This is a genomic window from Pseudomonas sp. D47 (genome assembly GCF_045447305.1).
In the GTDB taxonomy this organism is placed as follows: domain Bacteria; phylum Pseudomonadota; class Gammaproteobacteria; order Pseudomonadales; family Pseudomonadaceae; genus Aquipseudomonas.
In genome coordinates this window covers 1-57,671 of the sequence record NZ_JBJGXU010000015.1, presented here as the reverse complement: position 1 = coordinate 57,671, position 57,671 = coordinate 1, and the positions used below count along the sequence as shown (strand labels likewise).

Annotated in this window: 51 protein-coding genes (1 of these 51 running past the window's edge); 36 read left to right on the top strand and 15 right to left on the bottom strand. The window is 61.5% G+C overall.

What is annotated here, in order from left to right; translation table 11 throughout:
- The 3 genes from purD to ACI77I_RS12775 form a co-directional block, all read left to right on the top strand.
- On the top strand, positions 1-895 hold the 3' portion of the coding sequence (purD, locus tag ACI77I_RS12785; protein WP_094949791.1) for a phosphoribosylamine--glycine ligase. The gene continues 398 nt to the left of window position 1, outside the view; the window shows 895 of its 1,293 coding nt (coding positions 399-1,293); the start codon falls outside the window, past its left edge; the stop codon is at positions 893-895.
- A 115-nt stretch (positions 896-1,010) separates the two neighbouring features.
- Positions 1,011-3,782: a hybrid sensor histidine kinase/response regulator gene (locus ACI77I_RS12780; protein ID WP_263274438.1), complete on the top strand. Its 2,772-nt coding sequence runs from the start codon at positions 1,011-1,013 to the stop codon at positions 3,780-3,782.
- A gap of 131 nt (positions 3,783-3,913) precedes the next feature.
- The gene (locus ACI77I_RS12775; RefSeq protein ID WP_017253590.1) at positions 3,914-4,510 is read left to right on the top strand and encodes a MarC family protein; all 597 of its coding nucleotides are present in this window, start codon (positions 3,914-3,916) and stop codon (positions 4,508-4,510) included.
- Here the strand turns inward: ACI77I_RS12775 and ACI77I_RS12770 are convergent.
- From ACI77I_RS12770 to cobG, 5 genes are all read right to left on the bottom strand, one after another.
- The gene (locus tag ACI77I_RS12770; protein ID WP_094949789.1) at positions 4,507-5,289 is read right to left on the bottom strand and encodes a hypothetical protein; all 783 of its coding nucleotides are present in this window, start codon (positions 5,287-5,289) and stop codon (positions 4,507-4,509) included. The two genes, ACI77I_RS12775 and ACI77I_RS12770, sit on opposite strands and share 4 nt — an antisense overlap.
- A 237-nt stretch (positions 5,290-5,526) precedes the next feature.
- Positions 5,527-7,164 carry a precorrin-3B C(17)-methyltransferase gene (gene cobJ, locus ACI77I_RS12765; protein WP_406997719.1) on the bottom strand — a complete coding sequence of 546 codons (1,638 nt, stop codon included), beginning with the start codon at positions 7,162-7,164 and terminating at the stop codon, positions 5,527-5,529.
- Positions 7,164-7,895, bottom strand: a complete 732-nt coding sequence (locus ACI77I_RS12760) for a precorrin-2 C(20)-methyltransferase (protein WP_094949787.1) — start codon at positions 7,893-7,895, stop codon at positions 7,164-7,166. The genes cobJ and ACI77I_RS12760 overlap by 1 nt, the downstream gene beginning before the upstream one ends.
- Positions 7,895-8,521: a precorrin-8X methylmutase gene (locus tag ACI77I_RS12755; RefSeq protein ID WP_094949786.1), complete on the bottom strand. Its 627-nt coding sequence runs from the start codon at positions 8,519-8,521 to the stop codon at positions 7,895-7,897. The genes ACI77I_RS12760 and ACI77I_RS12755 overlap by 1 nt, the downstream gene beginning before the upstream one ends.
- A complete protein-coding gene (cobG, locus tag ACI77I_RS12750; RefSeq protein WP_406997718.1) occupies positions 8,514-9,860 on the bottom strand; it encodes a precorrin-3B synthase in 1,347 nt (448 codons plus the stop codon). The genes ACI77I_RS12755 and cobG overlap by 8 nt, the downstream gene beginning before the upstream one ends.
- A 38-nt stretch (positions 9,861-9,898) precedes the next feature.
- Here cobG and cbiE point away from each other — a divergent pair, with 38 nt between their 5' ends.
- The 11 genes from cbiE to ACI77I_RS12695 all read left to right on the top strand — a co-directional run bounded on the left by cbiE (position 9,899) and on the right by ACI77I_RS12695 (position 22,304).
- Entirely contained in the window at positions 9,899-11,104 is a 1,206-nt protein-coding gene (gene cbiE / locus ACI77I_RS12745; RefSeq protein WP_406997717.1) for a precorrin-6y C5,15-methyltransferase (decarboxylating) subunit CbiE, read from the top strand.
- The gene (locus ACI77I_RS12740) at positions 11,101-11,820 is read left to right on the top strand and encodes a cobalt-precorrin-6A reductase (protein ID WP_094949783.1); all 720 of its coding nucleotides are present in this window, start codon (positions 11,101-11,103) and stop codon (positions 11,818-11,820) included. The genes cbiE and ACI77I_RS12740 overlap by 4 nt, the downstream gene beginning before the upstream one ends.
- Positions 11,821-12,094: 274 nt before the next feature.
- Positions 12,095-12,490, top strand: coding sequence for a DUF2946 domain-containing protein (locus ACI77I_RS12735; RefSeq protein WP_406997716.1), 396 nt, complete (start codon positions 12,095-12,097; stop codon positions 12,488-12,490).
- Positions 12,491-12,536: 46 nt separating this feature from the next.
- Entirely contained in the window at positions 12,537-13,019 is a 483-nt protein-coding gene (locus tag ACI77I_RS12730) for a copper chaperone PCu(A)C (RefSeq protein WP_094949781.1), read from the top strand.
- A 64-nt stretch (positions 13,020-13,083) separates the two neighbouring features.
- On the top strand, positions 13,084-13,446 hold the full coding sequence (locus ACI77I_RS12725; RefSeq protein ID WP_094949819.1) for a DUF2946 domain-containing protein: 363 nt from the start codon (positions 13,084-13,086) through the stop codon (positions 13,444-13,446).
- Between the two features lie 93 nt (positions 13,447-13,539).
- Positions 13,540-15,600 (top strand): TonB-dependent copper receptor, encoded by a 2,061-nt coding sequence (locus tag ACI77I_RS12720; protein WP_094949780.1) that lies wholly within the window; start codon positions 13,540-13,542, stop codon positions 15,598-15,600.
- Between the two features lie 137 nt (positions 15,601-15,737).
- Positions 15,738-17,120, top strand: a complete 1,383-nt coding sequence (locus ACI77I_RS12715; RefSeq protein WP_406997715.1) for a PepSY-associated TM helix domain-containing protein — start codon at positions 15,738-15,740, stop codon at positions 17,118-17,120.
- A gap of 152 nt (positions 17,121-17,272) precedes the next feature.
- The gene (locus ACI77I_RS12710; protein ID WP_406997714.1) at positions 17,273-19,381 is read left to right on the top strand and encodes a TonB-dependent receptor; all 2,109 of its coding nucleotides are present in this window, start codon (positions 17,273-17,275) and stop codon (positions 19,379-19,381) included.
- A 183-nt stretch (positions 19,382-19,564) separates the two neighbouring features.
- Entirely contained in the window at positions 19,565-20,353 is a 789-nt protein-coding gene (locus ACI77I_RS12705; protein WP_242154168.1) for an ABC transporter ATP-binding protein, read from the top strand.
- Positions 20,350-21,297 carry an ABC transporter substrate-binding protein gene (locus ACI77I_RS12700; RefSeq protein WP_242154165.1) on the top strand — a complete coding sequence of 316 codons (948 nt, stop codon included), beginning with the start codon at positions 20,350-20,352 and terminating at the stop codon, positions 21,295-21,297. Before ACI77I_RS12705 ends, ACI77I_RS12700 begins: the two co-directional genes overlap by 4 nt.
- Positions 21,294-22,304: an iron ABC transporter permease gene (locus ACI77I_RS12695; RefSeq protein WP_094949775.1), complete on the top strand. Its 1,011-nt coding sequence runs from the start codon at positions 21,294-21,296 to the stop codon at positions 22,302-22,304. The genes ACI77I_RS12700 and ACI77I_RS12695 overlap by 4 nt, the downstream gene beginning before the upstream one ends.
- Positions 22,305-22,306: 2 nt before the next feature.
- Here the strand turns inward: ACI77I_RS12695 and ACI77I_RS12690 are convergent, their stop codons facing one another.
- Positions 22,307-28,207, bottom strand: a complete 5,901-nt coding sequence (locus tag ACI77I_RS12690; RefSeq protein WP_406997713.1) for a DUF4329 domain-containing protein — start codon at positions 28,205-28,207, stop codon at positions 22,307-22,309.
- A gap of 374 nt (positions 28,208-28,581) precedes the next feature.
- Here ACI77I_RS12690 and urtA point away from each other — a divergent pair, with 374 nt between their 5' ends.
- From urtA to ureC, 11 genes are all read left to right on the top strand, one after another.
- A complete protein-coding gene (gene urtA / locus ACI77I_RS12685) occupies positions 28,582-29,847 on the top strand; it encodes an urea ABC transporter substrate-binding protein (protein ID WP_094949773.1) in 1,266 nt (421 codons plus the stop codon).
- A gap of 158 nt (positions 29,848-30,005) precedes the next feature.
- Positions 30,006-31,508 carry an urea ABC transporter permease subunit UrtB gene (urtB, locus tag ACI77I_RS12680; protein WP_406997712.1) on the top strand — a complete coding sequence of 501 codons (1,503 nt, stop codon included), beginning with the start codon at positions 30,006-30,008 and terminating at the stop codon, positions 31,506-31,508.
- Entirely contained in the window at positions 31,508-32,575 is a 1,068-nt protein-coding gene (gene urtC, locus ACI77I_RS12675) for an urea ABC transporter permease subunit UrtC (RefSeq protein ID WP_406997711.1), read from the top strand. The genes urtB and urtC overlap by 1 nt, the downstream gene beginning before the upstream one ends.
- Complete coding sequence (gene urtD / locus ACI77I_RS12670) at positions 32,572-33,405, top strand: urea ABC transporter ATP-binding protein UrtD (protein ID WP_162530288.1); 834 nt, start codon at positions 32,572-32,574, stop codon at positions 33,403-33,405. Before urtC ends, urtD begins: the two co-directional genes overlap by 4 nt.
- Positions 33,406-33,570: 165 nt before the next feature.
- On the top strand, positions 33,571-34,269 hold the full coding sequence (gene urtE, locus ACI77I_RS12665) for an urea ABC transporter ATP-binding subunit UrtE (protein ID WP_094949769.1): 699 nt from the start codon (positions 33,571-33,573) through the stop codon (positions 34,267-34,269).
- A gap of 31 nt (positions 34,270-34,300) precedes the next feature.
- Positions 34,301-35,140 carry an urease accessory protein UreD gene (locus ACI77I_RS12660; protein ID WP_406997710.1) on the top strand — a complete coding sequence of 280 codons (840 nt, stop codon included), beginning with the start codon at positions 34,301-34,303 and terminating at the stop codon, positions 35,138-35,140.
- Positions 35,141-35,287: 147 nt separating this feature from the next.
- Positions 35,288-35,590, top strand: a complete 303-nt coding sequence (gene ureA / locus ACI77I_RS12655; protein ID WP_003171437.1) for an urease subunit gamma — start codon at positions 35,288-35,290, stop codon at positions 35,588-35,590.
- Between the two features lie 9 nt (positions 35,591-35,599).
- Positions 35,600-36,112, top strand: a complete 513-nt coding sequence (locus ACI77I_RS12650; protein ID WP_406997709.1) for an N-acetyltransferase family protein — start codon at positions 35,600-35,602, stop codon at positions 36,110-36,112.
- Positions 36,113-36,117: 5 nt separating this feature from the next.
- Positions 36,118-36,651, top strand: coding sequence for a GNAT family N-acetyltransferase (locus ACI77I_RS12645; protein WP_406997708.1), 534 nt, complete (start codon positions 36,118-36,120; stop codon positions 36,649-36,651).
- Entirely contained in the window at positions 36,648-36,956 is a 309-nt protein-coding gene (locus tag ACI77I_RS12640) for an urease subunit beta (protein WP_094949765.1), read from the top strand. Before ACI77I_RS12645 ends, ACI77I_RS12640 begins: the two co-directional genes overlap by 4 nt.
- 123 nt (positions 36,957-37,079) lie before the next feature.
- On the top strand, positions 37,080-38,780 hold the full coding sequence (gene ureC / locus ACI77I_RS12635) for an urease subunit alpha (protein ID WP_242154144.1): 1,701 nt from the start codon (positions 37,080-37,082) through the stop codon (positions 38,778-38,780).
- Positions 38,781-38,825: 45 nt separating this feature from the next.
- Here ureC and ACI77I_RS12630 read toward each other — a convergent pair whose 3' ends face one another.
- Positions 38,826-39,767 (bottom strand): DnaJ C-terminal domain-containing protein, encoded by a 942-nt coding sequence (locus tag ACI77I_RS12630; RefSeq protein ID WP_094949763.1) that lies wholly within the window; start codon positions 39,765-39,767, stop codon positions 38,826-38,828.
- 238 nt (positions 39,768-40,005) lie between these two features.
- Here ACI77I_RS12630 and ACI77I_RS12625 point away from each other — a divergent pair, with 238 nt between their 5' ends.
- Positions 40,006-41,274, top strand: a complete 1,269-nt coding sequence (locus ACI77I_RS12625) for an Hsp70 family protein (RefSeq protein ID WP_094949762.1) — start codon at positions 40,006-40,008, stop codon at positions 41,272-41,274.
- A 270-nt stretch (positions 41,275-41,544) separates the two neighbouring features.
- Here ACI77I_RS12625 and ACI77I_RS12620 read toward each other — a convergent pair whose 3' ends face one another.
- From ACI77I_RS12620 to ACI77I_RS12610, 3 genes are all read right to left on the bottom strand, one after another.
- A complete protein-coding gene (locus ACI77I_RS12620) occupies positions 41,545-42,558 on the bottom strand; it encodes an AI-2E family transporter (RefSeq protein ID WP_094949761.1) in 1,014 nt (337 codons plus the stop codon).
- A 205-nt stretch (positions 42,559-42,763) separates the two neighbouring features.
- Positions 42,764-43,063: a PsiF family protein gene (locus tag ACI77I_RS12615; protein WP_094949760.1), complete on the bottom strand. Its 300-nt coding sequence runs from the start codon at positions 43,061-43,063 to the stop codon at positions 42,764-42,766.
- A 71-nt stretch (positions 43,064-43,134) separates the two neighbouring features.
- Positions 43,135-43,923, bottom strand: coding sequence for an AraC family transcriptional regulator (locus ACI77I_RS12610; RefSeq protein ID WP_406997707.1), 789 nt, complete (start codon positions 43,921-43,923; stop codon positions 43,135-43,137).
- A 97-nt stretch (positions 43,924-44,020) separates the two neighbouring features.
- On the opposite strand from ACI77I_RS12610, the gene ACI77I_RS12605 reads away from it, so the two are divergent.
- Positions 44,021-44,908 carry a DMT family transporter gene (locus tag ACI77I_RS12605; protein WP_406997706.1) on the top strand — a complete coding sequence of 296 codons (888 nt, stop codon included), beginning with the start codon at positions 44,021-44,023 and terminating at the stop codon, positions 44,906-44,908.
- A 113-nt stretch (positions 44,909-45,021) separates the two neighbouring features.
- Here ACI77I_RS12605 and ACI77I_RS12600 read toward each other — a convergent pair whose 3' ends face one another.
- Complete coding sequence (locus tag ACI77I_RS12600) at positions 45,022-45,912, bottom strand: esterase/lipase family protein (protein ID WP_406997704.1); 891 nt, start codon at positions 45,910-45,912, stop codon at positions 45,022-45,024.
- A gap of 77 nt (positions 45,913-45,989) precedes the next feature.
- Positions 45,990-46,631, bottom strand: a complete 642-nt coding sequence (locus ACI77I_RS12595) for an FMN-dependent NADH-azoreductase (RefSeq protein WP_406997703.1) — start codon at positions 46,629-46,631, stop codon at positions 45,990-45,992.
- Positions 46,632-46,768: 137 nt separating this feature from the next.
- Between ACI77I_RS12595 and ACI77I_RS12590 the strand changes: the two genes are divergently transcribed.
- Complete coding sequence (locus tag ACI77I_RS12590; protein ID WP_406997702.1) at positions 46,769-47,668, top strand: LysR substrate-binding domain-containing protein; 900 nt, start codon at positions 46,769-46,771, stop codon at positions 47,666-47,668.
- Positions 47,669-47,766: 98 nt separating this feature from the next.
- Positions 47,767-48,297 carry a bacterioferritin gene (locus ACI77I_RS12585; RefSeq protein ID WP_094949754.1) on the top strand — a complete coding sequence of 177 codons (531 nt, stop codon included), beginning with the start codon at positions 47,767-47,769 and terminating at the stop codon, positions 48,295-48,297.
- A 128-nt stretch (positions 48,298-48,425) separates the two neighbouring features.
- Here the strand turns inward: ACI77I_RS12585 and ACI77I_RS12580 are convergent, their stop codons facing one another.
- Positions 48,426-50,498 carry an AsmA family protein gene (locus ACI77I_RS12580; RefSeq protein ID WP_406997701.1) on the bottom strand — a complete coding sequence of 691 codons (2,073 nt, stop codon included), beginning with the start codon at positions 50,496-50,498 and terminating at the stop codon, positions 48,426-48,428.
- A gap of 368 nt (positions 50,499-50,866) precedes the next feature.
- On the opposite strand from ACI77I_RS12580, the gene ACI77I_RS12575 reads away from it, so the two are divergent.
- Together ACI77I_RS12575 and ACI77I_RS12570 are read left to right on the top strand one after the other, a co-directional pair.
- Positions 50,867-51,238: a hypothetical protein gene (locus ACI77I_RS12575; RefSeq protein WP_094949752.1), complete on the top strand. Its 372-nt coding sequence runs from the start codon at positions 50,867-50,869 to the stop codon at positions 51,236-51,238.
- A gap of 152 nt (positions 51,239-51,390) precedes the next feature.
- The gene (locus tag ACI77I_RS12570) at positions 51,391-52,023 is read left to right on the top strand and encodes a TetR family transcriptional regulator (RefSeq protein ID WP_053254084.1); all 633 of its coding nucleotides are present in this window, start codon (positions 51,391-51,393) and stop codon (positions 52,021-52,023) included.
- 11 nt (positions 52,024-52,034) lie between these two features.
- On the opposite strand, the gene ACI77I_RS12565 is transcribed toward ACI77I_RS12570, so the two are convergent.
- The gene (locus ACI77I_RS12565; RefSeq protein WP_094949751.1) at positions 52,035-52,517 is read right to left on the bottom strand and encodes a C40 family peptidase; all 483 of its coding nucleotides are present in this window, start codon (positions 52,515-52,517) and stop codon (positions 52,035-52,037) included.
- A gap of 340 nt (positions 52,518-52,857) precedes the next feature.
- On the opposite strand from ACI77I_RS12565, the gene ureE reads away from it, so the two are divergent.
- The 5 genes from ureE (at position 52,858) to ACI77I_RS12540 (ending at position 56,550) form a co-directional block, all read left to right on the top strand.
- Positions 52,858-53,358: an urease accessory protein UreE gene (gene ureE, locus ACI77I_RS12560; RefSeq protein WP_406997700.1), complete on the top strand. Its 501-nt coding sequence runs from the start codon at positions 52,858-52,860 to the stop codon at positions 53,356-53,358.
- A complete protein-coding gene (locus tag ACI77I_RS12555) occupies positions 53,355-54,029 on the top strand; it encodes an urease accessory protein UreF (protein WP_406997699.1) in 675 nt (224 codons plus the stop codon). The genes ureE and ACI77I_RS12555 overlap by 4 nt, the downstream gene beginning before the upstream one ends.
- Before the next feature lie 23 nt (positions 54,030-54,052).
- Positions 54,053-54,667: an urease accessory protein UreG gene (ureG, locus tag ACI77I_RS12550; protein ID WP_017849719.1), complete on the top strand. Its 615-nt coding sequence runs from the start codon at positions 54,053-54,055 to the stop codon at positions 54,665-54,667.
- Between the two features lie 26 nt (positions 54,668-54,693).
- Positions 54,694-55,266, top strand: coding sequence for a HupE/UreJ family protein (locus ACI77I_RS12545; RefSeq protein WP_406997698.1), 573 nt, complete (start codon positions 54,694-54,696; stop codon positions 55,264-55,266).
- Between the two features lie 159 nt (positions 55,267-55,425).
- A complete protein-coding gene (locus tag ACI77I_RS12540; protein ID WP_094949747.1) occupies positions 55,426-56,550 on the top strand; it encodes an AGE family epimerase/isomerase in 1,125 nt (374 codons plus the stop codon).
- Positions 56,551-56,665: 115 nt separating this feature from the next.
- Here the strand turns inward: ACI77I_RS12540 and ACI77I_RS12535 are convergent, their stop codons facing one another.
- Positions 56,666-57,571 carry a cation diffusion facilitator family transporter gene (locus ACI77I_RS12535; RefSeq protein ID WP_242154130.1) on the bottom strand — a complete coding sequence of 302 codons (906 nt, stop codon included), beginning with the start codon at positions 57,569-57,571 and terminating at the stop codon, positions 56,666-56,668.
- Positions 57,572-57,671: the final 100 nt, after the last annotated feature.

Here is a 57,671-nt window from a genome sequence, read left to right as displayed (position 1 = left end):
CCTGCGTGAAAAAGGCGCGCCAATCGTGATCAAGGCCGATGGCCTGGCCGCCGGTAAAGGCGTAATCGTAGCGATGACCCTGCAGGAAGCCGAAGACGCCGTGCGCGACATGCTCGCCGGCAACGCTTTCGGTGACGCCGGTTCGCGCGTGGTCATCGAGGAGTTCCTTGACGGCGAAGAGGCCAGCTTTATCGTGATGGTCGACGGCAAAAACGTCTTGCCAATGGCCACCAGCCAAGACCACAAACGCGTCGGCGATGCTGACACTGGCCCGAACACCGGCGGCATGGGTGCTTACTCCCCGGCCCCAGTGGTCACCAGCGACGTACACAAGCGCGTGATGGACCTGGTGATCTGGCCGACCGTGCGTGGCATGGCCGACGAAGGCAATGTGTACACCGGTTTCCTGTATGCCGGCCTGATGATCGACAAAGCCGGTAACCCGAAAGTCATCGAGTTCAACTGCCGCTTTGGTGACCCGGAAACTCAACCAGTGATGCTGCGCCTGCAATCGAGCTTGGTGCTGCTGGTGGAAGCTGCGCTGGCCCAGGCGCTGGACAAGGTTGAAGCGCAGTGGGACCCACGTCCGAGCGTTGGCATCGTGCTGGCGGCCGGTGGTTACCCTGCCGATTACGCCAAAGGCGATGTGATTGAAGGCCTCGACGCAGCTGCTACGCTAGAAGGTAAGGTGTTCCATGCGGGCACCGCGCTCAAGGATGGCAAAGTTGTAACCGCAGGTGGCCGCGTCTTGTGCGCCACCGCGATGGGTGCCAGTGTCGACGCCGCGCAACAACAGGCGTACAAGCTGGCCGCGAAAATCGACTGGAAAGGTTGCTTCTACCGCACGGACATCGGCTACCGCGCCATTGCCCGTGAACGTGGCGAGAACAACTGAGGCGCTACATTCAAGTAGCTATCCGTTCGGTTAGGCAAGGGCCTCTGGCCCTTGCCGTACCCATGTCGCCCCGCGCATAGTTAACCCGTGCATCAACCTACGAAGGGATTTCGCCGTGCGCTGGCTCAGGATCGCCATAGGTTTCACAGTCAGTCTGCTGACTCTGCTCTGCTTGTTCCCGGCCCAGGCCGCCGCGCAAGGCATTGGCTGGGCAGTATTGCTTGATGAACAGGCCGACCTGCAACTGAGCGACATCCGCTCGGCTCGCTACACCAATCAATTCAGCCCCATCGAACTGGACCGGATTACCGCCGCCGAGCCGGACGGTGCGTTGTGGGTACGCTTCAAGCTGCAACCCGGCAAGCACGAGCAAGTGCTGCGGGTGTTTGCCCCGGATCTCTCCCACCTGAGCCTCTATGTACTGGACGGCGACACCCTGGTGGAACAACAAAGCACCGGCACCCGCCAGCCCCAGGCGGAACGCCCGCTGCCCAGCAGCGATTTCATGCTGCCGATGCCACAGAGCCAGAAGCCGCTTGAGGTGTACCTGCGCCTGGTCTCGGAGCACGAACTGCGTCCCTATATCACCCTGGAACCGGCCGTGCTCGCCGCCGCCGACCAGAACCAGACGTTGATCTACGGCCTGCTGTTCGGCTGCCTGCTGATGCTGATCCTGCACAACCTCACGCGCTTCGCCTATCACCGCTCACGCAGCAGCCTGTGGCTGGCGGCCTGCGAAGTGTTGTTGATGCTGAGCCTGGCGCTGTTACTGAACCTCGTGGGGCCGTGGCTGCCAAACTGGCACGCGGTGCAGACACCAGGCGCCTACCTCGCCCTGCTGCTGACCGCGCCGTGCGGGCTGATGTTTGCCTACCGTTTTTTCATGCCGTTGGGCCCGCACCCGCTGAACAAGCTGTTGATGGCCGACATCCTGCTGATCGTGCTGTGCGGCCTGCTGCTGTTGTTCGTCAATACCTTGCCGTTGAACATCATCACCTATGCACTGGTCGCCCTGGCCGGCTTGAGCATGTTGTTTGTCTCGGCGTATCACTGGCAAAAAGGCTACCGGCCGGCGCGTCTGTTCATGGCGGCGATGGTGGTGTTCAACATCGGCACGCTGATCATTCTGCCAGCCCTGCTCGGCCTGACGCTGGTGGCCCCGCAAGGCTTGATCGTCACGCTGCTCGGCTTTATCTGCCTGAGCGGCTTGCTGATGAGCCTGGCCCTCGGCGAGCGCCAGCGCGCGATTGTCGAGGCGCGCTTCAGCCTCAGCCGCGACCTGGCGGCGAGCAATGCCGAGATCGCCGCCAAGGCCGAGTTCCTGGCAAAGATCAGCCACGAAATACGTACACCCATGAACGGCGTGCTGGGTATGACCGAGTTGTTGCTGGGCACGCCGCTGTCGGTGAAGCAGCGCGACTACGTACAGACCATCCACAGCGCCGGTAACGAACTGCTGACGCTGATCAACGAGATCCTCGACATCTCCAAGCTGGAGTCCGGGCAGATCGAGCTGGACGACGTGCAATTCGACCTCAATGCGCTGATCGAAGACTGCCTGAGTATCTTCCGCGCCAAGGCCGAGCAGCAGAACGTCGAACTGATTAGTTTTATTCAACCCCAGGTGCCCCGCGTCATCAGTGGAGACCCGACGCGCCTGCGCCAGGCACTGTTGAGCCTGCTGGAAAATGCCCTGCAAAAAACCGATGAAGGTGAAGTGTTGATCGTCGTCGCCCTCGACGAGCGCAGCACCAAACCGCGCCTGCGCATTGCCGTGCAAGACAGCGGCCTGCCGATGGAAGCCGCCGAGCGCGACGCGTTGCTGCACAGCGAACTGCACAGCAAGAACTTCCTCTCGGCCACACGCTTGAGCGGCCACCTGGGCCTGGTGATCGCCCGCCAACTGATCCTGTTGATGAACGGCGAGTTCGGCATCAAGAGCGGCAGCCACCAAGGCAGCACCCTGTGGCTGACCCTGCCGCTGGACCCGGAACGCCTGGAGCACCCGACCTCTGACCTCGACGGCCCGCTCAAAGGCGCACGGGTGCTGGTGGTGGACGACAACGACACGTGCCGCAAAGTGCTGGTGCAACAATGCACAGCCTGGGGCCTGAACGTCAGTGCCGTGCCGTCCGGCAAAGAGGCCCTGGCGTTGCTGCGCACCAAGGCGCACTTGCGCGACTACTTCGACGTGGTGCTGCTGGACCAGAACATGCCCGGCATGACTGGCATGCAACTGGCGGCGAAGATCAAGGAAGACCCAAGCCTGAACCACGACATCCTGCTAATCATGCTCACCGGCATCAGCAACGCGCCGAGCAAGATCATCGCGCGCAACTGCGGGATCAAGCGCATCCTCGCCAAGCCGGTGGCCGGCTATACGCTCAAGACCACCCTGGCCGACGAACTGACCCAGCGCAGCAAAGGCGTGGTGGTGCCACGCGTGGCCCTCAGCGCACCGGCAGCCGTGACCGTGCCTGCCGATTTCCGCATCCTGGTGGCCGAAGACAACAGCATCTCCACCAAAGTGATTCGCGGCATGCTCGGCAAGCTCAACCTCAACCCGGACACCGCCAGTAACGGCGAAGAAGCGCTCGAGGCGATGAAGGCCCAGCGTTACGACTTGGTGTTGATGGACTGTGAAATGCCGATCCTCGATGGCTTCTCTGCTACCCAGCAACTGCGGGCGTGGGAGGTTAGCCACCAACGCATTCGTACCCCGGTGGTTGCGCTTACAGCGCACATTCTCTCGGAGCATAAAGAGCGTGCGCGCCAGGCGGGGATGGATGGGCATATGGCCAAGCCGGTGGAGTTATCGCAGTTGCGCGAGTTGGTGGAATTCTGGGTGGCACAGCGTCAGCTGCGGCCGGAACACGCCCCGTCCTGACATAAAATGCGATCTCAATGTGGGAACAGGCTTTTGTGGCGAGCGGACTTGCCACAACAAGCCAGCTCCCACATTTGATCAGTGTCGCCTGTTAGACTCTCCCCACTTCCCCCGCCCGCGAGCCGCCCCCCATGCTCCACGTGTTATTCAGCGTTTACCTGAAGATGCTGGTGCTCTACAGCCCATTCTTTGTGCTGTCCTGCTTTATCAGCCTGACCCGGGGTTACTCCAGCAAGGAACGCCGGCGGCTGGCCTGGAAAGTGGCCCTGGCAACACTGGTCTCGAGCGTATTGCTCTACCTGTTCGGTCGAGTCATTTTCAGTGTGTTCGGCATCACCGTGGACGCCTTCCGCATCGGCGCCGGCAGCGTGCTGTTTATCTCCGCCCTGGGCATGGCCCAGGGCAAGTCAGCGGTGCAGACCGACAATGTGCAGCAGGACGTGACCATCGTGCCGCTGACCATCCCGCTCACCGTCGGCCCCGGCACCATCGGTGCGCTGCTGGTGATGGGCGTCAGCCAACCGCACTGGGATGACAAGATCATGGCCATCCTCAGTATCGCCCTGGCCAGCCTCACGGTGGGCGTAGTGCTGTACCTGTCCAACCGGATCGAACGCATCCTGGGTGACCAGGGCTTGCAGATAGTGAGCCGGTTGATGGGGTTGTTCGTGTGCGCCCTCGCCGCGCAGATCATCTTTACCGGGGTGCGCGGTTACCTGGTGCCCTAGATCCGGTACTTGGCGATTGCCAATTGCACCTTGTCACCTGCGCTTTCGCGCATCAGCTGAACAGTTTTTTCGTTGACCACCGAGGTATTCAGCACCAGGCAGGTCTGCCCGCTGAAGGCCTCGAACGAGGCACTGTCCCATTCCAGAAACGGCAGCCCCAGCTGTTTGCTCACGCCGTGGGAGCTGTAAGTCACCAGCACCATCGTCACTTCGCCATCAGTTTCGGCACAAGACGCCAGGCCAAAATCACCGCCTTGGTGCACCGTGCTGTTGCGTTTGAAAAGCTCGAACGAGACGGGTTGACGCTTGAGCGCCTCCAGCGCGTCGGCCGCTAATTTCGGCAGTGCGGCGAGCAATGGCCCGGCCAGCGAAGTCGATGCCAGCATTGTCGCAATGATATTCAGCGCCGCCAGTTGTACAGTCAGGCCCTTGCCGGAGCTCGACACCCGCTTGAAGCGGCTGCGCACCGGCAGCCAGCCCAGGCTGACCATCACCTTAATAAATTCGTCGTACCAAACCTCGGTACCGCGCTGCACCTTCAACACATCGCTGACATAGCTGCTCGCCAGCAGGTAGCTCTTGCGCACGTACTCGCGGTTCAAGGCGGACATGCCCTCGATAAACGAGATCACCCCGTTGTTCACCACGGCCGCGTTGCAATCATCCTCCACGGTGCCCACCGGTACAGAGGGCGTCTTTCCCGGTGCGCCTGGCAGCTTGTAGGCGGCAATCAACTTGCGCCTTTTCGCACTGATGATCCTTTTGTGATGTCGCTCCATTTTCAGTTCTCCACAAGCACCCCACATGGGGTTTTCCTCCACACTAGTCCAGTGGCGGGCGGGCTTTCCAGGCGACAAACATCGCTTGGCCCACCCGTGGAAAAAGCGCCACCCAGCAATAACGAGGCGTACACGCAGGCCGTCCGGATTTCATCGATAAAAAAAGAAAAAGCTCCGAGTAGCAGCAGGTTTTCACCCAGCGTTACTCGGAGCCTTCTTGCGTGCGCCAGGCCGTTTTCAGCCGGCGGGCTTCTCGCCATACCAGCGCGGCGTATACACCCAGTCACCGCCACCAGCACGTGGGAACACGCACGTGGTGGACGAGCCGATCAGCACCATGGTGCGCATATCGACCTGTTCCGGCGTCAATTGCCCAAGCGTGGTGACACGCAGGGTCTGGCCTGGGCGACCGATGTCGCGCCCCAGCACCACCGGGGTCTGCGGCGTGCGGTGCAACGCGACGATCTCCAGCGCGCGGCCCAGCTGCCAAGGCCGCGAACGCGAGATCGGGTTGTAGAACGCCAGGGCCAGGTCGGCCTGGGACGCGAGGTCCAGGCGCTTTTCGATGATCGACCAGGGCTTGAGGTTGTCCGACAGCGACATCACGCAGAAGTCATGGCCCAGCGGTGCACCCGCCTGGGCGGCGGTGGCCAGGGAGGCCGAGACACCCGGCAGGATCTCCAGGTCGACCTGATGCCAGGCCGGATCGCTAGACTCGTGCAAGGCCTCGATCACCGCAGCGGCCATGGCGAACACGCCGGGGTCGCCGGACGACACCACGACCACGGAACGGCCCTGCGCGGCCAGCTCAAACGCGTGACGCGCGCGCTGCATTTCCTCGCGGTTATCCGTGCAGTGCTGCACTTGATCGTCGCGAAACGGCCCGGCCATGCGCACATAGGTTTCATAACCCAGCACATCGGTGCAGCGCGCCAGTTCAGCCTTGACCGCCGGCACCATCAACTCGGCGGCGCCCGGGCCCAGGCCGATCACCGCCAAACGACCACGCGGGCGCCCGACATGCGCCAGGTCCAGCGGTTGCTCGGCAACGCTGATGACGATGTCGGCCTCTTGAGTCACGCCAGCAAAACGCAGCGGCACACCCAGTTCCAATGCAGCCTCATGCAGTGAAGCGTCGGCCATCTGCAGCTCGCTGGCCAACAGGCAGGCCAGGGCTTGCAGCGCAATGCCTGCGTCATGTAATGCCGCACGCACTCGCTCAGCCAACTGCACGCCGGGCTTGCAGGTGACGCATACGTTCTTTGGATAAATCAGCAACTCGTTAGCCGAAGGCACACGTTCGGTGCTGCCCACATGAATCGCCAGGCGCGCGTGCTGATCCTGCGGCAAATTGGCCTGGTCCAGCCAAGGCGCCGCGCCTTCGATGCGCACGCTTTCGCCGGCGAGCAGGTCCGAGACGAAACGCTTGCCCAACTCCAGGTCCGCCAGCTGATAACCGGCCGGCGGGTTCAGCAGGCAGGTGCCGAAACGCAACTCGCCACTGGTGGTGATCGCGGCAGACACGCCCAACGCGGCGGCAATGTCGCGCGCCATCAGGTTCACACCGCCGAGGCCGCCGAGCAAGGGCACCACGACGCTGCCGTCTTCGGCCACAGCCAGCACAGCGGGTTCCTCACCCTTTTCCAGCAGCAGCGGCGCCAGGGTGCGGATCACGATGCCGGCGGCGCACAGCGCAATCAGCGGTGTGCCTTGTTGATACAGCTGGCGCAGGGTCGCGCCGAACTCACTGTAGGTCTGGTCGGCACCTTCAACCCGCCCGGCCAAACCATGAATCAGCGCGCCGGGGTAAACCTGCGCAATCTTGCGCGCCGTGGCCAGGCTGCCCTGACCCAGAATGACGATCGCCGGGCGCATCAACCTTGCCACCTTTCACCCGGCACGATGATCAGCGAGAAATACGGCGAAGACGCCGGGTCGACCTGACCCAGCGGCACGATTTTCTGGTTGGCCATGGTCGCGCGCTCCACATACAGCGCACGCTCGGCCAAACCGAGTTCTTCCAGCACCTGGCGCACCTTGGGGAAGTTGCGGCCCAGCTTCATGATCACCGCCGCATCGGCATCCGCCAAGCGACGCTTGAGGTCGTCATGGGGCAGCACACCCGACAGCACCGATAGGCTCTGATTGCGATACACCAACGGCGCGCCGAGTACCGAGGCGCCGCCGAGCATTGAGCACACGCCGGGGATGACTTGGGCTTCATAGCGCTCGGCGAGGCGGTCGTGCAGGTACATGTAGGAGCCGTAGAAGAACGGGTCGCCTTCGCAGATCACCGCCACATCGCGGCCGGCGTCCAGGTGCGCGGCGACGTCGAGGCTGGCGGTGTCGTAGAAGTCGCTAATGACTTGCTCGTAAGACAGCGGCGCCGGCAGCACTTCGGTGGTCACCGGGTACACCAGCGGCATCAAGGTCTGCTGCGCGACCAAGTGGTCTTCGATGATGCCGAAAGCGTTGCCCTTCTTGCCCTTGGCCACGAAGTACGCCACCACCGGCGACTCGCGCAGCAGGCGCAGGGCCTTGAGCGTGATCAGTTCCGGGTCGCCGGGGCCCACGCCCAAGCCGATCAAACGTCCGCGTGCCGGCATTATTCGACCTCCGTGGCCAAGGCGTTAACCGCAGCGGCGGCCATCGCACTGCCGCCCAGGCGGCCCTGCATGATCACGAACGGCACGCCACGGCTGTCTGCCGCCAGCATCGCCTTGGATTCGGCGGCGCCGACGAAGCCGACCGGGAAGCCGAGAATTAACGCCGGTTTCGGCGCGCCGGCATCGAGCATTTCCAGCAGGTAGAACAACGCGGTCGGCGCGTTGCCGATGACCACCACGCTGCCTTCCAGGTGCGGGCGCCACAGTTCCAGCGCGGCAGCGGAGCGGGTGTTGCCCAGCTCCCGCGCCAGCTCCGGCACGCTGTCGTCGCGTAGGGTGCAGATCACTTCGTTGTTGGCCGGCAGGCGCGTGCGGGTCACGCCTTCGGAGACCATTCGCGCATCACACAAAATCGGTGCGCCAGCGGCCAGCGCATCGCGCCCGGCCTTGCCTGCACCTTCGGAGAACTGCAGGCCGTCGATGGCCTCGACCATGCCGCAGGCATGAATCACCCGCACCGCGAGTTTTTCCAGGTCGGCCGGGATGCGGTCCAACTTGGCTTCCGCGCGAATAATGGCGAAGGAGTTGCGATAGATCTCCTGACCGTCGCGGATGTAATCAATCATCGGTGTTGCTCCGTGAGCGTGCGCGTAACAGGGCGCCCGCCGCTTCAATGGAAAGAGTGCACGCGTGCAGCCGGCCGAAACCGGGTTGGGCTGCGTCGCGAAAATAGACGTCGTAGTGGCCGGGGCTCACCGCCAGCAAGGTGACCGGCGCGGTGTGTGCGGCGGCGCAGGAGCGTGGGCAGCCGGACAGGTGCACCTCAACGCCGGGTTGCAGCGCGGCCAATTGCAGGGCGTCGGCCTTGGTGTCGGCCAGGCCTTTGCCGCAGCCACTTGAGCCCGTGCAGGCGATCATGCGCGCCAGGGGTTGGTCGACTGAGCAGAGAAAGCCCAACCGCTCCAACTGCGCAGTAACGGCGTCATGATTTTGAACATTGGGCAGCAGCACGCCCTGCCAAGGCGTAAAGCGCAACGTGCCGTCGCCACACTCACTGGCCAGCTGCGCGACGCCTTTAAGCATGGTTGAATCCAAACGACCCAATGGCGCAACGGCGGCGACGTAGAACTGATTTTTTTGACCCTGTGGATAAGTCCCTAAATGCAATAAAGCCTCACTGGCCGGGCGTTTGAAGCCATCCACCGGCAGCAGCGGCAGGTTTAGACGGGCCAGTAAGTTATCCACAGCCAGATGACGCATGCGAGTTTGCGTCGGGGTCGCCAAGTCGAGAAACAGCTCGAGCACGGCAACGACCAAAGCATGACCTTGCTCTAGGGGCACAGCCGCCAATGGCGCATCCAACCCCGGGCAACCGGCTAAGCCAAAGGCCAACAATGTTTCACCATCACGCTCAAACGCCGACAGCCACAGGTCGTGGTGATGCTCGAGCATCGCCAGGGCCTCAAAGCCATCCAGCTGCACGGCGAACTTAGCCGACAACTCATGGAACCGTGGATGGTTTTGCAAGGTGGCGAGGATCTGGTCGGCCAGCGGGCGGGTGTCGAACAGCATCTGCGGGTCGATACCGGCGCTGGGGCTGAGCATCAGGTTGCGCACATCGTCGCCAGCGGCGTTGTTCGGGCCAAGGCCTGCGGCCAGCAGCGCGGCAATCAAGGCGCCCTGCTCGGCGCCAATCCCGCGAATCTGCAGATTGGCGCGGTTGGTGGCCTCGATCACCCCGCCCGCATAGGCTTGGGCTGCATCCGCCACGGCAATCGCCTGGGCGGCAGTGATCGACCCACCGGCCAATTTGATTCGACAAATGCCACCATCCAACGCCTGGACGATACGCAGCAACCCCGGACAAGCCGAGGGGCGCAAGGTGTTCAGAGCAGGCGTTGGGTTCACGGAGCTACCGGTTGACGGGTAAAGGCGCGGTATTATGCCTGCTTTGTCCGGTGGCATGAAAAGCCTGCCCGTCGGATGTCGTTCAAGGAATTGATATGTCGCCCTGGCTGACGGTAGTAGGCATCGGTGAAGACGGCTTCAAGGGGCTGGGCAGAAACGCCCGGCACGCCTTGTTGCGCGCCTCCCGGATTATAGGCGGCCAGCGTCAGTTGGACCTGTTGCCGGTGTGTATTCGTGGCGAGCGTCAGTTGTGGCCTAGCCCGTTTTCCCTGGCGCCGGTGTTGGCGCGGCGCGGCGAGCCTGTGTGCGTGCTGGCCAGCGGCGACCCGATGTTCTATGGCGTGGGCGCCAGTTTGGCGCGGCAGGTGGCGGCTGAAGAGTTGCTGATTTTGCCGGCGCCGTCGTCGGTGTCGTTGGCAGCGGCGCGGTTGGGCTGGCCGTTGCAGGAAGTGGTGACATTGTCAGTGGTCGCGCGGCCGCTGGCGGCGCTGAATGCACATTTGGCCAGTGGCGTGCGGTTGCTGGTGTTGAGCAATGACGGGCGCAGCCCTGCGGCGATTGCCTCGCTTTTGGTTGAGTCCGGGTTTGGGTCCAGCCGGTTGACCGTATTTGAACACTTAGGCGGCGTGGATGAGCAGCGTATCGACGGACTGGCCCAGTCATGGGAGCACACCCAGGTCGCCGATTTGAACGTGGTCGCCATCGACTGCCTCGCCGACGCCAATACGCCGCGCCTGTCGCGCCTCGCCGGTCTACCGGATTCGGCGTTCAAACACGACGGCCAACTAACCAAGCGCGATGTGCGCGCCATGACCCTCGCCCGCCTCGCGCCGATGCCCGGCGAGTTACTCTGGGATGTGGGCGCGGGCAGCGGCTCTATCGGCATCGAATGGATGCGCGCCCACCCGAGCTGTCGTGCACTGGCGATTGAAGCCGATGCCGGCCGCCAAGGCCTGATCGAACATAACCGCGACGCCCTCGGCGTGCCCGGCCTGCACCTGATTCGCGGCAAGGCTCCGGACGTATTACACGGACAGGAAGCACCGGATGCGATCTTCATCGGCGGCGGCGTCACCCGCGAGGGCGTACTCGACACCTGCTGGCAGCACCTGCGCCCCGGCGGCCGCTTGGTGGCGAATGCCGTGACCCTGCAAAGCGAAATGACCCTGATGGCCTGGCGCGCGGAGCACGGCGGCGAGCTGACTCGCATTCATGTGGCGCAGGCCCAGCCGTTGGGTGAGTTCGACACCTGGCGCCAGGCGCTGCCGATCACCTTGCTGGAAGTGGTCAAACCACTATGAAACGCATCCTGCTGTTGGGCGGCGTGACTGAAGCCCTGGCCATTGCCCGAACTCTGGGCCCGGAGCACATCTATAGCCTGGCGGGCGTGGGCCGCGTACCGACGGACCTCACATGCCACGTGCGTGTCGGCGGTTATGGTGGCGTTGAGGGCCTCGTGCAGTTTGTTCGTGAGGAACACATCAGCCTGATTCTCGACGCCACCCATCCCTATGCAGCTCAGATCAGCCGGAATGCTGCCGAGGCTGCAACGCTGTCCGGCATCCCTTGCTGGGCGTTGCGCCGCCCGGCGTGGCAACCGCAGGCGGGCGATGACTGGCGTGAGGTCAGTGATTGGGCCGAGCTGATTGAAGCGTTGAAACCCTTCAAGCGGCCGTTGTTCACTCTTGGGCGCGAGCCGTTGCAGCATCTCGAGGAAATTCCGCCGGAGCAGTTCTGGACGCTGCGCGCGCTGGATGTGTATCCGGGGAATGCGCGCTGTGAAGTCATCGGTGCGCGTGGGCCGTTTCTGATCGAGGATGAGCGCGCGTTGTTTGAGCGGCGTGGGATTGATGTGCTGATCAGCAAGAACAGCGGCAGCACGGCCACTGAACCGAAGCTGGAAGTGGCGCGCGAGCTGGGAATGCCGGTGCTTGTATTGAAGCGTCCAGTGTTGGCTGCGGTAGATCGAGAGTTCACCGACGTGGCTGCGGTGCTACAGGCAGTCAACACTCTCTAAACACCACCTTTCCAATGTGGGAGCGGGCTTGCCTGCGATGCAGACGGCTCGGTCTTCCAGTTAGGCCAAGGTGATGCCATCGCAGGCAAGCCAGCTCCCACAGGGTTCAACGTCACGCCGGATGTCGCGACCCGTCTGAAAAATTGGCAATCCGTGGTTCCCGACTATCATGAAGGCAACCACTGCGACACCAAACCACACCTGCGCTTTTTACTTATCCCCACCGATCAGGCTAAATACCCACCTGATCGTTTAACCCTACGGATTGTCCGCCATGGCCCGTCAACGCTTTGCAATTGTGTGGATCGCCTGCTTTGCAGTGCTGTTCAACGCCTTTGCCATGCCGATGGCCAGTGCGATGCAGCAGTCCAGTGACCCCGTGCAGCAATTGCTGTGGGGCAGTTTCTGTTCGTCTAATGGCGCCAGCCTGAAGACCATTGCCCTGGGCAAGCTGGACATTCCGGCGCCGCAGCAGGACGACCACTCCACCATGCAGCATTGCTGGTGTTGCTCGGGCTCGCCGCCGCTGGTGGCGTTGCCGGGGCATGTGCCGCAGTTGTACATCACACGGTTTGCGGCGGTGCAGAGCCTGCCGCCACCTTCACTGCAAGCGCCTACACCGCGCCAGCAATGGCCGAGCCTCAACCCGCGCGCCTCTCCAACGGCCTGATTTCTTCGCAAGTGAACTGCGTTTAGAACCGTTCTGGAGAACTGCCATGCTCAAATCTTCCCTGCTTCTGGCTGCGTTGTTGCTGCCGGTGTGCGTTGCTGCCAATGCCGATGACTACAAGGCCGGCGACTTGCTGGTCAGCGGTCCCTGGTCTCAGGAATTGCCGCCCAATGCGCCGACCGTCGCGGCGTATTTTGTGATTCATAACACCGGGGAAACGCCGGACCGCTTACTTAGCGTCGAGACGCCTGTGGCGGACAAAGCCGAACTGCATGAGCATGTGATGCAAGGCGACTTGATGAAGATGCAACAAGTGCCCAGCGTTGCCGTGCCGGCCAAGGGTGATTTGACCTTCGCGCCGATGGCCTATCACGTGATGCTGCTGGGTCTCAAAGACCGTAGTCTGTTGGCCGATGGCAAGCAATTCCCACTGACCCTGACGTTCGAAAAAGCCGGCAAGGTTGAAGTGGAAGTCTCGGTTCAGAAAACGCCGCCGATGGCGGGCCACGAGCATATGCACGCTCAATAGGCCAACCTCGATGGGCGCCCCTCGCGCCAGGTTATCCGCGCAGCGCCGCAAGCCCATGGGCTTGATGCGCGGCAGTTGGATCAGCCTGTTCGCCATGCTGATGATCTTTATCGGTCCGCTGATTTCCCAAGCGATGCCGATGGATCATCACGCCGGTATGTCGATGGAAATGTCCATGGACATGCCCAACTGCCATGGCGCCCCACCGCAACACAGTAAAACGCCTGACGAACACCACGTGCTCTGGGAAAAGTGCGGCTATTGCAGCCTGCTCTTCAGCTGCCCGGCCCTGCCCGGCAGCGTGTCCTACGTCACCCTTGGCACCCCGCCGCCGGCCAACGCCCTCACCCCCGCCCCACGCCTGGGCCATGCCCGGCAGAGCATCTTCCCCGGCGCCCGCAGCCGCGCGCCACCCATCACCGCGTAAGCACTTCACCGCGTTACTTCACCCCGGCCGACTTTAGACAGACAGCCGCAGGCTGCTGGCCGTGTTGTTTACGAATGATTGATGGAATTTTTCATGTCCAGGTTTTCTGCTGACACCCGTTTGGGACGTACCCCTGTTTTCGCTGTTCTGTGTGGCGCACTGTTGGTGCCACAGGTTCACGCGGAAGATCATGATCTGAGCCCCACGGTGATCACTGCGATTGCCCCCAGCTCGCCGCTGACCGTGATCACCAACCCGAAAGACCCGCGCCAACCGGTGCCCGCCAGCGATGGCGGCGACTACCTCAAGACCATCCCCGGCTTCGCCCTGGTGCGCAACGGCGGCACCAATGGCGACCCGGTGCTGCGCGGCATGTTCGGCTCGCGCCTGAATATCCTCACCAACGGCGGCATGATGCTCGGCGCCTGCCCCGGCCGGATGGATGCGCCCACCTCGTATATCTCGCCGGAGACCTACGACAAGCTGACCGTGATCAAAGGCCCGCAAACCGTACTCTGGGGCCCGGGCGCCTCGGCCGGTACCATCCTGTTCGAGCGTGAGCCGGAGCAGTTCGGCGAACTGGGCACACGGGTCAACGCCAGCGTGCTGGCCGGTTCCAACGGGCGCTTCGACAAAGTCATCGATGCCGCCGCCGGCGGGCCGCTGGGCTATGTGCGGGTGATCGGCAACCAAGCGCATGCCGATGACTACAAGGATGGCAACAACGACACAGTCGCCTCGCGCTACGACAAATGGAACGGCGACGTCGCGGTCGGTTTCACCCCCGACGCCGACACCCTGCTGGAACTCACCGCCGGCCGTGGCGATGGTGAAGCCCGCTACGCCGGGCGCGGCATGGACGGTTCGCAGTTCTTGCGCGAAAGCCTGGGCCTGCGTTTCGAGAAGTCCAATATCGGCGAGGTGCTGGATAAGGTCGAGGCCCAGGTCTACTACAACTACGCCGACCATGTGATGGACAACTACAGCCTGCGCACGCCGTCGGGCACCGGGATGATGGCCGGGCCCATGGCCTCCAACGTCGACCGCCGCACCCTCGGCGCGCGGATCAAGGCCACTTGGCGCTGGGCCGATGTGCAGTTGATCAGCGGCCTGGATGCGCAGACCAACGAGCACCGCCAACGCAGCAGCATGGGCATCGACACCTACAAGAATCTGCCGCGCAACAAAGACGCCAACTTCCACAACTACGGGGTGTTCGGCGAACTGACCTGGTACGCCGCCGACCGCGATCGTCTGATCACCGGTGCGCGCCTGGACCGGGCCTCGGCCAAGGATTTCCGCCAGCGCACGGGCTCAGGAATGATGTCGCGCCCCAACCCGACCGCCGACAACACCCGCGCCGATACCCTGCCGTCAGGCTTTATGCGTTATGAGCATGACTTGGCCGACAGCCCGACCACCGTCTACGCCGGGCTGGGCCACGCCGAACGCTTCCCGGATTACTGGGAGCTGTTTTCGCCCAAAACCGGCGCGGCCGGTTCGGTGAATGCCTTCGATGGCGTGAAGCCGGAAAAGACCACCCAACTCGACTTCGGCGCGCAATACAAAACCGCCGATGTGGAAGCCTGGGCCTCGGCTTATATCGGCCAGGTACGCGACTTTATCCTGTTCGATTACAAGCCCGGCATGATGGGCACCACCTCCCAGGCGCGTAACGTCGATGCACGGATCATGGGCGGCGAACTGGGTGCAGCCTACAAGCTGACGCGCAACTGGAAGGCCGACGCCAGCCTCGCCTACGCCTGGGGCAAGAACAGCAGCGACGGCAAAGCGCTGCCGCAAATGCCACCGCTGGACGCCCGTTTCGGCCTGACCTACAGCGAAGACGACTGGAGCGCCGGTGCCTTGTGGCGCGTAGTCGCGGCGCAAAACCGCATTGACCAAAACAAGGGCAACGTGGTCGGTAAAGACTTCGACAAGAGCGGCGGCTTTGGCGTGTTCTCGCTGAACGCGGCGTACCGCATCAACAAAAACTTCAAGGTCAGCACCGGCGTCGACAACCTCTTCGGCAAGGCCTACGCCGAGCACCTGAACCTGGCCGGTAACGCAGGCTTCGGCTACCCGGCCAACGACCCGCAAGCCATCAAGGAACCGGGGCGCACGCTCTGGACCAAGGTGGACATGAGCTTCTAACAGCATCGCGGGCAAGTCGAATCGTCGCACCGCCGCTTCCACAGTTGAAATACATTCCCCTGTGGGAGCGGCGGTGCGACTTGCCCGCGATGGCTGCATAACTGACAAAAATTTTTAAAGCCTTTGCGGAGCACCTGATGACCACTCAAAAGATTTCCTTCTACAACCTGGCCTGGCGTTGGCACTTCTACGCCGGGCTATTCGTCGCCCCTTTCATGGTGCTGCTGGCCCTCACCGGCATCATCTACCTGTTCAAACCCCAGCTCGACCCGCTGATGTATGGCGACCTGCTCAAGGTGCAAAGCGCCGAACACGCATTGAGTGCCGACGAACAATTGCAACGCGCCCAGGCGGCCTTTCCCCAAGGCAAGATCAGCAAATATTTGCCGCCTGCCGACGCCACCAGCAGCGCGCAATTCGTGATGCGTCACGATGGGCGCGAAGTGACCGTGTTCGTCGACCCGTATCGCGGCACCGTGCTTGGCGAACAGGATTCCAAATACAACCTGCAAGCCATCGCCCGCGCGTTGCACGGAGAGCTGATGATCGGCACCGTCGGCGATCGCCTGGTGGAACTCGCCGCCGGTTGGGGCGTGATGCTCGTGGTGTCCGGCGTGTACCTGTGGTGGCCGCGCGGCAAGTCGTCGGCCGGGGTCTTGTGGCCGCGATTTAACACACGTGGCCGGGTGTTCTGGCGCGATATGCACGCGGTCGCCGGCTTCTGGAGCGCGGCCTTTTTACTGGTGATGCTGCTCAGCGGCATGACCTGGACCGGCTTCTGGGGCAAGCAATACGCCGAGCTGTGGAACACCTTCCCGGCGGCGATGTGGAACAACGTGCCGCAGTCCGATCAGCAGGCCCGCGTGCTCAATACCGCCAGCCAGCAAACCGTGCCCTGGGCCATGGAAAACACGCCGATGCCCATGTCCGGCGACCACGCCGAACACATGAACCACGGCGCCATGCACTCTGGCCCGGCCGCCCCCACCGTGCGCCTGCAACACGTGGTCGACCTGGCCAACGCACGTAAGGTCGAGCCCGGCTACAGCATCACCTTCCCCACCACCGCCGAAGGCGTGTTCACCATCGCGGTATTCGCCAACGACCCACGCAATGACGCCACCCTGCACGTGGACCAATACACCGGCAAGGTTCTCGCCGATGTGCGCTGGGAACACTACAACACCGTCGCCCGTGCTACTGAGACCGGTGTGATGCTGCATGAAGGCAAGATGTTCGGCTGGGTCAATCAACTGATCGTGTTGATGATTTGCTTGATGATTCTGCTCAGCGCCGTCAGTGGCGTGGTGATCTGGTGGAAGCGCAGACCTGCCGGTGGCCTGGGTGTTCCGCCGTTGCGCCATGACCTGCCGAAGTGGAAAACCGCGATGGTGATCATGCTCGGGCTGGCGATTATCTTCCCGTTGGTGGGCGCGTCGTTGATCGTGGTGTGGGTATTGGATCGTCTTGTGTTGGCGCGTTTTTTCAACCCACGTGAATCTGCCTCAGGTTCTGCATGAAGCAGGCGAGATGCCCACGGCAGAGCCCTTCTGTAGCCTTGCGCGACTTTCGTCGCGCAACCAATAAGTGTTAACTTATAACACTTTCTGCGTTATCGTTGCTCGCCGCGCCCTGCGGTGAGCACACCCTTCAAGAAGTGATTGATCGTCCGATGAACAAGTACCTCGCGTGCGGCCTGTGCCTGCTCGCCCTGCACAACAGCGCCCAGGCCCTGACTCTGCCCGCCAGCCCCGTGACTGCGCCCGCCGTGGATGACGAGCGCGTCGACCTGAACACCCCGACCACCGCCGGCTCGCGGTTGAACCTCACGGCCTTGCAGACGCCCGGCAGTGTCGAGAGCCAGACCGGCGAGAAAATCCGCGAACGCGGCGACGCCAGCGTGCAGGACGCCATCTCGCGTGCCTCCGGCATTAGCCGCACCGGCACGCCGGGCGACGGTGGCACCTCGTTGCAGGCACGCGGTTTTACCGGGCAGAGTTCGGTCATGCAACTGTACGACGGCAACCGCATGTACACCGGCATGGGCACATCGACCTTCCCGGTGGACACCTGGGCGGTGGAGCGCGTGGACGTGCTGCGCGGCCCGGCTTCGGTGCTGTACGGCGAAGGCGCCACCGGTGCGGTGGTCAATACACGCTCGAAAAAGCCCTTCACCGGCGACATCGAAAACCATGTCCGCCTGGGCTACGGCTCTTATGATCGCCAGCAGCAAGCCCTGGACAGTGGCGGCTCGCTGACCGACACCCTGAGCTATCGCCTGAACCTGAACCGCCTGCGCAGCAACGGTTTCATCGACCGTGGCGACTCCGGCAGCGACTTCGTCAGCGCCGCTCTGCGCTGGCAACCAGCCGACAACTTGAGCTTCACCCTGGCCAGCGACTACGGCGACCAGCGCCCACAGAATTATTTCGGCACACCGCTGCTCAACGGCCAATTGCACAAGAGCCTGCGCGACAAGAACTACAACGTCAGCAACGACACCCTGCACTACAACGATCAGTGGACGCGCCTGACCAGCGAGTGGCAACTCAACGACAATGTCAGCGCCACCAACGAGCTGTACTACCTGAAAAACCAGCGCCGCTGGCAGAACGCCGAAAACTACAACTTCACCAACGGTCAGCTGACCCGCAGCGGTAACTTCGGCATCAAGCACAACCAGGAACAGGTGGGCGACCGCCAGAGCTTCACCTTCAAGCACACGCTGTTTGGCCTCGACAGCCAGACCGTGGCCGGTGTGGAATACAACCGTATTCGCTTCCGTCTCGCCAGCAACTCGCCCTTTGACGACGTGCTTAAAAACGGCCAGCCGATCGACCTGTACCACCCGGCGCCCGCTGCGTTTCAAAGCAAAGACCCGTTCAAACCGCTGTTCGCCACCACCACTAAAACGGTCGCCGGCTTTGCCGAAAACCGCTTGCAGCTCACCGACCAACTGTCGCTGATCACCGGTATCCGACGCGACTATGCGCACATCGACCGCGATGATTTGCGCGATGGCAACCAGTCCGACAAGACCCTCACCGGCAACAACTGGAAGGCCGGTTTGGTCTATGCGATCACCGCAGACACCTCGGTCTACGGCCAGTACGCCACCAGCACCGATGGCGTCGGCGGCCTGATCTCCTTGAGCCCGGGCCAGCAGCAGTTCGACCTGTCCACGGCCAAGCAGGGCGAAATTGGCATCAAGCAGGCGTTCTGGGACCAGCGCGGAGAATGGACGTTGGCGGCCTACCACATCGTTAAAAAGAAACTGCTCACCGACGTCCCGGGCAACCCGAACCTCAAGCAGCAAGTCGGCCAGCAATCCTCCAACGGCCTGGAAGCCAGCCTCGACCTACAACTGCCCAACGCCTGGCAATTGCAAGCCAACGCCGCCATCGTGCGTGCGCAGTACGACGACTTCAAACAGGATGTCGGCGGCGTGCAAGTATCGCGCGACGGCAACCGCCCGGTGGACGTACCGCGCCGCACCGCCAACCTGTGGCTGAGCAAGGCCGTGACCGACAGCATCCGCGCCGGTGCCGGCGTGCGCTATGTCGATGCGCGTTACGCCGACATGGCCAACCAGAACGAACTGCCAAGCTACACCGTGGTTGACGCCACCGTGTCATGGAAGGCGCTGCGCAATACCACCCTGGGCCTGCAACTGAACAACCTGTTTGACCGCACCTACGCCGTCAGCCAATACAACGATGGCCAACAGTGGATCCTGGGTGAGCCGCGCTCGTTTTTCGTCACGGCGGACTACACCTTTTAACCGAACAACACAGGCTCCAGTGTGGCAGCTGGCTTGCCACAACAAGCCCGCTCGCCACGGAGGATTGTGGCTGGCATTGAAAGTTGTGTAGATACCGATGCTGCGATAACGGTGTGCCTGATCCACCGCTATCGCAGGCAAGCCAGCTCCCACCTTTGAATTGTGTTGAACAAGAGAACATTGATGACCTCGCTCACCCTCACCGACCTTGCCTGGACACCACCGGGCCACGACCACTGCCTGCACCAGTTCCAGCTGCGTGACGCCAGCCTGCAGGTCGGTGCGGGGGAGTTTGTCGGGCTGATCGGCCCCAATGGCAGTGGCAAGACCAGCCTGCTGCGCTGCGCCTATCGCTTCAGCAAACCGGAACACGGCGACGTGTTGCTTGAGCATCAGAATGTGTGGAAGCACAGCGCAAAGTGGTGCGCGCAACGCGTCGCCGTGGTGCTTCAGGAATTCCCCGACGCCTTCGGTTTGCGCGTGGATGAAGTGGTCGCCATGGGCCGCACGCCCCACAAGGGTTTGTTCGACAGCGACACGCTGCACGACCAACAGCTTGTTCGCAGCGTGTTGGCCTCGGTCGGCATGCAGGACTTCGAAGACCATGCCTTCGCCACCCTTTCGGGCGGTGAAAAACAGCGGGTGATCCTGGCCCGCGCCCTGGCCCAGCAACCCCAACTGCTGATCCTCGACGAGCCGACCAACCACCTCGACCCACGCTATCAGCTGGAGTTGTTGCGGCTGGTAAAACGTTTGAACATCGGCACGTTGGCCAGCATCCACGACCTGAACCTGGCCGCCGCCTTCTGTGATCGCCTGTACGTGATCAACCACGGGCGCATTGTCGCCAGCGGCCCTCCCCACGAAGTGCTTACCGTCGAATTGCTGCGCGAGGTATTTGCCGTCGACGCCCTGATCGACACCCATCCTTTGTCCGGCTACCCCCGAATCACCTGGATAACCCAACCATGACCCTGCGCGCCCTGCTGTCTCTCGCCTTGCTGTTCGGCACTGCCCAAGCGTTCGCCGACGCGACCCATTACCCGGTGACCCTCAAAAGCTGCAACCGCGATGTGACCTTTCAGCAGGCGCCCAAACACGCGGTCAGCCACGACATCAACATGACCCAGATGATGCTCGCCCTGGGCCTCAAGCCAAACATGGCTGGCTACAGCGGCGTCACTGGCTGGAAGTCGGTAACGCCCGAAATGGCCGAGCACCTCGAAGGCCTGCCGGAGCTGGCGAGCAAGTACCCGTCGGTGGAAACCCTGCTCAATGCCAACGTAGATTTCTTCTTCGCCGGCTGGGACTACGGCATGCGCGTGGGCGGCGACCTCACGCCGCAAACCCTGCAACCCTTGGGCATCAACGTGTATGAGCTGACCGAGTCGTGCGCGTTCGTGATGAAGCGCCCGGCTGCCACGCTGGAAGACACCTATAACGACGTGCGCAACCTGGGCAAGATCTTCGATGTGCAAGACCGCGCCAACGCACTGATCGCACAGATGCAGGCGCAAGTGGCCGAGGTGCAAAAAGACCTGCCCGCCGACAAGCCACGCGTATTTCTCTACGACAGCGGTGAAGACCGCGCCATGACCTCAGGCCGCCTGGGCATGCCGCAGGCGCTGATCGATGCAGCCGGCGGGCGCAATATTCTCGATGACATCGACGCCAGCTGGACCCGCGTCAACTGGGAAACCGTGGTGGAACGCAACCCGCAGGTGATCGTGATCGTCGACTACAGCGAAATCACTGCTGATCAAAAAGAGAAATTCCTGCTCAACAACCCGGCCCTGCAATCAGTGGACGCGATCAAGAACCAGCGTTTTATCGTGATCCCCTACGTGCAGGCCACGCCGGGTATCGACAATGTGCTGGCGGTTGAAACCCTGGCCAAGGGGTTCCACGGCGAATGATCACGCGTCGCTACGCCCTGCTATTGAGTGCCCTTGGCGCGTTGTTGCTGGTCTCCTGCGTGATCTCGCTGGGGTTCGGCTCGGCGCGGGTGCCGGTGGACGTGGTGTGGCGGATTTTACTCAACAAGGCGTTCGGCATTGGCGCGGTGAACTGGAGCACGGGGCAGGAGCACATCGTGTGGCTGATCCGCGTGCCGCGCATGCTGCTGGGCGCGCTGGTGGGCGCCGGGCTGGCCTTGATCGGCGCGGTGCTGCAGGCGGTGACACGCAACCCGCTGGCCGACCCGCACCTGCTCGGCGTGACCTCCGGCGCCACCCTCGGCGCGGTGATCGTGGTGCTGCATGTGGGGGAAGTCATCGGCCTGCTGACCCTGCCCATCGCCGCCTTTGTCGGTGCCCTGCTGAGCATGCTGGTGGTGTTGGCCGTAGCCAGTCGTAACGGCCGCCTGGAGAGTGATCGCCTGCTGCTGTGCGGTGTGGCCGTGTCGTTCGTGATGATGGCGGTGGCCAACCTGCTGCTGTTTATGGGCGACCACCGCGCCGCGTCGGCAGTCATGTTCTGGATGCTCGGCGGCTTGGGCCTCGCGCGCTGGGAGCTGCTGGCGATCCCCGCCGCTACCGTGCTGCTGGGCTTGGTATTGCTGCTGGGCATGGCGCGGCCGTTGAATGCGTTGATGGCCGGCGAACAGACCGCCGTGACCCTGGGCCTGAACGCGCGCAACGTACGGCTCAAGGTGTTTCTGGTCGCGTCCCTGATGACCGGCGTGCTGGTGTCCATCAGCGGCTCCATCGGCTTCGTCGGGCTGATGGTGCCGCACATCGCCCGACGCCTGGTGGGCGCCGAGCACCGGCGATTGCTGCCGGTGTGCGTGCTGCTGGGCAGCGTGTTCCTGGTGTGGGTCGACGTCGCAGCACGCACCCTCATCGCCCCCGAAGACCTGCCCATTGGCGTGGCGACGGCGGCGATTGGCGGGTTGTTTTTTATCGGTTTGATGCGCAAGCGCTGAGGTCAGAGTTCGTCCCTGGTTCGTGAGTACCAGAACTCCTCGGCCTCCAGTTCTGCCTGCACCTCGCTGATATTCCACTCTTCACCCAGCACCCCCAGACGTGTCCAGAAGGCATCGGTGACCAGCACCGACAAACTGCCCTGGCCGCGCAACTGATTGACCAGCACCCTGGGATCTGGCGCGGCCCCTGGTGCAAGAACCCGGGTTTCTGCCTCTGTAAATGCCGGCACGTACTTGAGCAAGGCACCGCCCCGGCAGGACAGGTAACAACTCTTGGCGTCGGGAAAGTTGCTCTTGATCACCGACACATAGTCGCGCAGGTCGTCCTTGGAGACGAAGTTGGCCAACAGGCTTATGTCGATCTGTTCCAGGCTGGACGTCGAAGCAATGGTTTTGTAGAACGCCTGCACAGCGGAGATTTTGTAGGTCTTGAGCTCATGGGTGTCAGGCACGTCGAACCCGGCATGGTCGATCCAGAACAACAGTTGCAAGGTACTTGTGTCTCCCGTGCCCTGATCCTCCACCGGATCGAGGGCGACGTAGCCCTGCGTGAGCCCAGGCACCAGGACCGCGCCCAAATACTGCTGAGTACTGAACGGCGCCACCAAGCCTTCGGCATAGCGGGCCGCATCATCGGGGTAAAGAAACAGCGGCCCGCAAAACGAATGCAAACGCGGGTCGTCGGCAAACGCATGGGGCGCTTTTTTTGGCACCCACTCGGCAGTGACTCGCTCCTTTCTGCCCCAGACGTCACTGGTCACCCGAATGGACAACTCACCCGCACCTGCCAGGCGGCGCACATAGTCACGCACCGTGAGGGTGCCTTCGAGCAAGTGCGTGCGGTCCAGGTGCGCGGTGCGGGTCCAGTCGGACAGCGACGCGGTCTTGGGAAACACATACGTGAGCAGCGCACCATCGCTGCACGCCACATACAGTGGCAGGACATTGACATTGCGCGCAGAGGTCATGAAGTTGAGTGCTTTGGCGAGGTACTGGGGCGGCAGGAAGCTGCGCGCCATTTCATCCTCGGCCGAGGCGATGGCAACCGTGGAAGCGCACAGATACAGGCCATCGAGCACATAGCCTTGGGGCAACTGGCCGTCGACAAACACTTGCTCGAAGTCGGCCAGGTTATCTCTGACAAGCGCCAAGGTCGTCATGTACAGCGGCTTGTTGACTGACTTGAGCACGTAACCGAAGGCCACGTCGGTGTGCGGTTTCCACGCGCGCTGGGCGTAACGAACAGCATCCAACGCGCGGGTAAAAATCGGCCCGCAGGGCGAGTCGAAGAACACCTGGCGAATATCCCCGGCGTTGGGGCGAAATTGATTCGGCACAAAATTCGCTGTTATCTGCCTGGGCTGCCCCCATGTCTGATCGCCCTCAATCACATACAATTTACCCGCCTTCGCCACCTCAGTGATAAACGCCTGCGGCGAGAGTGCACCGCTGCGCAGTTGCTGTTCGACGCCGTTGTCGCCGTAATCACCCTTGGCCAGGTTCAGAGGGCCAAGCCGACTCTTGAGCTGCCTCTCCTCCTCGGTGCCCGACAGCTCGTAACTGAGGATCGAGCCATTTGCGCCGAACACATATTCACGCTTGATGTGGGCTTCACGGTGCAACAGGTTCGACAGCACTGCGCTCGGGATCATGCTCTTGTAGATGGATTTCTGAGTGGAGGACAGCAGCAGCGGTACTTCTTGGTCCACCTCGGACCGGTAACGGGCAACAATAGTACTGCCCCCCGGATAAAGCCCCACCTCAGCCGCGTGTTCAGGGTAGATCCAGTGCAATGCCAAGCCCTGAGGCGGAATCGCCAAAGGGTTCGTCGAAGCGAACAACCGATTGCCCAGCCTGAGGATCACTCCGCCATAACGCCGACGATGCCCGTTGCCCACCAAGGCTGCCGCGTGACGGGCCGCATCATCGGGGCTGGAAAAAGCCGGGCTTAATCGGCGAGGCGCCAAGGTTTCGTAGCCGGTCCAGGTAGTGGCGACAACGCCTTTTTTATCCCAGCACTGGCTGGTACGTATCACATGAAGCCTGCCCCTCAGCGCCCACTCCCTGACGAAAGCCGAGGGTGTCTTTTTACCGGAGTTCAACTCTTCCTGCGCCTGAGTCAATAAGGTTTCTGCCGGGCCGCCCGCCTTAACGTCAACCGGTGAGGGCACATACCGCAACAGCGCGCCATCCAGGGTTGAGCAGTAAATCGGCAGGTTGGTCACGCCACTTCGATTCGCTTCATAGAGCGCGACGTACAACACCTCCGGCGTGATAAAAAACAGCGTCAGCCAAGCGTACGACGTGTTTAGCCCAGCAGGGGACCATTGCTGCGAGCGAAACAGCCCGTGCAATACAAACCCATCGGGCAAGCGGTAGCCGCCCTCAGCCTTGGGCTCAAACAGGCTGTTGAGATTGAACAGTTTGTTCTGCTGGCTGACGCCCACCACCTCACTCGCAATGTACTGTTCCTGATCCCGGCGCTTGAGGATGAAGGCAAAGCAGGCCGGCTCTGCGAAGTTACGCGCATGGACCCGCCCATGCAGGTTACGGGCAGCCTCATCGGCACTGGCGAATACGGCGCCATAGGTAGCGTAGGTGGGAGCGCCGGACCTCGGGGCGTAATCGAAGCTGGGCGTCCAGTCGCTGTAGACCACCGAGCGTGGGCCCCACAACGGGTTGCCCAGAATAATCTTGAAATCCCCGGCTTGAGCCAGGCGCCGGACCCAATCGAGAGGGCGGATCTGCCCGCTGTCGAGGCGCTTGCCGAGGCTGTTATCACCGGCGTGCGGGCCAATATTGGCCAGCAGTATCCGTTCCTCAGGCGAATTGTTCGGGGTGTACTCCAGCAAGCAGTCCCGCGCCCCCGACAAGTACGTCACCCGCCCGGCCGGGATGATCGAGTACATTTCATCGTCAGAGAATACCTGCAGGTTGGTCTGTGCCTCATCCCGCGTCCAACGGCGCCGCGCGACCCAGTCCGGGTCAATCATCGACAGGGCGGTGTGGGAGCCATAGCGCCCCTGCAATACGTAAGGTTCTGGCGGGATCAGCGGGCCTTGGTTGTCGCGTGGAAAAAACAGCGTGAAGGCAAATGGATTCGCCGCGCTTTCCATGGGCTCAGTGATCACAAAACGGCCGTCTTCGCCCTTGAGTACGTAACCGCCGTAGTAGCGGTCCCGCCGAGTGCCAATGCGCTCATGGGCATACACCGCCGCATCGCGCGCCGAAAGAAACGAACGACTCAAGGTCACCGTGTAAAACGACGTCAGCAGGTCGGAGCGGTTATCCACCCCGCCCACCCTGCGCCACAGGCCTCCGGCCTGCACCACCGACAGATCGGTCGCCGCAATGACCCTGCGCACATACGTTCGCGGGCTGAGCGTACCGGCGGCCAGAGCTGCTTGTGCGCCATTATCGTCAAGCTCACCGTCATTTTTTTGCCCGACCAGCTCCAACATGGCCGTGACCTCGGGCACCTTGAATGTCAGCAGGGCGCCATCGGAGGCGTGCATGTACAGCGACAACCCGCGAGCCGAGTCCTGGACGTCCAAGGTAGCCCGCGCCTGGCGGGCCGCTGCGACAACCTGCGCAGGCGTAAAGAAGGTACTGGCCAGCCATTTTTCCCGGGCCGCGACTTCGTCGTTCTCGTACCAGCTTCGGAAATAAATGGCCGCCAGGCGGAAATTGGACGGCAATCGAAGCTTGCCGCCGGGGCGTTCAGGAAACACTTTGTTGGGCGAAAACAGCGGCTGAGTCTTGGGCACTGCCAACGTCGCGACATAGACGTCCTCGCGAGTGTGCTTGAGGACGAACCCCATGGCGCCCGCGTCGAGTGGGCCGGAAGTCAAAAGCGCACTCAGCACGGCCATTTCCGAGGTGGGGAACACTGAGGTGAAAAAGGGTTGTTGCAGTACGGCACTGCCAAGGGTCACTGGCGTGTTGATTCGCCAGCCTTTTTTAACCTGGCCGCAAACACCGCCCCAAACCCCATGGCCAATCAGTACCGACAATTCGCCGGCCTCGGCCAGTTTCCAAATCATGTTCTCAAAATCGCTGCTGGCCTCAACCGTTCCGGTGCGCAGTTGTTGTTCCCAGGTTTTTTCCAGCGCCGAACCACTGCTGACGTATTTGAGCAACACATTGTCTGGCCCGGAGAAATAGTGGGTCTTGGCGAACGCTCGCTGCTTGAAGCTGAAGAGTTGGTCCGCCACCGAATAGAAGTTGTTGAACAGCTGCACCTGGTCAGGCGTGAAACTTCGAAACTGTTCGCGGATTTTTGTCGCGTTGGCGGGATGGGAGTGATAGAACGCCTCGGCGCTGTAATCATCAGGCGCGATGAAGTTGCCCTCACTGTCCTTGGCCAACAACAACCCATGGTCAAAGCTTTCGTGCTGGTCCGGTAGGGGCTCGGTCGCGTAGTAGCGGTTACCACGTTTGAGAATGACACCGCCATATTCGACGTCGCGCCTCGCGCCGATAGCCTCATGGGCCCAACGGGCGGCGTCGGCGGCGGTGATAAAGGCCGGGCTGAGAACGGGCACGGGAATCTTTGAGAAGGGCCGCCAGGCAGGCGTCACGGCGCCGACTTTGTCCCACACATTACTGGCTTCCAGCACCGTCAACTCACCTGCAGCCGCCACTTGCTGGATAAACGCTTTGGGGCTGAGTTGGGCGCTCATGATCGTGCCCTGAATGCCGTTGTCCGTTACCTGCCCCGCTGGCGTGACGCTATAGAGCAACTCCTCCTGCGCAGAAAACGAAAAACGGTAACGCAGCAGGGCACCGTCGCGGGTTCTACGATAAACGCTCAACGGTTTGCCTGGCTCGATCGACGCTTTAAGCCGTCTCGATTGGGCAATACCTTCGGCGAGTTCCTGAGGAGAAAAGAAGTTTCCGTATAGCCACGGCTGCAACGGCACTGGCGCCGCCTTCGTCAGCGGCGCAGCGCAGTACCATCCCTCGACAAAATGCTGCGCCGGTAACAAGGGCCACAGGCTCGCGGCCAGGGGAAAAAGTCGGGAGGCCGTCGGGTTCAGCGAAGTCAGCAGCATCGCCTCGGTGGCTACATATTCCTCCAAGTCCGCACGTTTCAACACAAAACCGCCTCGCTGGTCTGTGCTGCCTTGCTGACTCAGCGCATGCTCAACCGCCTGCCGGGCCTGGCTGAAAATCGGCCCGCACAACGGCAGCTCAGTCACTTCACTTGAATCAACGGGCTCAAACGGCTGCCAATCTTCAGTGATCCGCCCACGCAGCCCCTGGAAAACGGCGCCTGGGATCAGTACGCGCACATCCCAAAGCGAGGCGAGCTTTCTGACAATCCCCTCAGGCGTCCGGTCATCGCCATGACCACTGATTGCCGGTGTTTGCTGCTTAATGGCCAACAACCAGTGCGCATAATTTTTGCTCTGCTCAGTCAGGCGCACTTCATTTTTGATCAAGGAGCCGTAAGGGCCGGAAAGGTAATTGATGCTGGCGAAGTCCCCCCTGCGATAGGCCTGCATGATGTCCGAGCCAGAAAAGAAACTGATGAACAACTTGATCTGGTCGACGGAAAAGCTGGGGTTGGCTTTTTCAAACTCCTGGCGCAACGCCGGGTGAGAGTGAAAAAGCCCGTGGCAGGTATAACCACGGGGATGCATGAAAAAGTTATCGGCATCGGCCTCCAACAGCGCTTTATAGTCAAAACCCAACTTCTGGCCAAGGATCGGCATCGTCGCCACAAACTTGCCGTCCGGGCGTTTGAGGATGAGCGCACCATACTCCATGCCCGTGTTCCGCCGGGGTTGCTGGTGGGCCCAGTTGGCGGCGTCATCCGCCGAGATAAATAAGGGGCTCAGTGCCGGAAGTTCCGGCACATGCCCCGGGGTGTGTTGCGGTAAATCTTTAACGTCATTCATAGGTAGTCTCGTCCAAAAAAATGCCGACACGCCAGGAGCGGTGTCAGCACTCAAGATGAACTGAGGACGGACTTAAAGACGGTAGATAGTTGTTCGCGCAAGGCGGTACGGGACTGCCTCAGCGCTGACAGATTTTGCACCATTCAAGCAACAACCGCGTGAATACCCGCTCGCCCGCGCTCGGGTCTGCCCACACGCCCTTTTTGAGGGCTTGCCGTGCACGGGCCCGCCATTACAGCGCCAAGTTGGTGCGCCACGCCCGCGCCTTCACCCGCTAACCCCCATCAATGCTCACGTTAAGCGCCGCAGGCACAGCCTTTGCAAAGTCCGGTGTATCTGCCCCACAAAAAATATCGGTTTACGGAGATCGCACCATGCAGCGTCGTAGCTTGATCAAGGCTTTTACTTTGTCGGCATCCATTGCCGCCATGGGTTTGACCTGGACCGTGCAGGCCGCCGAGACCATCAAGGTCGGCATCCTGCACTCGTTGTCGGGGACCATGGCGATCTCCGAAACTTCGCTTAAAGACATGGCGTTGATGACCATCGACGAGATCAACGCCAAGGGCGGCGTCAACGGCAAGATGCTTGAGCCGGTGGTCGTCGACCCGGCCTCGAACTGGCCGCTGTTCGCCGAGAAAGGCCGCCAGTTGCTGACCCAGGACAAGGTCGCCGTGGTGTTCGGCTGCTGGACCTCGGTGTCGCGTAAATCGGTATTGCCGGTGTTTGAAGAACTCAACGGCTTGCTGTTCTACCCGGTGCAATACGAGGGCGAAGAGATGTCGCCCAACGTGTTCTATACCGGTGCAGCACCCAACCAGCAGGCGATCCCAGCGGTGGAGTACCTGATGAGCGAAGAAGGCGGCGGCGCCAAGCGCTTCTTCCTGCTCGGCACCGACTACGTGTACCCGCGCACCACCAACAAGATTTTGCGCTCGTTCCTGCATTCCAAAGGCGTCGCCGATAAAGACATCGAAGAGGTCTACACCCCGTTCGGCCACGCCGATTACCAGACCATCGTGGCCAACATCAAAAAGTTCTCTGCAGGCGGCAAAACTGCCGTGATCTCCACCGTGAACGGCGACTCCAACGTGCCGTTCTACAAAGAACTGGCCAACCAGGGCCTGAAGGCGACCGACGTACCGGTGGTGGCCTTCTCCGTGGGTGAAGAAGAGCTGCGCGGCATCGACACCAAGCCGCTGGTGGGCAACCTCGCCGCCTGGAACTACTTCCAGTCGGTGGAGAACCCGGTGAACAAAAAGTTCGTCGCCGACTGGAAGGCTTACGCCAAGGCCCACAACCTGCCAGGCGCGGATAAAGCCGTGACCAATGACCCGATGGAAGCCACTTACGTGGGCATCCACATGTGGGCGCAAGCGGCGCAGAAAGCCAAGTCCACCGACGTCGACAAAGTGCGTGAAGCGCTGGCCGGGCAGACCTTTGCCGCGCCGTCGGGCTTCACCCTGACCATGGACAAAACCAACCATCACCTGCACAAGCCGGTGATGATCGGCGAGATCCAGGCAGATGGGCAGTTCTCGGTGGTGTGGCAGACCCAAGAGCCGATTCGGGCGCAGCCGTGGAGCCCGTACATCCCGGGGAATGACAAAAAACCCGACTACGCCGTCAAGAGCAACTAAAGCCTAAAGGTCGGGCACGGTCAGTGTGGGAGCTGGCTTGCCTGCGATGCAGACGACTCGGTGTGGCAGACACACCGCAGTGATGCCATCGCAGGCAAGCCAGCTCCCACACACGAGCCAGTGCCCACACCGTCCGCGCATGATCAGGACATTTTGTTATGCCCACTGCCCTCTACCGCTTGATCCTGGCCTTGCTGCTCATGCTGCCTTTCGCCGCACACGCCAGCGACGCCGAAGATTTCCTCAACGCCAACCCGATGCAACAAGCCAAGCTGCTCCAGGACTGGGCCGCCCAGCCCGACCCGGCGCGCATCGAGCTGGTGGACGCGCTGCAACAAGGCCTGCTCACGGTCAATGGTGAAACCAAAACCGTTCGCTTGAACAACCGCCTACGCGGCCTGATCGACAACGTACAGGCCAGCCAGCAATTGCTCGCGGCCGACCCCAAGGTGCGCCTGGTCGCCGCGCAAAACCTGCAAAAAACCGCTGTACCTGCGCAGCTCAAATTCCTCGACCAGCAGGTCGCCGCCGAAACCAACGAGGGCGTGCACACCGCCCTCAGCCTGGCCCTGGCCAACCTGCAACTGGTCGACACCGACCCGGTCGTGCGCCTCGCTGCCGTGCGTTTGCTCGGCAGCACTGGCGACCCGCTGGCCCGCACGCGCCTTGAAGCGTTGCTCGCGCCCGGTGTCGAAACCGACGCCGCCGTGCACACCGCTGCCGAGACCAGCCTGGCCCAGGTCAAACGCAAATTGATGGTCGGCGAGATCCTCGGCCAGGCCTTCAGCGGCATGTCCTTGGGCTCGATCCTGCTGCTCGCGGCCTTGGGTTTGGCGATCACCTTCGGCCTGCTCGGCGTGATCAACATGGCCCACGGCGAGATGCTGATGCTTGGCGCGTATTCCACTTACATGGTGCAACTGATGATGCAGCGCTATGTGCCCGCCGCGATTGAGTTCTACCCGCTGATCGCGCTGCCGGTGGCATTCTTCGTCACCGCCGCCATCGGCATGGCCCTGGAACGCACGGTGATTCGTCACCTCTACGGCCGCCCATTGGAAACCCTGCTCGCCACCTGGGGCATCAGCTTGATGCTGATCCAGCTGGTGCGCCTGGTGTTCGGTGCGCAGAACGTCGAAGTGTCCAACCCCGCCTGGCTGTCCGGTGGCATTCAAGTGCTGCCCAACTTGGTGCTGCCGTACAACCGCATCGTGATCATCGCGTTTGCACTGTGCGTGGTGGTGCTGACCTGGCTGCTGCTGAACAAGACCCGCCTGGGCCTCAACGTGCGTGCGGTCACCCAGAACCGCAACATGGCCGCCTGCTGCGGCGTACCCACCGGGCGGGTGGACATGCTCGCCTTTGGCCTGGGCTCCGGTATCGCAGGTTTAGGTGGTGTGGCCCTGAGCCAAATTGGCAACGTCGGCCCGGACCTGGGCCAGAGCTACATCATCGACTCGTTCCTGGTGGTCGTGCTCGGCGGTGTCGGCCAGTTGGCCGGTAGCGTGATGGCCGCCTTCGGCTTGGGCATCGCCAACAAAATTCTCGAACCGCAGATCGGTGCCGTGCTCGGCAAGATCCTGATCCTCGCGCTGATCATTCTGTTTATCCAGAAACGCCCGCAAGGACTCTTCGCACTGAAAGGACGGGTGATCGACTGATGAACCAGCCATTGATGCTTACGGCCACGCAAAAGGCCGGTCCCAAAGTCACGATTGCAGTGGGCGTGGTGATCCTGATCCTGCTGCTGGCGTTGCCGTTGTGCTCGCTGCTGCCTGCGGACAACCCGCTGCAGGTGTCGGCCTACACCCTGACGCTGGTGGGCAAGATCCTTTGCTACGCCATCGTCGCCCTCGCGCTGGATTTGGTGTGGGGTTACGCGGGCATGTTGTCCCTCGGCCACGGGTTGTTCTTTGCCCTTGGCGGCTATGCGATGGGCATGTACCTGATGCGCCAGGCCTCCGGTGATGAGCTGCCGGCGTTCATGACCTTTTTGTCGTGGACCGAGCTGCCTTGGTACTGGACCGGCACCGAGCACTTCCTCTGGGCCATGTGCCTGGTGGTGTTGGCCCCGGGTTTGCTGGCGCTGGTGTTCGGGTTTTTCGCCTTCCGCTCGCGGATCAAGGGCGTGTATTTCTCGATCATGACCCAGGCGCTGACCTTTGCCGGGATGCTGCTGTTTTTCCGCAACGAGACCGGGTTTGGCGGCAATAACGGTTTCACCAATTTCCGCAGCATCCTGGGCTTTGGCATTACCGAGCCAGGCACGCGGGCGGTGTTGTTTTTTGCCACGGTGGTGTTACTGGTCGCGAGCCTGTACACCGGCTGGCGCCTGGCGCAGAGCAAGTTCGGCCGGGTGCTGACCGCGTTGCGCGACGCCGAGAACCGCTTGATGTTCTGCGGCTACGACCCGCGTGGTTTCAAGCTGTTTGTGTGGGTGCTGAGCGCAGTGTTGTGTGGCCTGGCCGGGGCGTTGTATGTGCCGCAAGTGGGCATCATCAACCCCAGCGAGATGTCGCCGACCAACTCCATCGAAGCCGCCGTGTGGGTGGCCTTGGGCGGGCGTGGCACCTTGATCGGGCCATTGCTCGGCGCTGGCGTGGTGAACGGCATGAAGAGCTGGTTCACCGTGGCTTTTGCGGAGTACTGGCTGTTCTTCCTGGGGGCGCTGTTCATCATCGTCACCCTGTACCTGCCCAAGGGCGTTATCGGCTTGCTGAAGAAATGAGGAATGTCATGCTCGAACCTATTTTCGATGCGGGCAGCAGCCGCGATGCGATCGGCCTCGGCCAGGCCGCAGGCAAGGGCCTCAACACCCGCCACGGCACCATCCTGACCTTGGAAGACATCAGCGTCAGCTTCGACGGTTTCAAGGCGCTTAACGACTTGAACCTCTACATCGGCGTCGGCGAATTGCGCTGCATCATCGGCCCCAACGGCGCGGGCAAGACCACGCTGATGGACGTGATCACCGGCAAGACCCGCCCCAGCCACGGCAAGGCCTGGTTCGGCGAAACCCTCGATTTGACCAGCATGAGCGAAGTGCAGATCGCCCAGGCGGGTATCGGGCGCAAGTTCCAGAAACCCACGGTATTCGAAGCGCTCAGCGTGTTCGAAAACCTGGAGCTGGCGCAGAAAACCGACAAATCTGTGTGGGCCAGCCTGCGTGCACGCCTGAGTGGCGAGCAGAAAGACCGCATCGATGAAGTGCTCGACACCATCCGCCTGACCGCCTCGGTACAGCGCCCGGCGGGGCTTTTGTCCCACGGGCAAAAGCAGTTCCTGGAAATCGGCATGCTGCTGATGCAAGACCCGCAGTTGCTGCTGTTGGACGAGCCGGTGGCGGGCATGACCGACGCCGAAACCGAGTTCACCGCCGAACTGTTCAAGCGCCTGGCGGGCAAACACTCGTTGATGGTGGTGGAGCACGACATGGGCTTTGTCGGCTCGATTGCCGACCACGTGACCGTGTTGCACCAGGGCAGCGTGCTGGCCGAAGGGTCGCTGGAACAGGTGCAGGAAAATGAGCGGGTGATCGAGGTGTACCTCGGCCGTTGAGCCAGACACAGACCGCTTACTGTGGGAACCGAATCAATGTGGGAGCTGGCTTGCCTGCGATGGCATCACCTCGGTCCAACAGACATACCGAGTTGCCTGCATCGCAGGCAAGCCAGCTCCCACATTTGATCCGGTTCCTACCAGGGAATTGAGGAGATTTTGAACATGCTGCAAGTCGACAAGCTGCATCAGTACTACGGCGGTAGCCACATCCTGCGCGGGCTGTCCTTTGACGTGAAGATCGGCGAAGTCACCTGCCTGCTTGGCCGTAACGGTGTGGGCAAGACCACCTTGCTCAAGTGCCTGATGGGTCTGCTGCCAGCCAAAGAAGGCGCGGTGAACTGGGAAGGCAAGGCCATCACTGGCTTCAAGCCGCACCAACGCGTGCACGCCGGCATCGCCTACGTGCCCCAGGGCCGGGAGATTTTTGCGCGGCTGACGGTGGAAGAGAACCTGTTGATGGGCCTCTCGCGTTTTCCCGGCTCCGAAGCCAAGGAAGTACCGGCGTTTATCTACGAACTGTTCCCAGTATTGCTGCAGATGAAGCACCGCCGTGGCGGTGACTTGTCCGGCGGCCAGCAGCAACAGCTGGCAATTGGCCGCGCCCTGGCGAGCCGACCGCGCCTGTTGATTCTGGATGAACCTACGGAGGGCATTCAGCCGTCGGTGATCAAGGAAATCGGCATGGTCATCAAGAAGCTCGCCGCGCGCGGTGACATGGCGATCCTGTTGGTAGAGCAGTTCTACGACTTTGCTGCCGAACTGGCGGATCAATACTTGGTGATGTCTCGCGGAGAGATCGTCCAGCAAGGCCGAGGTGAAAATATGGAAAGTGAGGGTGTGCGCGGCTTGGTTACCATCTAATCTGTAGCGTCCTAACGATAAGCACTAGAACATGAACCTGCCCGTTTCCCCTGCCCTGTTCACCCCCAGCTGGCACGCCGAGCTGGAACTCGGCTACGCGCGTTTCGGCGACACCACGCGCCCGTTGATGCGCCGCCACCTCGGCCCGCTGCGCGTGCAAAAGCACCTGTACGCCGAAGGCCCCGAGGTGTGCCAGCACATCATCGTGCACCCGCCCGGCGGGATTGCCGGCGGTGATCGCCTGGACATCCGCGCCCATGTCGGCGCAGGCGCCTGGGCGCAATTGACCAGCCCCGGCGCCGCCAAGTGGTACCGCGCCAGCGGCCCGGCGTTTCAGCAGCTCGACTTGACCGTGGAAGCTGGCGCCACGCTGGAATGGCTGCCCCAGGAAACCATCGTGTTCAGCGCTGCCCAGGCCGAACTCACCACGCGCATTGACCTGCAAGGCGATGCGCGGCTGTTTTACTGGGATGTGGTCGCCCTCGGCCGCCCGGCCAGTGGCGAGCGTTTCGACCTCGGCCACTTCCAATCGCACCTAGATATTCGCCGCGACGGCCAGTTGCTCTGGCATGAGCGCCAGCGCATTGTGGGCGCCGACGGGTTGCTCGACTCGCCCATCGGGCTGGACGGGCAACCGGTGTTTGCCACGTTGCTGGTGACGGGCGACATCGAACCTGAACTGCTGGAAACCTGCCGCGCCCTGCCCCACGCGGTGCGTGGTGACCTGACCCAATTGCCCGGGCTGCTGGTCGCCCGTTGCCTGGCCAGTGAAGCGCTGCTGGCGCGGGGTTGGTTGATTGATTTATGGAAACTATTACGTCCGGTGGTGCTGGGGCGGGAAGCCGTGGCCCCACGAATTTGGAGCACATGAAGATCAAAATGTGGGAGCGGGCTTGCTCGCGAATGCGGTGTGTCAGTCGACACCTCTTTAACTGATCGACCGCATTCGCGAGCAAGCCCGCTCACACAGTTGATCTCTGTTGTAGTTAAAAATGCATTCTTTGAAGGACCTTGAACCATGGATTTGACCCCACGGGAAAAAGACAAACTGCTGATCTTCACCGCTGGCCTTGTCGCCGAACGCCGCCTGGCGCGGGGCGTGAAGCTCAACTACCCGGAAACCATCGCCTACATTTCCGCCGCCTTGATGGAAGGCGCGCGCGATGGCCGTACCGTCGCCGACCTGATGCACTACGGCACCACCCTGCTCAGCCGCGAACAGGTGATGGAAGGCATCCCGGAAATGATCCCGGATATTCAGGTGGAAGCCACCTTCCCCGACGGCACTAAGTTGGTCACCGTCCACCAGCCCATCGCGTGAGGCACGGCCATGATTCGTGATGCAACCTGGCAAGACCTGCCGGCCATTCGAGACATCTACAACGACGCGGTGCTTAACACCACGGCAATCTGGAACGAACAACCGGTCGACCTGGCCAATCGTCAGGCCTGGTTCAGTGCGCGCCAGGCCCAGGCCTATCCGATCCTGGTGGCGGTGGAAAACGATGAAGTCACCGGCTACGCCTCGTTCGGCGACTGGCGCCCCTTCGAAGGCTTCCGTTACAGCGTTGAACACTCGGTGTACGTGCGCAATGACCAGCGCGGCAAAGGCCTCGGCCCGCGCCTGATGCAAGCGCTGGTCGAGCGTGCCCGCACCTGCGGCAAGCATGTGATGGTCGCGGCCATCGAAAGCGGTAACCAGGCATCTATTGGCCTGCATGAGCGCCTGGGGTTCATCACCACCGGGCAAATGCCGCAAGTGGGTATCAAGTTCGGCCGCTGGCTGGACCTGACCTTTATGCAACTGACATTGAACCCGGGCGCAGAACCGCCCAAGGAGTGAGATCGATGAGCGCTGCACAACTGCGTCGAGTGAATGCTGAAAGTTTTGCCCATTACCGCCTGGGTTTGATTGAGCTGTTGCTGGACGCGGTGCAGCACGGCGCGTCGGTCGGCTTCATGGCTGACTTCGATGAAGCCCAGGCACGCGACTATCTAAAGGGCGTACAAGCCAGTATTGAAGACGCCAGCCTGTTGCTCTGGGTGGTGGTGCGCGACGAACAGGTGATCGCCAGCGTGCAATTGGCGCTGTGCCAGAAAGCCAACGGCCTGAACCGCGCCGAAGTGCAAAAGCTGTTGGTACACAGCAGTGCGCGCCGCCATGGCCTGGGCCAGCAACTGATGGGCGCGTTGGAACTCGCCGCGCGCCAGCACAAGCGCGGCCTGCTGTACCTGGACACCGAGGCCGGCTCCGGTGCCGAAGCCTTCTACCAGTCGCTGCACTACACCAAGATCGGTGAGCTGCCCGACTACTGCCAAAGCCCGGACGGGCGCTACAGCCCGACCGCTATCTACTTCAAGACCCTGGGGCAACCTGCATGATTCCTGGTGAATATCAGATCCAGCCTGGCGACATCGAACTGAACGTGGGCCGGCGCACCGTCACGCTGAGCGTGGCCAACAGCGGCGACCGGCCGATCCAGGTGGGCTCGCATTACCATTTTTTCGAGACCAATGACGCGCTGACCTTTGACCGCGCCGCGAGCCGTGGCATGCGCCTGAATATTGCGGCGGGCACGGCGGTGCGGTTTGAGCCGGGGCAAAGTCGTGAAATCGAGTTGGTGGATTTGAGCGGTGGGCGCCGGGTGTTTGGGTTTGCCGGGCGGATCATGGGTGACCTCGACTGATCATTCCCACGCTACGCGTGGGAATGCCGCCATGGACGCTCCGCGTCCGCTCTTAACGTCGTGACGCAGAGCGTCACAGGATGTATTCCCACGCAGAGCGTGGGAACGATCGAGGACACACACATGAAGATTTCCAGACAAGCCTACGCCGACATGTACGGCCCCACCGTCGGTGACAAGGTCCGCCTGGCCGACACCGAGCTGTTCGTCGAAGTCGAGAAAGACTTCACCGTCTACGGCGAAGAAGTGAAATTCGGCGGCGGTAAGGTGATCCGCGATGGCCAGGGCCAGAGCCAGTTGCTCGCCCATGAGGTCGTGGACACCTTGATCACCAACGCGCTGATCATCGACCACTGGGGCATCGTCAAAGCCGACGTCGGCCTCAAAAACGGCCGCATTCACGCGATCGGCAAAGCCGGTAACCCGGACATCCAGCCCGGCGTGACCATGGCCATCGGCGCCAGCACTGAAGTGATCGCCGGTGAAGGCATGATCCTCACTGCCGGCGGCATCGACTCCCACGTGCATTTCATCTGCCCGCAGCAGATCGAAGAAGCGTTGACCAGCGGCGTCACCACCATGATCGGCGGCGGCACCGGACCGGCCACCGGCACCAACGCCACCACGTGCACCTCCGGCCCGTGGCATTTGGCGCGCATGCTGCAGGCCAGCGACTCGTTCCCGATGAACATCGGCTTTACCGGCAAGGGCAACGCCAGTTTACCGGGGCCGTTGGTCGAGCAGGTCAAGGCCGGCGCCATCGGTTTGAAGCTGCATGAAGACTGGGGCACCACGCCCGCCAGCATCGACAACTGCCTGAGCGTCGCCGACGAATACGACGTGCAGGTAGCGATCCACAGCGACACGCTCAACGAGTCCGGCTTCGTCGAAACCACCCTCGCCGCGCTCAAGGGCCGCACTATTCACACCTACCACACCGAAGGTGCCGGTGGCGGCCACGCGCCGGACATCATCAAAGCCTGCGGCTTCCCGAACGTGCTGCCCAGCTCCACCAACCCGACCCGGCCGTTCACTCGTAACACCATCGACGAGCACCTGGACATGTTGATGGTCTGCCACCACCTGGACCCGAGCATTGCCGAAGACGTGGCCTTCGCCGAAAGCCGCATCCGCCGCGAGACCATCGCCGCCGAAGACATCCTGCACGACCTCGGCGCGTTCTCGATGATCAGCTCCGACAGCCAGGCCATGGGCCGCGTCGGTGAAGTGATCACGCGCACCTGGCAGACCGCCGACAAGATGAAAAAACAGCGTGGCGCCCTGCCCGGTGATGGCCCAGGCAATGACAACTTTCGCGCCAAGCGCTACATCGCCAAGTACACCATCAACCCGGCGATCACTCACGGTATCAGCCATATCGTCGGCTCAATCGAGGTGGGCAAATGGGCCGACCTGGTGCTGTGGCGCCCGGCGTTTTTTGGCATCAAGCCGACCTTGATTCTCAAGGGCGGCGCGATTGCTTCAAGCTTGATGGGCGACGCCAATGCCTCGATCCCCACCCCGCAACCGGTGCACTACCGCCCCATGTTCGCCAGCTTCGGCAGTTCGCTGCACGCCACCAGCCTGACCTTTATCAGCCAGGCAGCGCAGGACGCTGGGTTGCCCGAAGCCCTGGGGTTGAAGAAGCAGATTGCGGTGGTTAAAGGTTGCCGCGACGTGCAGAAAACCGACCTGATCCACAACGACTACCTGCCGGACATCGAAGTGGACCCGCAGACCTATCAGGTCAAGGCCGATGGCGTGTTGCTGTGGTGTGAGCCGGCCGAAGTACTGCCGATGGCCCAGCGGTATTTCCTGTTCTGACTATCCATGTGGGAGCTGGCTTGCCAGCCCCCACTGGGTGTCGATTTAGAAGTTCTCGCGCGGGTTAAAGGCCGCTTTCCGCGCCAGCTCCTGCCACAACGCTTTCACCTCGTCATCACCTGCCGGTGGCATCACGGCCTTGAGCTGCACGAACAAATAGCCACGCTGCCCGGCCTTGTTCAGCAAACCATGGCCCTTGGCGCGCATGCGCTGGCCGTTCTGGCTACCGGCCGGCACCTTGAGGTTGATCTTGCCGGTCAGGGTCGGCACGGCGATCTCAGCGCCCAGCGCTAACTCCCACGGCGCCAGGGGCAAGTTGATGATCAGGTTTTCGCCATCCACTTCGAACTTGGCGTGCGGCGCGAACTTGATGATCAGGTACAGGTCGCCATTCGCCCCACCGCCAATACCCGGCGCGCCCTGGCCCTTGAGGCGGATGCGCTCGCCGTCGGCCACGCCGGCGGGGATCTTCACGTTCAGGCTCTTGGTGGTGTTGCTCACGTGGCGACCCGAGGCGTCGTATTGCGGCACCTGGAAGCTGATCTGCTTGGACTCGGTGGACAACGTCTCTTCGAGGAGCACCGACAGTTGCATCTCCACATCCTGGCCCTTGCGCCCGGTTGAGCGGCGCTGGCCGCCACCGCCGAAGCCGTCGCCTCGGTTGCCGAAGATCGAGCTGAAGAAGTCGGAGAAGTCTTCAGTGCCCGCGCCACCGCCATAACCGCCACGGCTCTGCCAGCCCGGCGGCCCTTGGAACGGCTGGCCGTGCTGGCCGTATTTGCGCAGTTCGTCGTATTCCGCGCGCTTGTCCGCGCTTTTAAGCGCTTCATAGGCTTCGGACGCGTCCTTGAATTTTTCTTCGGCGTCTTTTTCCTTGCTCACGTCAGGGTGATATTTGCGCGCGAGCTTGCGATAGGCGGCCTTGATTTCCTTGTCATCAGCCGTCGGCTCGACACCCAGAATCTTGTAGTAGTCTTTGAAATCCATCGGCGGTTCACCATCCTTAATCGAGATCGCACAGCCTGGGCCACAACGTGCGTTGCTTTGCACCTGTTGAGTGTTGTGGCCTGAGGGTACGTAAAAGTGTTATCGGCGCTAACCGTATGCAACAGATCTGGGGGCAAATCCCGCACTTTCAAGCACGATTTAACGGATGGTCGGCCTACGCATCCGCCTTCGACTGGCATACACTGCGCGGCCGTTTTTCAACCGGAACCAGATAGACATGAAAAACCCATCCCCAGCCCGTGCCTGCGGTATCGACTTCGGCACGTCCAACTCCACCGTCGGCTGGATCCGCCCCGGCGAGGAGACGCTTATTGCGCTGGAGGACGACAAGATCACGTTGCCGTCGGTGGTGTTCTTCAACTTCGAGGAGCGCCGCCCGGTCTACGGGCGCCTGGCCCTGCACGAATACCTGGAAAACTACGAAGGCCGGCTGATGCGCTCGCTCAAGAGCCTGCTGGGTTCCAAGCTGATCAAGCACGACACCAGCGTACTCGGCACGGCGATGCCGTTCACCGACCTGCTGGCGCTGTTTATCGGCCAGCTCAAGAGCCGCGCCGAGACCACCGCCGGCCGTGAGTTCGAGGAAGTAGTGCTGGGCCGCCCGGTGTTTTTTGTCGATGACGACCCGATGGCCGACCAAGAGGCCGAGAACACCCTGGTCGATGTGGCACGCAAGATCGGTTTCAAGGACATTTCGTTCCAGTACGAACCGATTGCGGCAGCCTTCGACTACGAGTCCACCATCGAGAAAGAAGAGCTGGTACTGATCGTCGACATTGGCGGTGGTACGTCCGACTTCTCGCTGGTGCGCCTGTCGCCGGACCGCCGTCACAACGACAACCGCCACGATGACATCCTCGCCACCGGCGGCGTGCACATCGGCGGTACCGACTTCGACAAACAACTGTCGCTGGCCGGCATGATGCCGCTGTTCGGCTACGGCAGCCGCATGAAAAGCGGCGCCTACATGCCCACCAGCCACCACATGAACCTGGCCACTTGGCACACCATCAACTCGGTGTACTCGCAAAAATCCCAGTTGGCCCTGGGCAGCATGCGCTACGACATCGAAGACACCGGCGGCATCGACCGCCTGTTCAAGCTGATCGAACAGCGCGCTGGGCACTGGCTGGCGATGGAAGTGGAAGAAACCAAGATCCAACTGACCCACGAAGACAACCGCCATGTGCTGCTGGACCGGGTTGAGCCAGGGTTGAGCGTGGACCTGAGCCGCAGCCTGTTCGAATCGGCGATTGATGGTTTGCTGGAGCGCGTGCGTAACAGCGTTACCAAATTGCTAACCGATGCGTCGGTGGAAGTGGCGCAGGTGGACACGGTGTTCTTTACCGGCGGTTCCAGCGGGATACCGGCACTGCGCCACAGCATTTCGGCGATGCTGCCGAATGCGCGGCATGTGGAAGGCAATATCTTTGGCAGTATCGGCAGTGGTTTGGCGATTGAAGCAAGCAAGCGTTACGGCAGCTGACCTTCACTAACACAGCAAATCCATAGGTGGGAGCGGGATTGCCCGCGATAGTAAAGTGTCAGTCGATGTATTTATCAACTGACCCGACGCCATCGCGGGCAAGCCCGCTCCCACATTTTGACCCGTGCACACATGAAACCCCAGTTGCCACAGCCCCCCTCTGTGGCGAGCGGGCTTGCCCCGCGCTGGGCTGCGCAGCAGCCCCAAAACCAGCCACTCGGGAGTACCTGAAACTGGAGCCGCTTCGCAGCCCAACGTCGCCGATGTCAGTCAAACCATGCCGGCGAGTTTCAGTTCACTCTTCAAATACGCGTAATAAATCGGCCCCGCCACCACGCCCGGCAAGCCGAATGCGGCTTCAAACACCAGCATCGCCAGCAGCAATTCCCACGACTTGGCACTGATCTGCCCGCCGACGATGCGCGCGTTGAGAAAGTATTCGACCTTGTGGATCACGATCAAATACCCCAGCGCCGCCACCGCCACCCAGATTGAAATCGACAGCGCGACGATGGTGATCAGGGTGTTGGACATCAAGTTGCCGATGACCGGCAGCAGGCCAAGCAAGAAGGTCAGCACGATCAGGGTTTTGGTCAGCGGCAGGTGGATCCCGCACAGCGGCAGCACCACCGCGAGGAAGATCGCGGTGAACATAGTGTTGAGCGCGGCAATCTTGATCTGGGCGAAGACGATGTTGCGAAACGCCTGGACCAGCAGGTGCAGGCGGTCGAACAGCGCGGCAGCCAGGGGTTTGCGCTTGGTCACGTCGGGCACGCGTTGCAGCGCGATGATCGCACCGAGGACCATGCCGATCAGCAAGGTGACGAACATGTGGGCGGCGTCTTTGCCGACCAGTTGCAACTCGCTTAGGTGTTTGCTCAGCCAATCGCCGATGGCCACGCGAAATTCTGCGGCGCTGGCGGGCAGGTAGGCGTCGAGAAACGGCGGTAATTGGCCGCGCGCGCGGTCGACCACGCCCATGAATTTGTCGAGGGAAGCCCCGGGGTTTTCCGCTTCGTGGAGCAGGAAGCTGATGGCGCCGGCGAAGATCAACGTCAGCACGCTGACGATCAATGTGCCGAGCAAGGCCACGGCGAGCCAGCGCGCACGGCGGCCTTCGATCAGCCGCTGCAACTGCGGGGTGAGCATGTTGACCAGCTCATAGACCAGCAGGCCGGCCAACAGGCTGGGCAGCAGCTTGAGCGGCAGGACCAGCAGTAATCCACCGAAAATGATGATGCAACTGACCAACAACAACACGTGACGCTGAGAAAACGTTGGCATACAGCCTCAAAACGAACGGCGTTAAAGGATGGGCAGTCTGCCAGCCTTGAGGGAATCAAGCGAGAGGCCAGGGTGTGAATGCGATCAAGTGTGGTAGCCGGGCTTGCCCGCGATGCAGGCGCCTCGGTCTATCAGGCCTACTGAGGTGATGCTATCGCAGGCAAGCCAGCTCCCACATTGAGCTCCAGCGTTGGCGAAATCGTGATCAGCCTTTGAGGCAAGTGCTCATAAAGGTCTTACGCGCATCGCCGGTCAACGCCTTGGTTTTCGCTGTGGCGTTGCAGTCTTTCATCTTCTGCTGCTGTGGGGTCAGGGTCTTGGCGTCGTTGGCGGCTGGCGCCGACAAACAGGTCTTCATAAAGGCCTTGCGATCATCGCCTTTAAGCGTCTTGGTGGTGGCGTCAGCATTGCAGGTGGTCATCTTATTTTGCTGGGCGGTAGCGGCAAAGCCTTGGGAACACAGCAGCAGGCCCATCATCAACAACGGAATACGCAGCATCTTCATGGAGTTTTCTCCCTGTTACCGTGCCGGGGGGCACGGCCTACGCAGCAGTGTAGTCAAAGCCTGTTACATCTTCACCGGCTACGTATATTTGTTCGACGATACTGCTCCGGGGTGCAGCCGGCGTGGCGCTGGAACATGGCGATGAAGGCCGAGGCGGTGCTGTAGCCCAGGTCAAACGCCACGTGTTGCACGCTGTGGTCGCTGTCGAGGGCTTCGATGGCCGCCAGGTAACGCAGACGCTGGCGCCATTCGCCGAAGCTCATGCCCAGCTCTCGCACAAACTGGCGCGCCAATGTCCGTTCACTCACATGCACCTGCTGCGCCCATTGCGCCAGCGGGCGGTTGTCGCCGGGCTCGGCCTGCATGCCTTCGAGCACACCCAGCAAGCCGGGGTGGCGCGCGTAAGGCAGGAAGCAATCGTGAATCGGCGCTTGCTTGAGTTGATCCACCAACACTTGGGCCAGGCGGATGTCGGCCTCGGTCTGCGGGATGTTGACGTCACGCTGGGCAAAATCACTGAGAATGGCCTTGAGGATTTCACTGATCGCCAAGGTGCAGGGCGCCTTGGGCAATTGCTCGCAGAGTGCCGGGGCCAGGCCCACCGAGCGGTAGACAATCGCCTGGGCATTGTAGGAGCTGTGCTCGGTATTGGGCGGGATCCATACCGCGTACTGCGGCGGCGACATAAAGCGGCTGCCGGCCACTTCCATGCGCATCACGCCGTTGGCTGAGTAGTCCAGCGAACCCCACAAATGCCGGTGCGGTGTGCACTCGGTGTCCGGGGCAAATTCGGAGTAACGGAAGTAGACCGGGCTCGGCAGGCTGCGGAAATCCGCGAGGCGTACGGTATGTCTGGCCATATTGTCTGGATACAAAGGTCATTTGTCTGGATCGCAGTATAGGCTTCGATCCAGACAGGGGATAATCCTGCCTCATCAACACACCTGGTTTCTTTCGATGCAATACGCGTACCCCCTGCTGGCTATCTTTATCTGGGCCGGTAACACCGTGGTCAACAAACTGGCCGTGGGCACTATCTTCCCCGCAGAAATCGGCTTTTACCGCTGGTTGCTGGCGGCGCTGCTGTTCACTCCGTTCATGCTCAAGCCGGTGATCGCCAACTGGGCGCTGATCCGCCCGAACCTGGGCAAGATCTTCATCCTCGGCGTGCTCGGCATGGCGGTGTATCAGAGCCTGGCCTACTACGCCGCGACCCTGACCAGCGCCACCAATATGGGCATCATCCTCTCGCTGATGCCGTTGATGTCATTGACCGCCGCCATCATCAGCCTCGGCCAACGCCTGACCTTTGGCGCACTGACCGGCGCGGTGCTGTCGTTCGCAGGCGTGGTGGTGGTGGTCTCGACCGGCAGCCTGGGCGCGTTGCTGCAACACGGGCTCAACCTGGGCGACGCCATGATGCTGATTGCCACCCTGGCCTACGCGGTCTACAGCACCTTGCTGAAAAAATGGCAGCTGCGCCTGCCGCCGTTGGTGCTGCTGTACCTGCAAGTGCTGGTGGCGGTGGTGGTGCTGTTTCCGCTGTTCCTGTTCTCGACCAAGGCGGGCCTGGGCTGGGCGAACATTCCGCTGGTGCTGTACGCGTGCTTGCTGGCGTCGATGGTCGCGCCACTGGCGTGGATGCACTCGGTGAAAACCCTGGGGCCAAGCCGAACCACGCTGTTTTTCAACCTGCTGCCGTTGATTACCGCGTTGATTGCGGCGGTGGTGTTGAAGGAGGAGTTGGCGATGTACCACTTGGTGGGTGGTTTGCTGACGTTGGGCGGGGTGATTTTGTCGGAGCGTTGGACGACGCCGGTTCGTCGTCAGGTCAGTGTTGCCTGATAAATAGCCTTCGCGAGCAAGCCCGCTCCCACATTCGATCACATTCCAAATGTGAAACTCGGTCGAATGTGGGAGCGGGCTTGCTCGCGAAGAACGATAACGCGGTGAACCTGCTAACCCCCCGCAACCTTCAGCCTTTGCGCATGCTCAACAAACAACCGAATCGGCTCCGCGCCCTTGCCCACCAGCCCGAAGGATTGGTTGACGATATCGAAGTGATCCAAAGCGTAGTCATCGCCAATCACCAACCCCAGGTGTGAGCTATAGCGCCCGACCATGCCGTCACACTGGCCCTTCTCCCGCACAAAACTGCGCGCGAACAACCGGCAGCTGCGGTTCGTGCCGTCCAGCAGGTTGCGCCCACGATCAGTCTTGCCCGGCTGCAAGGTGCCGGACCACGAGTAATAACGCACGCCGTTGACGACCTCAGCACCCTGCCCGCCCCAGGTTTGCGGCAAACCCTGCGGATACTGGCGGTTGAACAGGGCCACGCCTGCAGTGGTCAAGGACTGATGCGAGGCGTGCAAATCGGTCTTGAAGCGCGGCCCGCGATAGCCGGTTTCCAGCAGGCCCATCACCCAGGCGACCAGATGAAACAGCGTGCTCACGAGCCGGCCTTTCCAACTGTCCGGAGGGTAATGGGCATGGAAATAATCCGCCAATTCCGAACCATGATTAGGCCCGGCCACCGACGTTACCGATGCCACCCATTCCGGGCGCTTGGCCGCGGCATACCGCGCCGTCAGCGAGCCCTGGCTATGGCCGATCAGGTTGACCTTGTCGGCGCCGGTCTCGCGGCGAATCTGCTCGATCTGCACCAACAACTGCTCACCGCGCACCTCACTGGAATCCAGCGGCGCCACTTGCACGGGAAACACCTGCGCCCCACCCCTGCGCAGCGCCGGGACGATGCCGTACCAGTAGGGAAACAACCCCAGACGCACGAAGCCGAGCATGCCGGGCACCAGCACCAGGGGATAACGCGTGGCGAGAGACTCGGGCATGCAGCGGGCATCCTGATCAGGCAAGCGATAACGCCATCCTAGACCACTGGACGTGACCGCCCCATGACCGAGGCGGGTTAAAAATGCCCGGCCAGGTCGCGCAACTGGCGCTCAGCCTCTTCACAGGCGCGCAGGAATACGCTTTTGTCCGACTCCTCACCTTCGGCGGCGATCACCCGAATGTCATCGATACCGATGTAACCCAGCGCCGTGCGCAGGTGCGGGTCGGCATGGTTCATCCCTTCGTTTTCACCACCGGGGCCGAACCCGTTGCCGCCACGGCTGGTGATGATCAGTGCGCGCTTACCCTTGAGCAACGCCTGGTACTGCGCGATGCCCTGGCTGTCTTGGGTGATATCGAAGGTGAGGCCCAAGCGCACGATCTGGTCGATCCAGGCCTTGAGGCCGCTGGGCACGCCAAAGTTGTACAGCGGCATGGAGATCACCAGCAGCTCATGTTCGATCAGCTCGCCGACCAGTTCGTCGCTCAATTGCAGGTCGGCCTTCATCACTTTCGGCAGCGATTGCGGCTCGGGGTAGAAATTCGCCGCGACAAACGCCTCGGTGACATGCGGGATAAAAGCCCGGCCGACTTCGCGTCGGGTGATCTGTGCATCAGGGTTAGCCGCCTGCCAGGCATCGAGAAACGACTCGGCCAGGCGCCGGGAGTGAGAACGTTCGCCACGTGGGCTGGCGTGAACCACTAGCATTTTTTTCATCTGTTTTAGCCTTCACCGGATACACTCAGGCAACCTGGATGGTCGCCGCTTTTGCTAGTAAATCTAGAGCTGAGCGCCCTGACCGACAAATGAGCAATAGTTAATCCGGATGAATCCATTTCATCCATGGAGACAGAATGTTTGCTTCGCTACCCCTGACCGCCCTGCGTACCTTTGAGTCTGCTTCGCGCCTGTTGAGCTTCAAGGCGGCGGCCCAGGAACTGTCGGTGACGCCCACGGCGGTATCGCATCAGATTCGCGCCCTGGAAACCTGGCTGGGCGTGCAATTGTTCGAACGCCTGCCACGCCAGGTGCGCCTGACCGAAGGCGGCGAGCGGCTGTTTCACAGCGTGCATGGCGCCCTGCTGGATGTGGCACAAAGCCTCGACACCCTGCGCCCGCAACGCAGCGCCGGGCACCTCACGGTGTCCACCACGCCAGCCTTTGCGGCGCTGTGGCTGGTGCCACGGCTGGGCCGTTTCTACGCAGCTCATCCGGACATCAACCTGCGACTGGACACCCAGTGCGAGGTCGTCGACTTGCAGCAGGATGCCAGCGTTGATCTGGTGATTCGCTACAGCATGGGCGACTACCCCAACCTGTACGGCCAGTGCCTGTTCGATGAATGTTTTGCGGTGTATGGCTCGCCCGAACAGGTCGCGCGGGCCAGCACCCAGGTGCCAACGCTGATCAGCGTGCGCTGGCACAACTCCGAGCTTTACGCCTTGGGCTGGCAGGCGTGGTGCGACAAAGCCTCGGAGAGGTGGCTGGATCACCGGCTGCCTTCGCGTGAATACGATGAGGAACACTACGCATTGCAAGCGGCGATTGCCGGCCAGGGGTTGGTGCTGGCGAGCAACATTCTGGTGTCGGAAAGCGTGGCCAGCGGTTTACTGGTGCCCTATCGGCCGCAGGTCAGCGTCGGCGGCGCCGGCTACAGCGCGCTGTGTGTGCCGGGGCGGGAGCGGCATCCACCGGTGCGCGCGTTTTTCCAGTGGGTGCAGGAGGAGGCGAGGCTGTCCGGCCATGCGTTGTGAAATCCGATAAAACTTTTTGCGTCGCGCGGGACTCACAACTTATAGCGATCACGCCGGCAGAGCGTGGCGTAAAACCGGATTAGCACCAGGAGATTGAGATGACTGAAGCACATTTGACTGACGTTGCGACCCTACGCAGCCGCGCCCGCCAGAACGTCGAAAACGGCGCCGTAACCGAAGGCTACAACGCCGACCGCGAAGAAATCATCCGACTGCTCAACGCGTCCCTGGCCACTGAGTTGGTCTGCGTGTTGCGCTACAAACGTCACTACTTCATGGCCACCGGCCTGAAAGCCAGCGTCGCCGCCGATGAATTCCTCGAGCACGCGACCCAGGAAGCTGAGCACGCCGACAAACTGGCCGAGCGCATCGTGCAACTGGGCGGCGAGCCGGAGTTCAACCCTGACCTGCTGTCGAAGAACTCACACGCCCAATACGTGGCCGGCAACTCGCTGAAGGAAATGGTCTACGAAGACCTGGTGGCCGAACGGATTGCGGTGGACAGCTACCGCGAGATCATCCAGTACATCGGCGACAAAGACCCGACCACCCGTCGCATCTTCGAAGACATCCTGGCCCAGGAAGAAGAACACGCCGATGACATGGCGGATATTCTGCAGGACCTATAACCCGCCACACCGCTGAACCCCTGTGGGAGCGGGCTTGCCCGCGATAGCTATCGAACAGTCAGTGCATCTGTCGACTGTTACACCGCTATCGCAGGCAAGCCAGCTCCCACATTTAGTTTGCGGTTTCGTCAGTTACTTTTCACGGTCTTTGGCGCTTTGCCTTCCCTCATCTGCTGCAGCAACGGTGCACATTGGTTCGGCTCATCACCGCTAGGTGCTACCAAGGCCAGCAGCCCCGCCGCCGGGCCGGCGATGACACCCAGCGCAACCATCCCGGCGCCACGCAGCATCAGCGGCACCGCCTTCACACCCGCATTCGGCTTGATAAACGGCCCATTCACGTACAGCGGCGAACGCAGAGAGAACAGGCGGAAGCCCTTCGACTCCGGCGTGATGGTGAGGTCCAACTGTTCGGTCGCCATGTTCGCGGTGCCATCGATATAGATGATCGCGTTCTCGGTATCGAACACAAACAGGCGAGTGGTCGCAAGGCCAGTCTTGATGCCGAAGTCCGCCGCCGCGCAGTTGATCTTCACTTCCTTGTCGCCGAACAGGCGGCCTACTACGTAGTTGCCCACGTTAAGCCCGGCAATTTCCATCAGGCCTCGGCTGATGGCGCCGTCGTTGATGAGCATCTTCAGATCGCCGTTAGAGCTGCCCAGCAGCGCCGCCACGGAGTTACCGCGCCCGGAAATATCCGCGTCACCGTTGAGTTCACCAAAGCTGGTTTTCATCGGCTCGAAGGTCGGGAACAGCTGCTTGAGCTTGAAGTTGCGCGCAGTGAGTTTGGCGCGACCTTCCATGGGTACAGTGCGGCCATTCAGGCGAATTTGCGCATCCAGCTTGCCGCCGGCCACGCCGAAACGCAGGGGCTCCAGGCTCAGTTCGCCATCATTGAGCACCAAGTGGGTATAGAGGTCGGTGAAAGGCAGATCGGCACTGTGCACGATGCGTTTGCCGGTGAATTCCACATCGGCGTCCATCTCGCGCCAGCGCGCGGTGCGGAATTCTTCCACTGGCAGCACTTTGGTCGCCGGTTGCTTGCTTTCACCGCCACGGGCTTTTTGCTTGGCGTTGGAATCGGCACCGATCAACGGTGCCAGGTCGGTCATCAGCAGTTGGTTGGACACCAGCGCGCCGCTGAGTTTGGGCCGTGGCTGGCTGGCGACATAGGCCAGGTTGCCGTGGATGTCGCTGTCGCCGATCTTGCCGTTGAAGTTCTCGTAGCGGAATGAGGCGCCGCTGGCTTCATGCAGTTTGGCGATCAGGTGGCCGTCAGTGGAATAGGCCGGCGAGTCCGGCAAGGTGACGCCGGTCAGCGGGTACAGGTTGCCCAGGCTGCTGCCGGCGAGTTTCAGGCGCAGGTCCAGGGCGCCGAGGTTCAGCGGGTCGGTCAGAGTGCCGGCCAGCGCGATGCGGGTGTCAGCGATTTTCACCTGGGCTTGCAGCGGGAACGGCTTGGCCGCGTCCTGCAAGGCGAGCAGCCCGCCGATCTTGCCGGCGCCGTCGAGTTTCTGGCCGTGGTATTGGCCTTTGACCTTGAGGCCGAACGCGTAGTCCTGGGGCGCTGAGCCTTTTTCCAAGGCCTTTTTGGCATCGGCGTCACCGACGATTTCGCCGAAGGGAATCGGCTTGCCCAGCGGGTCGATAATCACGTCGAGCTGGGTCTTGAGGGTCTGGTCGTCGAGGGTCACGTGGCCTTTGTCGAAGCCGATGGCGCCGATGTCCACCACCCAGCTGGAAGGCTCGGCGTTGGGGTCCTTGGGGTCGAACTTGAAGGTCCAGTTGGCGCGGCCGTCGGCCAGGCGCTGCAGGTCGGCGCTGGGTTCGGTGAGGTCGATACGCGGAATCACCACGCGCTGCACCAGCAACGCCAGGGGCGAGATGCGCAACTCCACGCGCTTGAGGGTGACCATTTGCGGCTTTTTCGACCAGTCGGGGTTGCCCAGCGTCAGGTCTTCGGCAATCACATGCGGCCACGGCACCCAGGCACGCCAGCCACCTTCATCCGGCTCACGCGCCCACACCACCGCCAGGTTGCCATTGATGGCAAAGGGGCGATGCAGCTCTTCGGAAACCTTGGCATTAAGCGGCGGTTTGATGCGGTTCCAGTCAAAGAACACCAGCACCAAGACCACCACGGCGATTAACAGAACGAAGCTGGCGCAGCTCCAAACGACAATTTTACGAGTGCGCGTCATTGCACAGGACTCCTGGTTACGACTGAGGGCGCGCGTTGCCGCGCGCCTTTTGACTACAGCTTATAGAGCTACGACTGACAAATGGTCTGGGGGTTTAGCCCGAGTACGAATTCCCAGCAAAAAAAGCGACTTCTCCTACAGCTCAAGTCGACCAAACCATCAACAATGCACCAGTGTTACCCATGAACGGGTCGAAAATACCCACCATGGTGCAAAACCGCGGGCTTGAGAGGCTCGGTCTAGAGCCTCCGCAGGGAACAATCAATTCTGTTGATTATTACCATTGCGTTTATGAACTTTTATATCGACTTATCGAGAGTAGCATTAGCCCTGTACCCACTTTATCGCCCTCCCAAGGAGCAACCCTCATGAAACGCCAAATACTCGCTACCGTTCTGCTGTCTGTCCTGGCTTCCAGTGCTTTTGCCCTGCCAGCCGCTGAACAAGCTACCCCACAGAACAAAGCTCAAGCCGTGCAATCCAGCCAAACCGTGGCTCGCAGCGGTTCGCAAGAAGATGAAAACCGTGACTACGCCAAAGGCGCTGTTGCAGAGAACGGTTCGGAACACGCCAACAAACGTGCCTACACCGAAGGCGTTGCTGAAGGTGGCCGTGATCGCCTGGAACAGAAAGGTCTGGTAGAAGGCGGCGCTGAACAAGCCAACGACCGCGCATACACCCAAGGTATTGCCGAAGGTGGTGCTGATCGCCTGCAAGAACTGCATCAAGCTCAGAGCTAAGCCCGTGGTGGCCCAGAAAAAAGCCCGATCGACCGATCGGGCTTTTGCTTTTTTATAGAAACTACGTCACACCCCACACCACCAAGTTCGACGCCAGCGAAGCGGTTTTGCTAGAGTGCGTCGCTGTACTTGCCGACTAAGCCCGCCCGCCGATGCTGCCCCGCGCCGAACAGAAGCAACAGACCCGCCTCGCCTTGATGGACGCAGCCCGCCATCTGATGGAGTGTGGCCGTGGGTTCGGCAGCCTGAGCCTGCGCGAAGTGGCCAAGACCGCCGGGATCGTGCCGACCGGGTTCTATCGTCATTTTGACGACATGGACCAGTTGGGGTTGGTATTGGTCAGTGAAGTCGGCCAGACCTTCCGCGCCACGATTCGCCTGGTGCGCCACAACGAGTTCGTGATGGGCGGCATCATCGATGCGTCCGTACGGATCTTTCTGGATGTGGTCTCGGCCAACCGCTCGCAGTTCCTGTTCCTGGCCCGCGAACAATACGGTGGCTGCCTGGCTGTGCGCCAGGCCATCGGTGCCTTGCGCGAAGACATCACCAGCGACTTGGCGGCCGACCTCACACTGATGCCCAAGCTCCAGCACCTGGATGCCGAAGGCTTGCACGTAATGGCAGACCTGATCGTCAAGAGCGTGTTCGCCACCCTGCCCGACATCATTGACCCGCCGGCCCAGGCCCTGCCTGCCCATCTCACGCCTCAGGCGAAAATCACCCAGCAACTGCGCTTTATCTTTATCGGCCTCAAGCACTGGCAAGGCCTGGGCAGCACCGAGTAAGCCGATCAGCCCTACGGGTGGAAGCGTTTGGCGCTGGTGTAGTTTTTTTTCCAGTAAGTGCTATTCAGCGAATCGATACGAACGCGCTTGCCGGTACTGGGCGAGTGAATGAATTTGCCTTCGCCCACATAAAGGCCGACATGGCTGACCTGGCCGCTCCCATTACCTTTGAAAAACACCGCATCGCCCGGCATGAGAGCCTCTTTCGGGACGGTCGCGGCGCTTGAGCGATGCATCTGCGTGGTCGTGCGCGGCAGGCGAATATTGGCTTCGGTCTTGAACAGATAGACCAGGAAACCGCTGCAATCAAACCCTTGATCAACCGTGGCTCCACGCCCGTTGTAAGGCGTGCCGAGCAACTCATGGGCACGATCAATCACATTATCGATGGAGGCAGCAGAACTGAAGACCACAGACGGCTTTAAATTGGCCGACGCCGGTATGACGGCGTAGGAGAGACTGACAATGACTGCATATAAAAATACTTGGAACATGGTCGACGTCGCTAAGAATTAAAGACGGCGCACATCGTAATGAAACAGCCCGTAACTTTTTGAGAGCCAAGTCTTGGTTATGCGTAAGACGCTTCCGAGAAAAAATCCAGTGCGAATCAGATGAAAGAAATTTCATGCTGCACTCAGTAGAACTCAACGCAAAACGCCCACATCCGGTGCTATAAATTCAATCACGCACCATTTGGATGCGCCGTAGGAATCAACTGACGCCCTATTCGGTGGCATGCCCATGCTTGCCTACAGGGTTTTCCCATTCGCACGTGCGGTTGGCAAGCCCCTTGCTCTAGCTCTTTTATCGCTCATAGCTGGAAGCCTCCTGATGCTGGTGATCCACCGCCGAATCGCCCGACAAGCCCTCTGGGCCGCTGAACTGCTGCTGAACTTCGAAGCTCGCAGCAAAAGCCGCCTGCGCTGTTTCAGTGCCGACGGTGAAGACGTCGGCCTGTTTCTGGAGCGCGGCCAACCGCCATTGCACGATGGCGAATGCCTACAGGCTGAAGACGGACGTGTCGTACGCGTCGTTGCCCGCCCTGAACACCTGCTACACGTCACCTGCAGCAACGCGTTTGAACTGACCCGCGCGGCTTATCACCTCGGCAACCGCCATGTCGCCCTGCAAGTCGGCGACGGCTGGCTGCGCCTGCTTGATGACTATGTGCTCAAGGCCATGCTCGAACAGCTAGGGGCCCACACAGAAACCCTCGAAGCGCCGTTCCAGCCGGAACACGGCGCCTATGGCGGTGGTCATCACCATTCGCGCCACGGCGATGAAGACTTCAACTACCCGCCCAAGCTGCACCAGTTCGGCGTACGTCTATGAACCCAGCCTGGGCGCTGTTGCGCCTGGCCAGTCCGCAATTGCCGATTGGCGGCTACAGCTATTCCCAAGGCCTGGAAATGGCCGTGGACAATGGCCGCGTCAAGGATGCCGCCAGTACGCGACGCTGGGTCAGCGACCAGTTGCTGCTCAACCTTGCGCGTTTCGAAGCGCCATTGCTGCTCGCCCATTGCCGCGCGGCGGCGGATGAAGACTGGCCGCATCTGGCGCAATTGTGCGAAGAACATCGCGCCAGCCGCGAGACCCGCGAGCTGTATCAGGAGAGCCGGCAAATGGGCTACTCCCTGCAACAACTGCTCAATGGCTTGCCGGAACTGGACGACGCCGCGCGTACATTTGTGCAGCAATGCGCCGAACCGCACCTGGCCCTGGGCTGGGCCCTGGCGGCGCGCGCCTGGCACATCAGCCCGGATGACGCCCTCGCCGCTTGGCTGTGGAGCTGGCTGGAAAACCAACTCGCCGTATTGATGAAGACGTTGCCGTTGGGCCAGCAGGCCGCCCAGCGCCTGACCAGCGAACTGCTGCCGCTGTTGCAACAAGCCCAGCAAGACGCCGGCCGCATCGACCCCAACCATTTCGGCAGCGCCGCGTTCGGCCTGTCCCTGGCGTGCATGGCCCATGAGCGCCAGTACAGCCGCTTGTTTCGTAGCTAGGGCCTTTAATTTTGGAGAAGCACATGAACACACAACCTTTGCGTGTCGGCATCGGCGGCCCGGTGGGCTCCGGCAAGACGGCCCTGACCTTGGCGCTGTGCCTGGCCTTGCGCGATCGCTACAACTTGGCCGTGGTGACCAACGACATCTACACCCGCGAAGACGCCGACTTTCTGGTGCGCAACCAAGCCTTGGCGCCCGAACGCATCATCGGCGTGGAAACCGGCGGCTGCCCGCACACGGCGATCCGCGAAGATGCCTCGATTAACCTCGAGGCGGTGGACCAACTCAACCGCCGCTTCCCCGGCCTGGACCTGATCCTGGTGGAGTCCGGCGGCGACAACCTGTCGGCGACGTTCAGCCCGGAGCTGTCAGACCTGACCATCTATGTGATCGATGTATCGGCCGGCGACAAGCTGCCACGCAAAGGCGGGCCCGGTATTTGCAAATCCGATTTGCTGGTGATCAACAAGATCGACCTCGCGCCGTTGGTAGGCGCCTCGCTTGAGCTGATGAACAGCGACACCCAGCGCATGCGCAACGGCAAACCCTTTGTGTTCAGCAACCAGAAAACCGGCGTCGGCCTGGATGAAATCGTCGCCTTTATCGAACGTCAGGGCCTGCTGACTGCTGCCTGATCCCACCCTAAAAAAGGAGCCTGTTCATGAATCTCAACAAATTTCTCGCAACCGCTGCGCTGCTGCTCGCCCCAGCCCTCGCCTTCGCTCACCCTGGGCATGGTGATAATGGTTTGGTCGCCGGCATCAGCCACCCGTTGGGCGGTATTGATCACTTACTGGCTATGGTCGCGGTCGGCCTGTGGGCGGCGCAGCAAAAAGGCAACGCGCGCTGGGCCCTGCCTTGCACCTTTGTCGGCACCATGCTGATTGGCGGCCTGCTGGGCTTTGAAGGCCTGCAATTGCCGGCGCTGGAGAGCGGGATTGCTGCCTCGGTGCTGGCGCTGGGCCTGGCAGTGGCGCTGGCGGTGCGGCCGCCGCTGTTTGTGGCGGTGGGTGCTACAGCGCTGTTTGCGTTGTTCCATGGCGTGGCGCATGGCCTGGAACTGCCGGACATGTCCAGCCCGTGGGCGTATGCGGCTGGGTTTGTGGGCGCGACGGCGGTTCTGCATGCGGCGGGTTATGCCGTAGTGCGCTTCCTGCCGGCGGCCGCAGCGCCGCTGGTGCGGGTGGCTGGAGCGGCTTCGGCGGCGACTGGGGTTTGGTTGTTGGCGGGCTAACCTTGATCGTTCCCACGCTCTGCGTGGGAGCGCCGCCCAGGACGCTCCGCGTCCCAAAGCACGACGCAGAGCGTCACAAAATGCATTCCCACGCAGAGCGTGGGAACGATCAGCCTGCTACCATGCGCGCCTACACCCCTGCCGTGACGACGCCAGCCGATGCCCATCGCTCCAAGTTCCGCCTCCCAGCCTTCGTTGAACGCCGTGCTCACGCACTTCCATGACCTGATCGTGCCGCTCTGGCAGGGCCCGGGCTGGAATGCCGAGTTGGCGTTGCCCTATGAGGCGCTGGACGCCGATCACCAGCCATTGCCCCCGCAACGCTACCGCGCGATGGCCTGTGCCCGGCAGTTGTACCTGTTCGCCAGCCTGATCGGCGAGCCCGGTGCAACCTTTGTCGAAGAGCGCGCGGCGGCGCTGTTCCGTTCCCTGCAGCGGCACTTCCACGACGCCGAGCACGGTGGCTGGTTCTACAGCATCGACGCCCACGGCAAGCCGCTGGATAAGCGCAAAGACCTCTACACCCACGCCTTCATCATCTTCGCCTGTGCCCATTACTGGGCCAAAGTGCGTGAGCCGTTGGTGGAGTCGGTGCTCGACGCAGCCCTGGAAGTGGTCGCCGAACGCTTCGCCACCGGCGACGGCCTGTACGAAGCGGTGTTGGAACGCAATTGGTCGTCCCTCAAGTCCGGCCCGCTGCAAAACCCGCTGATGCACCTGGCCGAAGGTTTTCTCGCCACGCTGGCAGTGCGTGAAGACGCCGTCACGCAAGATGCGCTGCTGGACCTCGCCACCGCCATGCAGAAGCGCTTCATCGACCGCCAGCACGGCGTGATGATGGAAAAGCCGCTGGGCGCTGTGGATAACTGGTTTGAGCCGGGCCACCAGTTCGAATGGTTCTTTTTGCTCGAGTCTTCAGACGTACTGCGCGGCACGCCGCTGCATGCCTCGTTGACGCGGGCATTTGCCTACGCCGAGCTTAAGGGTGTGGATAAATTGAGCGGCGCGGTCAGCGGCATGCTTGCCCTGGACGGCACGGTGCGTGATGGCACTCAACGGATCTGGGCCCAGGCGGAATACCTGCGGGCACTGACCTTACGGCCTGAGAGTGAGGCGGTGCTGCAACGCCAATTGCTGGCGCTGCAACAGCACTTCCTGCATGAAAAGGGTTGGCATGAGTGCCTGGATGCCAAGGGCGCCGTGAGCCGACGGGATATGCCGTCGACTACGCCGTATCACTTGGCGACCTGCTATCAGGGGCTGACCTCAAAGGCCCTATCGTAGCGGTGCGACCTGTCGACAAGCCCGCTCCCACACTTGACCGCGTCCAACCTTTGGAATGCGGTTAACTGTGGGAGCTGGCTTGCCTGCGATAGCCTCACCTCGGTCTAACTGACCATCACGCAATCCACTTGCGATCCCCGGTAAAACTGATCGTCAGCCAGCGCGCCGCATCCGGCGTACCGAGCCCTGTGGATATCTCTTCGCGCAACCCATCAAGGGTTGCGACGCTGCCCACCGGGTAATCCGCCGGCAACACCACATGAATCTCGATAAACCGCGCCCGCCCGTGCTTTTGCACGTAGGACACGTAGTCGTCGAAACCATGCTTGGCCTGGGCCGCGTCCATCACTTCGCGCACCTTGTCGTCCAAGTGGTCCGGGGCAATCCCCAGCACTTCGCGCAACGCCGGGCGCAGGATCTTGAACGCCGGCGCCAGCATGCTGAGGGCCAACAGGATCAGAATCAGTGGGTCGACATACACCGCCCACTCGCCATAGCCTTGAGACTTGAGCAACAGCGCGGCAAGAAAGCTGATCAGCAAGCCCACCGAGAGCATCGCGTCCACCAGCCAGCTGATGTTGTCGAACTGGATCAGCGAGGATTTCAGTTTGCGATTGCGGTAGCGCACGTAGAAGAAGTAGCCGAATTCGACGACGGTAAACACCGCCGCGTAAACGATCACCAGCCCTAACTCGATTTCGCGCCCGCCATTGATAATGCCGAACACGCCGTTGAGAAACGCGTAGATGGCGATCAGCAGCAAAAAGCTGCCTTCGATCAGCAATACCATCGGCTCCAAGTGCCAGTAGCCGAACTGGAAGCGCTCGTTGCTTTTCTTTGCGATCAGCTTGGCCGTGATCAGCATCAACACCTTGATGGCGGTGGCGATCAGCGAGAAAAAGCCGTCGAATAGAATGGATTGGGCGCCAGACATCACACCCGTGACAATCCCGGCGATCGCTACAGCGAACATCAGGATGGTCGATTGTTTGAGCAGTGCCTGCTCACCTCGGTTACTCACATTTCCTCCCGTCAAAACCTTTAAACCGCACAGCGCGGAGGGGTTTTCCGGAGTGGAGTGTACCTTATGTCTTGTTTTGGCCGATTTGACGCCTTCGCAG

Coding starts and splice junctions, on each gene's coding strand:
- ACI77I_RS12775 (WP_017253590.1), top strand. CDS start 3,914: ATGCTCCACGTGTTATTCAGCGTTTACCTGAAGATGCTGGTGCTCTAC.
- ACI77I_RS12770 (WP_094949789.1), bottom strand. CDS start 5,289: ATGGAGCGACATCACAAAAGGATCATCAGTGCGAAAAGGCGCAAGTTG.
- cobJ (WP_406997719.1), bottom strand. CDS start 7,164: ATGCGCCCGGCGATCGTCATTCTGGGTCAGGGCAGCCTGGCCACGGCG.
- ACI77I_RS12760 (WP_094949787.1), bottom strand. CDS start 7,895: ATGCCGGCACGCGGACGTTTGATCGGCTTGGGCGTGGGCCCCGGCGAC.
- ACI77I_RS12755 (WP_094949786.1), bottom strand. CDS start 8,521: ATGATTGATTACATCCGCGACGGTCAGGAGATCTATCGCAACTCCTTC.
- cobG (WP_406997718.1), bottom strand. CDS start 9,860: ATGCCACCGGACAAAGCAGGCATAATACCGCGCCTTTACCCGTCAACC.
- cbiE (WP_406997717.1), top strand. CDS start 9,899: ATGTCGCCCTGGCTGACGGTAGTAGGCATCGGTGAAGACGGCTTCAAG.
- ACI77I_RS12740 (WP_094949783.1), top strand. CDS start 11,101: ATGAAACGCATCCTGCTGTTGGGCGGCGTGACTGAAGCCCTGGCCATT.
- ACI77I_RS12735 (WP_406997716.1), top strand. CDS start 12,095: ATGGCCCGTCAACGCTTTGCAATTGTGTGGATCGCCTGCTTTGCAGTG.
- ACI77I_RS12730 (WP_094949781.1), top strand. CDS start 12,537: ATGCTCAAATCTTCCCTGCTTCTGGCTGCGTTGTTGCTGCCGGTGTGC.
- ACI77I_RS12725 (WP_094949819.1), top strand. CDS start 13,084: ATGCGCGGCAGTTGGATCAGCCTGTTCGCCATGCTGATGATCTTTATC.
- ACI77I_RS12720 (WP_094949780.1), top strand. CDS start 13,540: ATGTCCAGGTTTTCTGCTGACACCCGTTTGGGACGTACCCCTGTTTTC.
- ACI77I_RS12715 (WP_406997715.1), top strand. CDS start 15,738: ATGACCACTCAAAAGATTTCCTTCTACAACCTGGCCTGGCGTTGGCAC.
- ACI77I_RS12710 (WP_406997714.1), top strand. CDS start 17,273: ATGAACAAGTACCTCGCGTGCGGCCTGTGCCTGCTCGCCCTGCACAAC.
- ACI77I_RS12705 (WP_242154168.1), top strand. CDS start 19,565: ATGACCTCGCTCACCCTCACCGACCTTGCCTGGACACCACCGGGCCAC.
- ACI77I_RS12700 (WP_242154165.1), top strand. CDS start 20,350: ATGACCCTGCGCGCCCTGCTGTCTCTCGCCTTGCTGTTCGGCACTGCC.
- ACI77I_RS12695 (WP_094949775.1), top strand. CDS start 21,294: ATGATCACGCGTCGCTACGCCCTGCTATTGAGTGCCCTTGGCGCGTTG.
- ACI77I_RS12690 (WP_406997713.1), bottom strand. CDS start 28,207: ATGAATGACGTTAAAGATTTACCGCAACACACCCCGGGGCATGTGCCG.
- urtA (WP_094949773.1), top strand. CDS start 28,582: ATGCAGCGTCGTAGCTTGATCAAGGCTTTTACTTTGTCGGCATCCATT.
- urtB (WP_406997712.1), top strand. CDS start 30,006: ATGCCCACTGCCCTCTACCGCTTGATCCTGGCCTTGCTGCTCATGCTG.
- urtC (WP_406997711.1), top strand. CDS start 31,508: ATGAACCAGCCATTGATGCTTACGGCCACGCAAAAGGCCGGTCCCAAA.
- urtD (WP_162530288.1), top strand. CDS start 32,572: ATGAGGAATGTCATGCTCGAACCTATTTTCGATGCGGGCAGCAGCCGC.
- urtE (WP_094949769.1), top strand. CDS start 33,571: ATGCTGCAAGTCGACAAGCTGCATCAGTACTACGGCGGTAGCCACATC.
- ACI77I_RS12660 (WP_406997710.1), top strand. CDS start 34,301: ATGAACCTGCCCGTTTCCCCTGCCCTGTTCACCCCCAGCTGGCACGCC.
- ureA (WP_003171437.1), top strand. CDS start 35,288: ATGGATTTGACCCCACGGGAAAAAGACAAACTGCTGATCTTCACCGCT.
- ACI77I_RS12650 (WP_406997709.1), top strand. CDS start 35,600: ATGATTCGTGATGCAACCTGGCAAGACCTGCCGGCCATTCGAGACATC.
- ACI77I_RS12645 (WP_406997708.1), top strand. CDS start 36,118: ATGAGCGCTGCACAACTGCGTCGAGTGAATGCTGAAAGTTTTGCCCAT.
- ACI77I_RS12640 (WP_094949765.1), top strand. CDS start 36,648: ATGATTCCTGGTGAATATCAGATCCAGCCTGGCGACATCGAACTGAAC.
- ureC (WP_242154144.1), top strand. CDS start 37,080: ATGAAGATTTCCAGACAAGCCTACGCCGACATGTACGGCCCCACCGTC.
- ACI77I_RS12630 (WP_094949763.1), bottom strand. CDS start 39,767: ATGGATTTCAAAGACTACTACAAGATTCTGGGTGTCGAGCCGACGGCT.
- ACI77I_RS12625 (WP_094949762.1), top strand. CDS start 40,006: ATGAAAAACCCATCCCCAGCCCGTGCCTGCGGTATCGACTTCGGCACG.
- ACI77I_RS12620 (WP_094949761.1), bottom strand. CDS start 42,558: ATGCCAACGTTTTCTCAGCGTCACGTGTTGTTGTTGGTCAGTTGCATC.
- ACI77I_RS12615 (WP_094949760.1), bottom strand. CDS start 43,063: ATGAAGATGCTGCGTATTCCGTTGTTGATGATGGGCCTGCTGCTGTGT.
- ACI77I_RS12610 (WP_406997707.1), bottom strand. CDS start 43,923: ATGGCCAGACATACCGTACGCCTCGCGGATTTCCGCAGCCTGCCGAGC.
- ACI77I_RS12605 (WP_406997706.1), top strand. CDS start 44,021: ATGCAATACGCGTACCCCCTGCTGGCTATCTTTATCTGGGCCGGTAAC.
- ACI77I_RS12600 (WP_406997704.1), bottom strand. CDS start 45,912: ATGCCCGAGTCTCTCGCCACGCGTTATCCCCTGGTGCTGGTGCCCGGC.
- ACI77I_RS12595 (WP_406997703.1), bottom strand. CDS start 46,631: ATGAAAAAAATGCTAGTGGTTCACGCCAGCCCACGTGGCGAACGTTCT.
- ACI77I_RS12590 (WP_406997702.1), top strand. CDS start 46,769: ATGTTTGCTTCGCTACCCCTGACCGCCCTGCGTACCTTTGAGTCTGCT.
- ACI77I_RS12585 (WP_094949754.1), top strand. CDS start 47,767: ATGACTGAAGCACATTTGACTGACGTTGCGACCCTACGCAGCCGCGCC.
- ACI77I_RS12580 (WP_406997701.1), bottom strand. CDS start 50,498: ATGACGCGCACTCGTAAAATTGTCGTTTGGAGCTGCGCCAGCTTCGTT.
- ACI77I_RS12575 (WP_094949752.1), top strand. CDS start 50,867: ATGAAACGCCAAATACTCGCTACCGTTCTGCTGTCTGTCCTGGCTTCC.
- ACI77I_RS12570 (WP_053254084.1), top strand. CDS start 51,391: ATGCTGCCCCGCGCCGAACAGAAGCAACAGACCCGCCTCGCCTTGATG.
- ACI77I_RS12565 (WP_094949751.1), bottom strand. CDS start 52,517: ATGTTCCAAGTATTTTTATATGCAGTCATTGTCAGTCTCTCCTACGCC.
- ureE (WP_406997700.1), top strand. CDS start 52,858: ATGCTGGTGATCCACCGCCGAATCGCCCGACAAGCCCTCTGGGCCGCT.
- ACI77I_RS12555 (WP_406997699.1), top strand. CDS start 53,355: ATGAACCCAGCCTGGGCGCTGTTGCGCCTGGCCAGTCCGCAATTGCCG.
- ureG (WP_017849719.1), top strand. CDS start 54,053: ATGAACACACAACCTTTGCGTGTCGGCATCGGCGGCCCGGTGGGCTCC.
- ACI77I_RS12545 (WP_406997698.1), top strand. CDS start 54,694: ATGAATCTCAACAAATTTCTCGCAACCGCTGCGCTGCTGCTCGCCCCA.
- ACI77I_RS12540 (WP_094949747.1), top strand. CDS start 55,426: ATGCCCATCGCTCCAAGTTCCGCCTCCCAGCCTTCGTTGAACGCCGTG.